A 56,352-nucleotide genomic window follows, 5' to 3' on the forward strand; every position below is an offset into this window, starting at 1 on the left:
TCCATGCCGATCGGCATGAAGAACCGCCCGGACGGCAGCATCGCCACCGCCGTGGACGCGATCCGGGCCGCCGGGGTGCCGCACGTCTTCCCCGGCATCGACGTCTCCGGCACCCCGGCGATCATGCACACCCGGGGCAACGCGGACGGGCACCTCGTGCTGCGTGGCGGGGGCGGCCGGCCGAACTACGACGCGGAGTCGGTGGCCGGGGCGCTGGAACTGCTGCGGGCCGCGGGCCTGCCGGAGCGGGTGGTGGTCGACGCCAGCCACGCCAACAGCGGCAAGGACCACCGCAACCAGCCGCTCGTCGCCGCCGACGTGGCCGCCCAGCTCGCCGCCGGCCAGCGCGGGATCGCCGGCATCATGCTGGAGAGCTTCCTGGTGCCGGGCCGGCAGGACCTGGACCCGACCCGGGAGCTGGCGTACGGCCAGTCGGTCACCGACGCCTGCATCGGCTGGGACGCCACCGCCGAGGTCCTCGACCACCTCGCCCAGGCCGTGCGGGCCCGCCGGGCCACGCTCCCGGCGCCGGCCTGAGCGGGGTTGGGGCGAGTTTGACCGGTTCGGTGCCGGGTAGGTGGTCGGCGTGACCGATGACGCGCCCGTGACCGAGCAGCCCGACACCAGGCCGCTCGACGACCTGCTCGACGACATCTACCACGGCCAGGAGCGGATCACCCAGGCGGACATCTACCGCCGGGCGGTGGCCGCCGAACTCCCCGCGGAGCTGCTCACCCGGATCGCCGCACTCCCCCAGGGCGAGTACGCGGCGGACGAGGCGGCGGATCTGCTGGGCGGCACGGTCGCCTGAGCCCCCGGAAGACCGAGAGGACGCGAGATGACCGATCGCAACCCCGACCACGAGCACCTGGCGGCGCTCGGCCAGCCCCCGGAGGGCGTCGACACGCTGCCGGAGCCGGACTTCGCCAACGAGCACGAGCGCACCGCTGTGGACCGGGACGTCGTCACCGGGGAGGACGAGGACGAGCGGGAGCCGGAGGCGTCGCGCGGCTGGGCCGGCGAGGACCACGGCACCACCCCCACCTGACCGTGGGAGACACGGAAAAGGGGGCCGGCGCGCGCCGGCCCCCTTTCGTGTCCTCGGGTCACGCCTCGTGGCGACCGCCCTCGGCCGCCTGCTGGGCGACCGCGTACCCCATCTGGAGGAAGTCGGAGGCGGCCACCGCGGTCAGCGCGGTGGCGACCAGCCGGGTCAGCCGGGGCGCCAGCACCAGACCGCCGGTGAGCCCGGTGGCCACCCACACCGCCAGGCAGAACGGGCAGCTCACCAGCTCGCCGAGCGCGTGCCGGGTCGGGCTGCCCTCGTCGCGGACCTGCTCCATCACCTCGCCGCTGCCGATCGGGTGGTCGTAGCGGGTGAACGGCGCCCGCAGCGGGCTGGTGATCGCGTCCTTGGACAGCAGCCGGCTGAGCTTGTGCGTGGCGATCGAGAGCAGCACCACGTCCGCGGGCGTGGGCCGCTCGGGCACCGGCCGGCCGGTCGCGCGGACCAGGCCGATGAGCGCGGCTGTGACACCGGCGTACGTGCCCATCGCCTTCAGGTAGCCCTCCAGCGGCCGGTGCTCGTGCGGTGCGTACGCCTGGCGCAGGCGCGCCACCTTCTGCTTCAGGCCACTCCCGGTCAACCCGGCCTCCTCGTGCTCGTCGTGCGGGCCGGGCTCAACCGGCGGTCAGGTTGTCGGCCACCTCGCGGTCGAGGTTGGCCAGGATCTCGTCGGCCAGGTCGTGGTCCGGCCCGGCCAGGTCCAGCCGCACCCGGGCGCCGCCCGCGCCGGCCGGCTCCACGTCGATCTCGGCGGACCAGTCCGCGGCACTCCACCGGGCCCGCATGTCGTCGGCGTCGACGACCTCGACCCGGCATGTGCCGGAGCTGCGCAGCCGCTCGGGCAGCCAGGCCGAGGAACGGTCCGGATCGGTGGCCGTGTTGAACACCACCTCCGGCGGCGCGGACATGCCGCGCTCGGCGTGGCTGGCCATCAGGCGTCCCGCAGCCGGCTCGGGTCGACCTCCCGGCCGGGGTGCCGGGCCAGGTACTCCGTCTCCAGTTCGGCGGTGCGCCGCAGGTGGTTGGCGAGCGCCGAGTCGGTGGCGTGCCGCAGCGTGTCCAGCCGGGTGCGGTGCAGGCTCTGCATCTCCCGGACCAGGTCGTCGTCACCCAGCTCCACCGGGTCCACCCCGAGTTGCTCGCCGTCCGCGTCGACGGTACGGGCGTGGTCGCCGTCCCACTCCGCGACCCGCTGTTCCGGGCTCGCGTCCCGGCGTACCGATTCGGTCATCGTCGCCCCCTCGTCTCGTTCGGGTTGGCACCTGTTCGGATGCCCAGCGGGCGTGTCACCAAACCCCGCCCGGACTACGACGCCGTGTCGGAGACGACCGGCGGCCCCGGTACTCTCGTTGGCATGAATCGGCTCTGGACACCGGCGTGGATCGTCCGCCACGTGGCCATGGTCGTGCTCGTGGCGGGTTGCCTCGGCATGGGTTGGTGGCAGGTCACCCGCGCCGCCGGGGGGAACGCGATCAGCTTCGGTTACGCGATCGAGTGGCCGGTCTTCGCCGGTTTCGTGATCTTCGTCTGGTGGCGTGAGGTCCGCCAGACGCTGCGCGCCGCCGACCCGGCGTCGGCGCCGGCGGAGGACACCGCGCCGTCGGCCGGTCCCGCGCCGTCGGTGACCGCCGGCACCCCGGCGGTACGCCGGCCGGTGCGCGTCGTGCGGGCGCCGTCCGCCCCGGCCGACGGGGCGGACGACGCCGAGCTGGCCGCGTACAACAGCTACCTATCCTGGTTGAACGCCAATCCGGGCGCCCGGCCCGGCGACTATCCCGGCTGAGGCCGGTGCGGAAGGACGGACGACGGTGGGCGGAGCCTTTACCCGGTACCGCGTGATCGCCTGGATCGTGGGCGTGGCGCTCGTGGTGCTGGTCCTGATCGGCATGCCGCTGAAGTACGGCTTCGACAACCCGAGCGTGGTGGCCGTGGTCGGCGTGGCGCACGGCTGGCTGTACATGCTCTATCTGGCGCTCACGTTCGATCTGTCGCGCCGGGCGAACTGGCCGCTGAAGCGGATGCTGCTGGTGATGCTCGCCGGCACCGTGCCGTTCGTCTCGTTCTACGCCGAGCGGCGGGTGAGCCACTGGGTGGCCGCCGAGGCCCGGCCGCGGACGCCGGAGCCGGTCGCGGGCTGACCGCGTCTCACCGGGCCGGCCGCCACGGCTCGGCCGCCGGCGGGTCGGCCCAGCCGCCCAGCCGCGCCGCCTCCCGGGCCCGCCCCAGCGCGCGGGCGACCTGGCCGAACTGCCGCTCGTCGTCGCTGCTGAACAGCAGCACCTCGGTGCCGCGCACCCGTCCCCACAGCTCGTGCGAAGGGGGCCGCACGCGGTCGCCGATCAGCACGAGCAGCAGCGGCACCAGCCCGACGGCGCCGAGCATGAGGTACGCCCCGGCGGTGAGCCGGTGCAGGCCGCCGGTGAAGCCGAGCAGCAGGCCGACCGCGGCGATCATCGCGGCGGACACGGCGACCGCCCGGATCGCGAGCCGGTCGTGCGGCCCGCGGTCGGTCCGGAGCTGGGTGATCTCGGCCACCGGCCAGCTGTTGCGGCCGACGGTGAAACGCTCGGCGGTGACGACGATGCCGGGCCGGGCGTAGAGCAGCCTGGGTGCGGCCGGTCGCGGCGAGCGGGGCGGCTGGGCGGCGGAGCGGTCGGTCTGCACGGCGGCCTCCCGGGAGCAGGGATCCCGTGGTGGGATTTCCCGTCCGGGCTTCATTGTGTTGGCCTCGCGCCACCTGACCTCGGGGTTTCGGCGGTCGCGGGGGTCATCGGCCCGGCCCTGCCCGCCGGAAACAGAGAACGATTTCCGTCTTTGTCATGACTTTGCCTGGCGTTGCCTGGCGACATCCGCCCAGAACGACGAATCGGGCGAGTCGCCTCATCCACCCACCGGTTCCCCCTCATCACTTTCCGCCACTTTGCCAACTTTCGCCCCTGCTTGAACTCCCGACTACTGCGATCACGGGTTAGGTTGTCCAGGTCGGCCCGGTCGACAGCCGTCCACCCGGACGGCCCCGGGCCGGTGTCGCCGGGTCGCGAACGTGCCCGGCGACCGGTGGGAGAGGAGCTTTCCGCTCTTGTCGTCCTTACGGATGCTGCTCCGCTCGCTGGCGGTGGCCGGCCTCTCGGCCGCGTTGCTCGCCCCGGCGCAGGTGGCCCGGGCCGAGCCGACCCCCGCCGAGCTGACGAAGCAGATCGAGAAGTCCTCGACTGAGCTGGAGCGAATCGTCGAGTCCTACAACAAGCTCAACGAGGACATCAAGACCAACAAGGCCACCGCGGCCAAGTTGGAGGCCCGGATCGGGCCGCTGCAGGAACAGGCCGAACGCAGCCGCGCCGACGTGGGCGTGCTGGCCGCGACGGCGTACAAGACCGGCGGCATGCGCACCGCGGCGGCCCTGCTGGACCCGGGCGGCCAGGCCACCCTGCCGGAGCGGCTGGGCACGCTCGACCAGCTCACCCGCCAGCGGCAGCGCACCATCAACAGCTTCACCGCCGACCAGAAGCGGCTGATCGACCAGAAGACCGCGCTGGACGTCACGCTCGCCCGAGAGGCGGCGCAGGCCAAGCAGCTCAAGTCCGCGAAGACGCGGATCGAGGCGGACCTGTCCGACCTCTACGAGATGCGGCGCAAGGCGTACGGGCGGGCCACGGAGGCACCCGGCAACCCCAGCTCGGCGGGCAAGCCGCCGGCCGTCTCCGGCGACGCCGGCACGGCGGTGCGGTACGCCTACGGCGCGGTCGGCAAGCCCTACGGCTACGCCCAGGACGGCCCCGGCAGCTACGACTGCTCCGGCCTGACGCTCGCCGCCTGGCGGGCGGCCGGGAAGTCGCTGCCGCACAGCGCGGCGCAGCAGTGGGGGGCCACCACGCGGATCAGCCGCAGCCAGCTGCAACCGGGTGACCTGGTGTTCTACTCCGGGCTCGGGCACGTGGCGCTCTACGTCGGCAACGGCCAGATCATCGACGCGCCCAGCGCCGGACGCAACGTCAGCAAGCGCGGCATGAACATCATGACGATCGCCGGCTACGGCCGGGTCTGAGCACCGCGAAGACGGCGAACGGCCGGCGTCCCCCTGTCGGACGCCGGCCGTTCGCCGTTCATTGTTACCAGGTCAGGCCGCCTGGAGCCCCTCCGCGCGAGCCAGCTCACGCAGCCGGCCGAGAGCCTGGATCTCCAGCTGGCGGATGCGCTCGCGGGACAGCGAGAACCGCGACGCGACCTCGGTCAGCGAGTGCTCCCGCCCGTCCTCCAGGCCGTACCGCGCCCGCATGATGCCGGCGGAACGGTCGTCGAGGTGGTTGAGCAGGCCCTCGATCCGCTGCCGCTCCAGGCCGGTCAGCACGATCTCCTCGGGCGACGGCGCGTCGCTGTCGGCGACCAGGTCACCGAGGTTGGTGTCACCGTCGTCACCCACCGGGGTGTCCAGCGAGACGGTGTCCTGCGACCAGCGGACCAGCTCGTTGACCCGCTCGACGGTCACGCCGAGCGCGGTCGCGATCTGCTCCGGCTCCGGGTCGCTGCCCAGCTCACGGGTGAGCTGCCGGGCCACGTTGCGCATCCGGTTGACGTCCTCGACCAGGTGCACGGGCAGCCGTACGGTCCGCTCCTGCTGGGCGATCGCCCGGCTGATGGCCTGACGGATCCACCAGGTCGCGTAGGTGGAGAACTTGAAGCCCCGCTCGTAGTCGAACTTCTCGACCGCCCGGACCAGGCCGGTGTTGCCCTCCTGGATCAGGTCCAGCATGGGCATCCCGGAGCGCACGTAGCGCCGGGCGATCGACACGACCAGTCGCAGGTTCGCGCGGATGAACAGGTCCTTCGCGCGCTCACCCTCGGCGACCAGCCGCTCCAGGTCCTCCCGGTCGACGCCGTCGGGGATCCGATCCTCGTCGAGCAGGTGCTCGGCGTAGAGGCCCGCCTCGATCGCCTTGGAGAGGTCGACCTCCCGGGCGGCGTCGAGCAGCGGCGTCCGGGAGATCTCGTGCAGGTAGACGCCGACCAGGTCCCGCTCCTCGGCGACCTCGTCGGTACGCATGCCGATGTTCTTGTCCACGATTGCCACGGTCCCCTCGCTCGCGCCGGTTGCCCGGTTCCTTGCCATCCCCACGTTCATCAGCCCTCCCCGTAACCTCCGCTGTGCCCGTAGGTGCTGACACCTACACAACAGATGTGACGCGTCGGGGATTCCATGTCGTGAGTCGAAACTGTCACGAATGCCTGAGTAGTAGCTGAGAGCCCGGTCCATGTTTCCTGTTACCGGCCCGGTTCGGGCGGCTCGCGGGCGCCGTTTTCGGCGCACACCGGAGCTGCGAAATCGCCGTTCGCCCATGGAATGGCACCATTGCCTGTTCCATGAACACAGCGAGCCGCGTCACCGAGTCGTTGCGATCCTGGTCACTGCGAGATACGCGCCTGCGGACCGGTCGGTTCAGCCGTGCTCAAGGATTACCCTCCGCCTCGTTGAACAATCCGTGCGGGAGGAGTCGTCCCCTCCCTGCACGTGATACGCGTCGCACCCGCCTGGCGGATGCGCCGGGCGGGTGGATCGGCGGTACGGGGCCGGCCCGCGGGCGGGCCGGACGGTCAGGAGGCGAGCAGTTCGAGCGCGCCGCGTACCTGGTGGGCGGAGCGGGCCAGCGCGGCCCGGGCGGCCGGCACCTCGGCGCCGGAGACGAGCGCGACGAGCGCGGTCTTGAGGTCGCCGTCGGCCTCCCGCAGGGCGACCCGGCACACCTCCTCGGCGCAGCCGGTGGCCTCCATGAGAATCGAGATCATGCGGCCGCGCAGTTTGGCGTTGGTCGCCACCATGTCGATCATGAGGTTCGAGTAGACCCGGCCCAGACGCACCATCACGGCCGTGGAGAACGTGTTGAGCACCAGCTTCTGCGCCGTGCCGGCCTTCATCCGGGTCGACCCGGTGACCACCTCCGGCCCGGTGTCCACCCCGATGAAGACGTCCACCGACGCGGCGGCCTCGGCCTCCGGATTCGCGCAGAGCAGCACCGTACCGGCCCCCTGCGCCCGGGACGCGGCGAGCGCCCCGAGGACGTACGGGGTGCGCCCGCTGGCCGCCAGGCCCACCACGAGGTCGCCGTGGCGTACGCACTCGGCGGCGTCGGCGGCGCCACCGCGCTCGTCGTCCTCGGCGTCCTCGACGGCCCGCCACATCGCGTCCGGGCCGCCGGCGAGGTGCGAGCAGAACCAGTGCCGCGGCGAGTTGAACGTCGGCGCCAGTTCGGCCGCGTCCAGCACGCCGAGGCGACCGGAGGTGCCGGCCCCGAAGTAGTGCACCCGGTGCCCGTCGCGCAGCGCGGCCACGGCCAGGTCGACCGTCTCGGCGATCTCGTCCAGCACCGCGGCGACCGCGGCCGGCACCCGCCGGTCCGCCTCGTTGATCACGGTGAGCACGTCCCGGGTGGACATCAGGTCGAGGTCGACGCTGTGCGGGTTGCGCCGCTCGGTCGGCGCGCCGACGCGCACCACCGGTCGCACCGCCGCCACGCCGTCCCGCTCCACCCGACCCGCCGTCATCCCCGCCTCCGCCCGGGGCCGACCCGGTGCGACTGGACCGCCTCGGCGGTGGCCTCCAGGGCCTTCTTCGTCCGGGCCCGGCTGCGGGCGGCCACACCGACGAAGAGGCAGTCGACCACTGTGAGCTGGGCCAGCCGGCTGGCGGTCGCGCCGGAGCGGTATGTCGTCTCCCGGGCGGCAGTGGTGAGCACGTGGTCCGCGACCTCGGTGATCGGCGAGCGCGGGAAGTTGGTCAGCGCCACTGTCGTGGCACCGCGCGCCCGGGCCTGCTCCAGCACCTCGATGACGTCGGACGTGGTGCCGGTGTGCGAGATGCCGACCGCCACGTCGCCGCGGCCCAGCAGGGCGGCGGAGGTGAGCGCGGTGTGCACGTCCGGAAAGTAGAACGCGATGCGGCCGATGCGGTGCAGCTTCTGCTGGAAATCGGAGGCGACGAAGCCGCTGGCGCCCGCGCCGTAGACGTCGATCCGGCCGGCCGCGCCGATCGCCTCGACCACTCGCTCGCAGACCGCCGGGTCGAGCTGCTCGGCGGTCTCCTCCACGGCCCGGGCGTCGTTGAACGCGATCGTGGCGATGATCTGGGCGAGGTCGGCACCCGGCGGGATGTCGCCGCCGACCACCCGCGCGTCCGGCGGCTCGATCCGGCGGGCGGCCTCGGCGGCGAGCCGGATCCGCAGCTGGGGGTAGCCGTCCATGCCGACCGAGCGGCAGAAGCGGATCACTGTCGCCTCGGACGTCTCGGCGGCGGTGGCGAGGTCGGTGATCGTACGCCGGGCCGCGTCCGCCGGATCGGCGACGACCAGCCGGGCCACCCGCTGTTCGGCCGGGGACAGCGAGGGCAGCAGGCCGCTGATGTGGACGATCAGTCCACCGGGCTCGTGACTCGCAGAAATCTTCGAACTCTTCGCCACGGATGAAACTTACTTTCACACGGCGTGAGCGTCAACCATGACACCGCGTATCGGGAAATTTACCGTCTTCCGTGCCCGCCGCCGGGCCAAGGATCCCATTGTCGCAGCCCCGCCGCCTCATCCGCTCCGGTCGAGTCACTCCTGCCGCCCGACGTGCCGGTCCGCCGTCGCGCGGCAGGGCCTGCCTGGTCGGCCTCGACCGGACGGGCCGGACGGCCCACCGGTCCGTCGGCAGGGCGGTTGGCTAGCGTGTGTCCATGACGGAACGCACGGTGCTGGTGACCGGAGGCACGGGTGGGCTCGGCGGCGCGGTCACCGCCGCCTTCCTCGACGCGGGCTGGCGGGTGGTCGTACCCCAGCGGGAGCCCGGGACGGACGACGGCCCGGTCCGGGTCGTGGCCGACCTGCTGACGCCCGAGGGGGCCGCGCGGGCGGTCGAGGCCGCGACCGCCGAACCGGCCGCACCGCTGCGCGCGGTGGTCAACCTCGTCGGCGGGTACGCCGCCGGCGCCCTGGTGCACGAGACCCCGGTCGAGGACTTCGAGCGGATGCTGCGGCTCAACCTGCGCCCGACGTACCTGGTCACCCACGCGGCGCTGCCGCACCTCATGGCGTCCGGCGACGGCGCGGTGGTCTGTGTCTCGGCCCGGGCGGCGGTCACGCCGTTCCCCGGCGCCTCCGGCTACGCCACCGCGAAGGCCGCGGTGCGGGCGTTCGCCGAGACGGTCGCGGTCGAGTACCGGCAGCGCGGCGTGCGGTGCAACACCGTGCTGCCGAGCGTCATCGACACCCCGGCCAACCGCGCCGCCCAGCCCGACGCCGACCACGGGCGCTGGGTGCCGCCGGCCGAGATCGCCGAGGTGATCCGCTTCCTGGCCTCCCCCGAGTCCGCGCCCACCAGCGGCGCGAGCATCCCGGTCTACGGGCGGGCCTGAACCGGCACCGGCCCGTCCCGCCCGGCGCCACCGACCGGGCGGCGCGGGCCGGCCGGAGCCGGGCCGGGACCGGCTGACGGGTCGTCGGGCAGCCACTCGCTCAGGTGCGCCCGGATCCGGCGGGCCACCTCCTCCGGCGGGCCGTTGCCGTCCACCACCACGAAGCTGCCGTACTCCGGCAGGTCCCGGTACGCGGCGGCCGCGGCGGTCAGCCACTCCATGGTCTCGTGGTCGGTGCCGCGCCGCTCGATCCGCCGGTACGCCTCGGCGGGGTCGACGGTGAGCAGGAACGTCACCCGGGGCGCCGGGAAGATCCGGTACCCGGCCCGGGCCAGCCGCTCCCACCGCTGCCCGCCGTGTGCCCGGATGCTGGCGTACTGGCAGGCGGACCACCTGTCCATCACCGCGGTACGCCCGGTCACCAGACAGCTGAGCAGCGCGAGCGCGATGGCCAACCATCGCAGCACCGACTCGACCACGAGCAGGCCGTCGCGCCCGACGAGCCGCTGCGCGTCCGGACGGCCGACCCGCTGGGCGATACGGCCGAGCCAGCGTCGGCCACCGGCGTTGCGGTGGTACGTGGCGGGACGGCCGGCCGCGGTGAGCGCCTGGGCGAGCCGGTGGGCCTGGGTGGTCTTACCTGAGCCGTCGATGCCGATCAGGGCGACGGTGCGCAGTCGGGCCCTGCCCCGCCGCGTCCGCAGTGAGCTGGCCACCCTCCCGAGGTTATCCGACCGATGCTCACACCGGCCCGTATGTCGCTTTCCTGCCCTGGCGGGCCGATCGCGCCGCAACAGGTGTGACCGGAGCGTCCGCCGGGTACGCATCGTGGTCCCACCGCCCAATGACGACGAGGGAGCCGCAGATGGCCGAGCGCGGGGACGAGACCCTGGTGCACACGCTGAAGAAGGTCGCCGCCGTGCTCAAACAGTCCGAGATCCCGTTCGCGCTCGGTGGCAGCTTCGCGGTGTACGCGCACGGCGGTCACTCCAGCGACCACGACGTGGACTTCCTGCTTCGCGAGGTGGACGTCGACCGGGCGCTGGAGGCGCTGGTCGAGGCCGGCTTCACCGCCGAGCGCCCGCCGGAGGACTGGCTGGTCAAGGTCTACGACGAGGACCGGATGGTGGACCTGATCCACCGGCCGGTGGAGACGCCGGTGACCGAGGAGACGTTCGCCGACACGATCGTGCGCCCGGTCGACGCGATCCACATGCCGGTGCTCTCGGCCAGCCAGCTCATGGTGCACAAGCTGCTCAGCTTCTCCCAGCACTACTGCGACTTCGCCCGCGCCCTGCCGCTGGCCCGCTCACTGCGGGAACAGATCGACTGGGAACGGGTACGGAAGGAGACGCAGCACTCGCCGTACGCGGAGGCGTTCCTGGTGCTGCTCGACCGGCTGGACGTGCTGCCCGGCGGCGCGCCTGGCGGAAGGGAGACCCTGTGACCGGACTGTCCGGCGACATTCCCCCCGACGAGTACGTCGAGGCGGAGATCCAGAGCATGCTGGCCGAGGACCCGACCGTGGCCGAGCAGGGCATCACGGTGGTGCGGCGGGAGAACGGGCTGGTGCTCTACGGCGAGGTGGAGAGCCCGCACCGGCGGGAGGAGATCCTGCGGCGGGTGGCCGAGCGCTTCCCGGACACCCACGTGACGAGCGACATCGGGGTGATCCGCACGCAGGCGCCCACCCAGGTCGAGGAGTTGCCGTGAGGGAGGTTCGATGGTGATCCGGATCGCCGCCGTGGGCGACGTGCATCTGGACGAGGACGTGGTGGGCCGGTTCCGCCCCGCGCTGGAGGAGTTGCCCGGCTGCGCCGACGTGCTCCTGCTCGCCGGTGACCTGACCCGGCACGGCACCGAGGCCGAGGCGCGGTGCGTGGCCCGGGAGTTCGGCGACCTCGGCGTACCGGTGATCACCGTGCTCGGCAACCACGACCACCAGTGCGACGAGGTGCCGCAGGTGGTGAAGGTGCTGGAGGACGCCGGGATCACGGTGCTGGAGGGCACCGGCGTCGTGGTGGACACCCCCGGCGGACGGCTCGGGGTCGCAGGCGTGAAGGGGTTCGGCGGCGGGTTCGCCGGGCGGTGCGCCAGCGACTTCGGCGAGCCGGAGATGAAGGCGTTCGTGCGGACCACCAGGGAGAGCGCCGACGCGCTGACCGACGCGCTGCTCTCGCTGGACTGCGACGCGCTCGTCGCGCTCACCCACTACTCCCCCGTACCGGACACGCTCGCCGGCGAGCCGCTGGAGATCTACCCGTTCCTCGGCTGCTACCAGCTCGGTCAGGCGATCGACTCCGCACCTACCGCGCTGGCGCTGCACGGGCACGCCCACCACGGCACCGAGCGCGGCACCACACCGGGCGGGGTCCGGGTCCGCAACGTGGCCCACCCGGTGATCAAACAGGCGTACAGCGTCTTCCACCTGGGCGGTGATCAGCTCGACTGAGCGGGAGGTTTCCGGTATCGGGCGCACGGGTATCCAGCCGACATGGAGCTGATTCTCTGGATTCTCGCAGTCGTACTGGTGGTCGCCGGAATTCTCGCCCTGTTCCGCCGGCAGATCCTCTGGGGCATCGTCCTCATCGTCGTCGGCCTGCTGGTCGGCCCGGGTGGCGTCAGCATCTTCAACACGTAACAGCGGTTCTCGTACCCGCCGGGGTCGCCGGGCCCGGGTGTTCCGTCCTGCCGGACCGGAACGTCCGGGCCGGGTGACTCCGGCTTTTCCGCGTCCGGGTCCGGCGGCGCCCGGGCGTTTGCCGGGCCGGTCGAGCGGAAACATCTCGGCCATGGAGATGCCGCAGAGTGTCACCCGGCGCACCGCCGGAGCCCGCCAGTGGTTGGCGTTGCTCGGCTTCGGCGCCGCCACCTTCGCCGCCGCCGCGATCGGCGGGCTGGGTGTCCAGGGCACCTCCGCCGAGTACCAGGGCCTGGAGCAGCCCGCCTGGGCGCCGCCGTCGTGGCTGTTCGGCCCGGTCTGGACCGTGCTCTACGTGCTCATCGCGATCGCCGGCTGGCTGGTCTGGCGGCGGGTCGGTTTCGGCCCCGCGCTCTGGGCCTGGGTCGTGCAGCTCGTGCTGAACGCGATCTGGACCCCGCTGTTCTTCGGCGCCGGGGCGTACGGGCTGGCGTTCGCCGAGATCGTGCTGATGTGGCTGGCGATCGGGGTGACGGTGGCCCTGTTCCGGCGCGTCTCCCGACCGGCCACGCTGCTGATGCTGCCGTACTGGGCCTGGGTGACGTTCGCGTCCGCGCTGAACTTCGCGGTGTGGCGGCTGAACTCCTGACCGGTACGGGCGCGGGAGCCGCTCGCCCCCGCGCCCGCCCGGTTCAGCAGCGGGGTACGCCCGGGATGTAGCCGTCGTACCCGGTGTAGACGTACGCGTCGGAGATGAACCGGCCGGAGCCGATCCGGTCCCAGATCGAGCTGGTGCCGTAGGTGCCGGTGACGCTGGTGCCGCTGGTCTGGCACTGGATGGTCACCTTCGCCCCGTCGGCCACCGTGCCGACCGAGCTGTAGCCGGTGCCGGGGCCGGAGCGGACCGTCAGCGGGGAGCCGGCCGTGTTGACGGTGCCCTCGCCGGTGTTCGTCCCGCCGCAGCCGTTGTCACTGGTGTAGGTCTTGGTGCCCCAGTAGAGCGCCTGGACGCCGTTGAACTTGATCTTCACAGAGCTGCCGTTGAGACGCTGCTCGTAGTGCAGGTGCGGGCCGGTGGAGCCGCCGGTCGTGCCGACGTACCCGATCACCCGGCCGTAGCCGACGGTCTGCCCGACGGAGACGTTGAAGGCGTTCAGGTGGGCGTAGTAGGTGGTGTGACCGCCGCCGTGGTTGATCCGGACGTACTTGCCGTAGCTGGTGTCGCCGAGGTTGGTCACCACGTCGACAGTGCCGGGTGCGCTGGCGACCACCGGGTCGCCCAGGTCGTCGGTGCGGTTGAAGTCGATCGCGTTGGCCGGGCTGTGGTTGGTCCGGGTCTGACCGGACCAGGACTGGTTGCACGGGAACGGGACCTTGAACGTCGGGGCGGCCATCGCCGGCGCGGCCGGTACGAGGGTCGCCGCCAGGACCGCGGCGCTCGCCCCGAGGGCGAGCCATCGCTTACGCATCCACTGCCTCCAATGTTGAAAGTCTTCAATGTGATGCGGACATCCTGACAGAAAGTTCCGTTCCCGGGAAGATTCGTGGGAGCGCACCCATCACCGGTGGTCAGGGTTTCGGGATTGTTACCGGGCCGTGTCCGGCCAGGGGTGGACCCGGCACGATGCAAGCGCTTACATGTGAGGACGACCATCGGACCGGCGCGGGTTCGATCCCCCCACGCGCCGGCAAGGAAGGAGATCGGCATGGCGTTTGCCAGATCGCGCCAGGCGCTCGCGGTCGCCGGCGTCCTGGGGCTGGCGCTCGGCGTCGCCGCCTGCGGCACCGGCAACGACAAGAAGAGCAGCAACGCGGGCTCGGCCGAGTGCGGCGCATATGAGAAGTACGACGGTCACGACGGCAAGAAGGTGACCATCTACTCCTCGATCCGTGACATCGAGGACGAGCGCCTCCAGCAGTCCTGGAAGGAGTTCGAGGACTGCACCGGCATCGAGATCGACCACGAGGGCTCCGGCGAGTTCGAGGCGCAGCTGCCGGTGCGGGTGGACGGCGGCAACGCCCCCGACCTCGCCTTCATCCCGCAGCCGGGTCTGCTGAAGCGGTTCGTCGACTCGGGCAAGCTCAAGCCGGTCGGCGCCGACACCAAGGCGATGGCCGAGCAGAACTACTCCGCCGACTGGCTGAAGTACAGCACCGTCAACGGCCAGCTCTACGGCGCCCCGCTCGGCTCGAACGTGAAGTCCTTCGTGTGGTACTCGCCGAAGACCTTCAAGGAGAAGGGCTGGACGGTCCCCACCACGTGGGACGACATGATCAAGCTCTCCGACCAGATCGCGGCCAGCGGCACCAAGCCGTGGTGCGCCGGCATCGAGTCCGGTGACGCCACCGGCTGGCCGGCCACCGACTGGATCGAGGACGTGCTGCTGCGTACCGGCGGCCCGGACGTCTACGACAAGTGGACCACCCACGAGATCCCGTTCAACGACCCGCAGGTGGCTGACGCCCTCAACCGGGCCGGCAGCATCCTGAAGAACGAGAAGTACGTCAACGGCGGCTTCGGCGGCGTGAAGAGCATCGCCACCACCTCCTTCCAGGAGGGCGGCACGCCCATCACCGCCGGCAAGTGCGCGCTGCACCGCCAGGCGTCCTTCTACGCCAACCAGTGGCCCGAGGGCACCAAGGTGGCCGAGGACGGCGACGTCTTCGCGTTCTACTTCCCGGCCATCGACCCGTCGAAGGGCAAGCCGGTGCTGGGCGGCGGCGAGTTCGTCGCGGCCTTCGCCGACCGTCCCGAGGTCCAGGCGGTGCAGACCTACCTGGCCTCCGGCGAGTACGCCAACAGCCGCGCCAAGATCGGTGACTGGGTCTCCGCGAACAAGAAGCTGGACCTGAACAACGTCCCGAACCCGGTGGACAAGCTCTCCGTGGGCATCCTCCAGGACGAGAAGACGGTCTTCCGCTTCGACGGTTCGGACCTGATGCCGGCCGCGGTCGGCGCCGGCACCTTCTGGAAGGGCATGGTGGCCTGGATCAACGGCAAGGACACCACCGCCGTCCTGAACGACATCGAGGGCAGCTGGAAGTGATCTAGCAGGTGGCCCGGTCCGCGGACGCGGACCGGGCCACCTCTGCTAGCCGAACCCTTGAGGGAGGGTCGATGGAGTTCGACTTCGCGGCGGAGCAGCCGAAGTTCCTCATGCTCATGTACGGGCTGATCGCCTTCGTCGCGGTGGTGGGCGGGCTGCTCCTGCTTCTCGACGTGGTGCCGTCGTTCTTCGCCCGGCGCCGGGAGGCGCAGCTGGTCGCGGCCTCCGCGAGCGGCGCGCCGCTGCCCCGCCGGCGCAAGCAGCGCGAGGGCACGTTCGCGTTCTTCTTCCTGTTGCCGACGCTGCTGCTGCTCGCCGTCGGGCTGGTGGTCCCCGCCATCCGCACCACGCTGCTCTCCTTCATGGACTCCGGCAGCAACAACTGGGTGGGCCTGGACAACTACCGCTGGATGTTCGCCGAGGACTCGATCGTCCGGGTCCTGATCAACACGCTGATCTGGGTGCTCCTGGTGCCGCTGGTGGCCACCGGGTTCGGCCTGATCTACGCGGTCCTGGTGGACAAGGCCCGGTTCGAGGCCGTGGCCAAGTCCCTGATCTTCCTGCCGATGGCGATCTCGTTCGTCGGCGCCTCCATCATCTGGAAGTTCGTCTACGCCTACCGGGGCGAGGGCGACCAGATCGGCCTGCTCAACCAGATCGTGGTGAGCCTGGGCGGCGAGCCGAAGCAGTGGCTGCTGGACTCGCCGCTGAACACGTTCCTGCTCATCGTGATCATGGTGTGGATCCAGGCCGGTTTCGCGATGGTGGTGCTCTCCGCCGCGATCAAGGCCATCCCGGCCGACATCGTCGAGGCGGCCCGGCTGGACGGCACCACCCCGTGGCAGATGTTCTGGCGGATCACCATGCCGAGCATCCGGCCGGCGCTGATCGTCGTGGTGGTGACGCTGTCCATCGCGACGCTCAAGGTCTTCGACATCGTCCGGACCGCCACGAACGGCAACTACGACACGAACGTGATCGCGACCGAGATGTACAACCAGGCGTTCCGCTACCAGGAGAACGGTCAGGGCTCGGCGCTGGCGGTGTTCCTGTTCGTCCTGGTGATCCCGATCGTGATCTACCAGATCCGCAACCTGCGCAAGCAGCGGGAGGGCTGAGATGACCACCGCCACGCCCACCGTCGGAGTCGGCGCCCAGGCCACCGAGCCGACCACCCGGGGCGCCCGGGTGCGCAAGCGCCTGAACAGCCGTACCGCCACGCTCGTGTCGATCGTGATCGCGGTGCTCTGGACGATCCCGACCTTCGGCCTGTTCATCTCCTCGATCCGGCCGGAGAACGAGATCAAGACCACCGGGTGGTGGACGTTCTTCAGCAACCCGCAGATCACGCTGGAGAACTACCAGGAGGTGCTGTTCAGCCGCGGCTCGTCCGGGCAGCTGGCCAGCTACTTCATCAACTCGCTGGCGATCACCATCCCCTCGGTGCTCTTCCCGCTGGCCTTCGCGTCGCTCGCCGCGTACGCGCTGGCGTGGATGAACTTCAAGGGGCGGGACTGGGTCTACATCGGGATCTTCGCGCTGCAGATCGTGCCGTTGCAGATGGCCCTTGTGCCGCTGCTGCGGTTCTTCTCCACCGGCGTCACCATCGCCGGGGTGCAGATCCTCCCCGCGTGGGACCTGGTCGACGAGCAGAAGTTCGCCCAGGTGTGGTTCGCGCACACCTGCTTCGCGCTTCCGTTCGCCGTGTTCCTGCTGCACAACTTCATCTCGCAGCTCCCCGGCGACCTGATGGAGGCGGCCCGGGTCGACGGGGCCACCCACCCGAAGATCTTCCGCACCATCGTGCTGCCGCTGATCACGCCCGCGCTGGCGGCGTTCGGCATCTTCCAGTTCCTCTGGGTCTGGAACGACCTGCTGGTCGCGCTGATCTTCGCCGGCGGCGGCGACGAGACCGCCCCGATGACAGTCCGGCTCGCGGAGCTGGCCGGCACCCGCGGCAACGAGTGGCAGCGGCTGACGGCCGGCGCGTTCGTGTCGATCGTCGTACCGCTGATCGTGTTCCTGTCCCTCCAGCGCTTCTTCGTGCGAGGTCTGCTCGCCGGCAGCGTCAAGGGTTGATCCGGCGCCCCGCCGCCGGCACGGCCGGCGGCGGGGTCCGGGTCACAGCGGGGAGCTCACGATGACCAGGATTGACGACGTCGCCCGTCTGGCCGGGGTCTCCACGGCCACCGTCTCCCGGGCGCTGCGGGGCCTGCCGACGGTCTCGGCCGCGACCCGCCGCCGGGTGCTCGCCGCCGCCGAGCAGCTCCAGTACGCGGTGTCGCCCAGCGCGAGCCGCCTGGCCGGCGGCCGGACCGGCACCGTGGCGGTGGTGGTGCCCCGGATAACCAGATGGTTCTTCGGCACCGTGGTCGAGGCGGTCGAGGAATTCCTCCAGGACAGCGGCTACGACCTGCTGCTCTACAACCTCGGCGGCCGGGAGCAGACCCGGCAGCGGGTGCTGCGCACGGCGAGCCTGCACAAGCGGGTGGACGCGATCATCCTGGTCGCGACCCCGCTGCGCGCGGCCGACGTGCACGCGCTGACGAAGCTGGACCTGCCGGGCGTGACGATCAGCTCCGGCAGCGAGGTGCCCGGGTGGCCCTGCGTCCGGATCGATGACGTGGCCGCCGCCCGGACCGCCACCCGCCATCTGCTCGACCTCGGCCACACCCGGATCGCGCACATCTCCGGCGACCCGGACGACGAACTGGCCTTCACCACCCACCTGGACCGGCGGCGCGGATACCAGGAGGCGTTGCGGGCCGCCGGGCTGCGGCCCGACCCGAGCCTCGACGTCGAGTCGCGCTTCACCATCGACGGGGGCACCCGGGCCACCACCGAGCTGCTGGCCCGGGGCGAGCCGCCGACGGCCATCTTCGCCGCCTGCGACGAGATGGCGATGGGTGCGATCACCGCGCTGCGCGACGCCGGGCTGCGGGTGCCGGAGGACGTGAGCGTGATGGGCATCGACGACCACGACCTGGCCGGCGTGCTCGGGCTCTCGACGATCGCCCAGCCGGCCGCCGAGCAGGGGCTGCTCGCCGCCCGCATCCTGCTCGACCCGCTCGGCGTACGAGCCGCCGAGCCGTACCCCGGCCTGGTGCCCGCGCCGCGCGGCCCCGACACCGACGGCGGGACACCGCCCCCGGTGATCCTGCCCACTCGCCTGGTGGTGCGCGAATCGACAGCGCCGCCCCGGGCACACTGAAGAACTCGCTCGTCCCGCACCACCCAGACAGGAGTAAGGCGCTGAACACCGACGCGACGCAGCAGGCCCCGGGCACCGGCTGGTGGACCGAGGCGGTCATCTACCAGGTCTACCCGCGCTCGTTCGCCGACTCCGACGGCGACGGGATCGGCGACCTGCCGGGCATCACATCCCGGCTCGACCACCTCGCCGAGCTGGGAGTCGACGCGCTCTGGCTGTCCCCGTTCTACCCGTCCCCGCAGGCCGACGCCGGGTACGACGTGTCCGACTACCGCGACGTCGACCCGCTGTTCGGCACGCTCGCCGACGCCGACAAGCTGATCGCCGAGGCGAAGGCCCGCGGGCTGCGGGTGATCGTCGACCTGGTGCCCAACCACACCTCCTCCGCGCACCGCTGGTTCACCGCGGCAGTCGCCGCCGCGCCGGGCAGCCCGGAACGGCAGCGCTACGTCATCCGCGACGGCAGGGGCCCGGACGGCGCCGAGGCGCCGAACGACTGGGTGAGCGTGTTCGGCGGCCCCGCCTGGACCCGGCTGCCCGACGGGCAGTGGTACCTGCACCTGTTCGACTCCGGCCAGCCCGACCTCAACTGGGACAACCCGGAGGTGCGCGAGGAGTTCCTCGACGTGCTGCGCTTCTGGCTGGACCGGGGCGTGGACGGCTTCCGGGTGGACGTGGCGCACGGCCTGATCAAGCAGGCCGACCTGGCCGACTGGCAGGAGCCGCAGGAGATCCTCTCCGGCAGCGAGGTGGACAAGCCGCGCCCGCCGATGTGGGACCAGGACGGCGTGCACGAGATCTACCGGGAGTGGCGGCGGGTGCTCGACTCGTACCCCGGTGAGCGGATCCTGGTCGCCGAGGCGTGGGTGGAGCCGGCCGAGCGCCTGGCCCGGTACGTGCGCCCGGACGAGATGCACCAGGCCTTCAACTTCGAGTACCTGCTGGCCGCGTGGACCGCGCCGGCCCAGTACGCGGTGATCACCCGCTCGCTGGAGGCCACCGACTCCGTCGGCGCGCCCACCACCTGGGTGCTGTCCAACCACGACGTGGTGCGGCACGCCTCCCGGCTCGGGCTCGGCACCGCCGGCGGCCGGGCCAACGGCGTCGGCGTGGACGACCCGCAGCCGGACGCCGCGCTGGGCCTGCGCCGGGCCCGGGCGGCCAGCCTGCTGATGCTCGCGCTGCCCGGCTCCGCCTACCTCTACCAGGGTGAGGAACTGGGGCTGCCGGAGCACACCACGCTGCCCGACGAGGCCCGCCAGGACCCGACCTGGAAGCGCAGCGGGCACACCGAGCGCGGCCGGGACGGCTGCCGGGTGCCGATCCCGTGGGAGGCCGACGCCCCGTCGTACGGCTTCGGGCCGACCGACGCGAGCTGGCTGCCCCAGCCGCCGGTGTGGGCCGAGTACGCGCTGGACCGGCAGCGCGGCGTGCCCGGCTCGACGTACGAGCTGTACCGGACCGCGCTGCGGCTGCGCCGCGAGCACGCGCTGGCCCGGGGCCCGCTGCGGTTCCTGACCTCCGGCGACGAGGTGCTCACGTTCACCAACGGCGACCTCACCGTGCTGACCAACTTCGGTGCCGACCCGGCGCCGTTGCCGGCCGGCGCGCAGGTGCTGGTGTCGAGCGCGCCGCTGGACACCGCCGCGGTCCCCACGGACGTCACGGTCTGGTTCCGGGTGTAAGGAAGGGCCCCTTCTTAACGCCTCCGGTAGAGCAGGGGCCCCTTCTTAACACGCACCGTTAAGAAGGGGCCCCTCCTTCCTCCAGGCGCTCGGCGCGGGCGTGCAGCAGGTCGTGCACCTGCGCGATGTCCCGCGGCGACGTACGCGCGGCCAGCCAGTACATGATCCCGGTCGGGATGAAGAAGAGCTGGAACGCGGCCAGCCCGACCGCGTAGTTCAGCGGCGGCGGGAAGGCCGCCCGCAGCCCTGCGAACGCCACGCCGACCAGCCCGTTGCCCGCCGCCCGGCCGACGCCGTTGACCAGGTTGCCCAGGCTGTAGACGGTGCCCCGGTGCTCGGGCGGGTTGACGTCGGCGATCAGGGCGAACCAGTTCGGCGAGTTCGCCGACGTCAGCGCCAGCGCCACCACGGCGGTGAGCAGGCTCAGCCCCACCGACGGCTCGGTCAGCACGCTGGACAGCACGGCCGTCACCACCGCGCCGGAACCGGCGCCGTCGGGCACGTCGATGCGGATCGGCACGAAGAACAGGACCAGGTAGAACGGCAGCGCCGCGAGGATGCCGACGGCCGCGACCATGGCCCGGCCGCTGGGCGTACGCCGTTGCAGCGCGTCACCCACCAGACCGCCCACGATGGACAGCACGCCGCCGAGCTGGAACAGGGTGGCGAAGACGCTGCCCACCACCACGGCCGTGGCGGGTGAGTAGCCCTGCGCCTCGGCCCGCTGGCTGAACAGCACCGGCAGCCATACCAGCGAGCCGAACGCGGCCTGGGCGGTCAGCCCCTGCATGATCAGCCAGCGGTTGGTCCGGCGGGCCAGGATCCGGGGCAGGTCGGCACGGCTGATCCGGTAGTCGTACTCGTTCCCGGCGTCGATCGCCCCGGCCAGCTCCGGTTCGCTCTGCCCGCGCCGGATGTCGTAGGTGAACAGGTACGCCATTGTGGCGGCCAGGCCCACGCCGGTCAGCAGCAGGAACGGCCGCCGCCAGTCGGTCGCGCCGAGCACGCCGCCGAGCAGCGTCCCGGCCAGCGTGCCGACGCCCTGGGACAGCCCCCAGAAGCTCATCACCAGGCCCCGGCGGCGCGGTGAGATCAGGTCCGTGACCACCGAGAAGCCGACCGAGCCCACCGCGCCGAGCCCGACCGCGCCGACGAACTGCGCGGCCAGGAACGTCGCGTACCCCCCGGCGAGCGCGCTGCCGGCGGTGCCGGCGGCCCAGAGCAGCGTGCCGACCATGAGCAGCGGCTTGCGGTTGGTGCGATCCCCCACGTACGCCCAGGCCACCGCCGCCACCGCGCTGACCAGGAAGCTGACGGCGGTGACCAGGCCGAGCATCCGCTGGGGTACGTCGAGGGCGGTGGAGATCGGCCCGTACAGCGGAGGCACCAGGCCGATCGCCACGTTGTCCAGCGAGGCGAGCACCACGAAGACCACGACGCTGTAGAACCGGTGTGCCGTGTTCCCGCGCCGGGAGATCCTCGTGCCCTTCATGCAGGGCAGCCAATCAGGTGCGGGCCGGATCCGGGACACCGCCCCCGGCCGGCGCGCGTGTTAAGAAGGGGCCCCTCCTCTACCGCAGGCGTTAAGAAGGGGCCCTTCCTTACCCCCGGGCGTGGGCGTAGCGCTCGCGGATGGCGGGGACCGCCTCGCCGGTGTACTCCTCGGTGTCGCCGATCGACCAGGCGGGCGGGGTGTCGCCGCCGAGCGCCACCCAGGCGGCCTGCCGGGCCGCGCCGTCGGCCACGTACTCGCCCGGCGGCGGCACCACCACCGGGCGGCCGAAGACCTGCGGCGCGATCCGGCGCACCGCCGCGGACCGGGCGCCGCCGCCGACCAGGATGATCCGGTCGGCGCGGGCACCCTGTGCGATGAGCGCGTCCAGGCCGTCGGCCAGCCCGCAGAGCATGCCCTCCACCGCGGCCCGGGCCAGGTGCGCCGGGGTCGAGGTGCGCAGCGTCAGGCCCCTCAGCTCGCCGGTGGCGTGTGGCCGGTCCGGCGTCCGCTCCCCTTCCAGGTACGGCACGAGCACCAGCCCGTCCGCGCCGGGCGGGGCGGACAGGGCCAGCTCGCCGAGCCGGTCGAGGTCGACGCCGAGCAGCGTCGCGGCGGCGTCCAGCACCCGGGCGGCGTTGAGCGTGCACACGAGCGGCAGGAACCGGCCGGTGGCGTCGGCGAACCCGGCCACCGCGCCGGTGGAGTCGGCGGCCGGCGTGTCCGCCACCGCGAAGACGGTGCCGGAGGTGCCGATCGAGACGACCACGTCGCCCGGACCGGCCCCGGCGCCGAGCGCCGCGGCGGCGTTGTCCCCGGTGCCCGGCCCGAGGAGCACCGGGCCTCCGGACGGACCGGCCGCGCCGGACGCCGCGCCGCCGCCGAGCACCGCCGGGTCGAGGTGCCCGGCCACCTCGGCGGGGCCGAGCACGACCGGCACCTTCGGGCGCCGGCCGAAAGCCCGCTCCAGCAGGTCCAGCCGGTACTCGCCGGTACGCGGCGACCAGTAGCCGGTGCCGCTGGCGTCGCCCCGGTCGGTACGCAGCGCGTCCAGCCCGGGCGCGCCTGCGAGCCGCCAGGTGAGCCAGTCGTGCGGCAGGCAGACGGCGGCGACCCGGTCGGCGTTGTCCGGCTCGTGCCGGGCCAGCCAGCGCAGCTTCGTCGCGGTGAAGCTGGCCACCGGCACCGCGCCGGTCGCCTCGGCCCAGAACCGGCGGCCGGTCTCCCCGCCGCCGGCCTCCTCGACCAGTTCCCGGGCCGCGTCGGCGGAGCGGGTGTCGTTCCACAGCAGCGCCGGGCGGACCACCTCACCGGAGGTGTCCAGGCAGACCATGCCGTGCTGCTGGCCGCCGACCGAGACGGCGGCCACGTCGCCCAGGCCACCGGCCTCGGCGACCGCCGCCCGCAGGGCCTCCCACCAGGCGTACGGGTCGACCTCGGTGCCGGGCGGGTGCGGCGCGCGGCCCTGCCGGACCAGCGCGCCGGTCTCCGCGTCCCGGACGACCACCTTGCAGGACTGGGTCGACGAGTCGACCCCCGCGACGAGCGGCATGGCGGGCCGCCTCAGCGCGCGCCGAGCACGTGCTCGACGGCGAGCTGGTTGAGCCGGACGAAGCCGAAGCCCTTCGCCCCGGCGGCCTCCGGGTCGAACTCCTCGAACGCGGTCCGGTCGGCCAGCAGCTCGCGGTAGCCCTCACCGGGGTTGAGCGTCGGGGTGGCCAGCTCGGCCACCCGGGCGGCGGCGAGCGCCTCGACCACCTCCGGGTCGGCGCGGAACGCCGCGGCCCGCTCCTTGAGCAGCAGGTACGTCCGCATGTTCGCCTCGGCGGAGGCCCACACGCCGGTCATGTCCTCGGTGCGGGACGGCTTGTAGTCGAAGTGGCGCGGGCCGTCGTAGGCCGGGCCGCCGTTCGGGCCGCCGTGCTCCAGCAGGTCGACCAGGGCGAACGCGTTGAGCAGGTCGCCGTGGCCGAAGACCAGGTCCTGGTCGTACTTGATGCCGCGCTGGCCGTTGAGGTCGATGTGGAACAGCTTGCCCTGCCAGAGCGCCTGGGCGATGCCGTGGGCGAAGTTCAGCCCGGCCATCTGCTCGTGCCCGACCTCCGGGTTGAGCCCGACCATCTCCGGGCGGGCCAGCGTGGAGATGAAGCCGAGCGCGTGGCCGACCGTGGGCAGCAGGATGTCGCCGCGCGGCTCGTTCGGCTTGGGCTCCAGGGCGAAGCGCAGGTCGTAGCCGTTGTCGACGACGTACTCGCAGAGCAGGTCGACGGCTTCGCGGTAGCGGTCCAGCGCGGCCTGGACGTCCTTCGCCACGTCGTACTCGGCGCCCTCCCGGCCGCCCCACATGACGAACGTCTTCGCGCCCATCTCGGCGGCCAGGTCGATGTTGCGCAGCACCTTGCGCAGCGCGTACCGGCGCACGTCGCGGTCGTTGCTGGTGAAGCCGCCGTCCTTGAACACCGGGTGGTTGAACAGGTTGGTGGTGACCATCGGCACGACCAGGCCGGTCTCGTCGAGGGCCTTGCGGAAGCGGCTCAGCCGGGCATCGCGGGTGGCGGCGTCCGCGCCGAACGGGACCAGGTCGTCGTCGTGGAAGGTGATGCCGTACGCGCCCAGCTCGGCGAGCCGGTGCACCGCCTCGACGGCGTCCAGCTCCGGTCGGGTGGCGTCACCGAACGGGTCACGGGCCGGCCAGCCCACCGTCCAGAGACCGAAGGAGAACTTGTCCGCGGGGGTGGGGCGGGGTGCCATGGCAGACCTCCAGGTGGTGGTGTCGTCCGCGATTTGTTCAGCGGTTGAATTAAATGGCGGCGATGTGGCAGTGTCAAGAGGTGACAAGCGCCAGCACCGCCGGGGCGGTCCGGCAGGGCAGCCTGCGCGAGTTGAACCTCGCAGTGGTGCTGCGGCGGATCGCCGCCGCCGACCGGCCGCCCTCGCGCGCCGGGATCGCCGCCGACACCGGCCTGACCCGGGCCACCGTCTCCGCCGTCGTGGACGACCTGATCGCCGGCCGGCTGGTCGCCGAGGCGGAGCCGGAGCCGCGTACCGGTGCGGGCCGTCCCGCCCGGGGCCTGGTGCTCGCCTCCGACGGCCCGGCCGGGCTCGGCCTGGAGGTGAACGTCGACTACCTGGCGGCCTGCGTCGTCGACCTGACCGGCACGGTCCGGCACCACCTGGTCCGCCGCGCCGACCTGCGCCCGGTCTCCCCCGCCGACGCGCTCGCCCGGCTCGCCGCGCTCGCCGCCGAGGCACGCGCTGCCGCCGTACGCGACGGGCTGACACTGGCCGGCGCGGCGCTCGCCGTGCCGGGCCTGGTGGGCGACGGCGGCCTGGTCCGGCTCGCGCCGAACCTGGGCTGGCGTGACGTGGACGTGCCGGCGCTGCTGGCCGGGCACCCGCTGGCCGAGCCGGTCGACGGGGTGCCGCCGCTGGTGGTCGACAACGAGGCGAACCTGGCCGCGCTCGGCGAGCTGTACGCCGGCCCGCCCGGCCCGCGCAGCTTCCTGCACGTCACCGGCGAGATCGGCATCGGCGCCGGGATCGTGCTCGACGGCGCGCTCTACCGGGGCGCGCGCGGCTGGAGCGGAGAGATCGGTCACTTCCCGGTGCAGCCGCAGGGGCGGCCGTGCCGCTGCGGCGGCCAGGGCTGCCTGGAGCGGTACGCGGGCCAGGAGGCGATCCTGGCCGCCGCCGGGCTGCCCGGCGCGGAACTGCCGGCTGATACCGCCGCCACCCGGCTCGCCGACCTGGCCGAGGCCGGTGACCCGGCCACGCTGACCGCCCTGACCGACGCCGGCACCGCCCTCGGGGTGGCGGTGGCGGGCGTGGTGAACCTGCTGGATCTGGACACGGTGGTGCTCGGGGGCGGATACGCCCGGCTCGCGCCCTGGCTGCGGCCGACTGTGGAGGCGGAGGTCTCCCGCCGGGTGCTCACCGCCGGGTGGGCGCCGGTCACTGTGCGGCCGGCCGTGCTCGGCGCGCAGTCCGCGGCGGTCGGCGGCGCCGGGTCGGTGGTCCGCCGGATCGTCGACCGGCCGGTGGGCTGGCTGGCCCGGACCACCTGAGCCGGGATGATCCTCGACGGGCATTCCGTGCCTGCGCTCGGTACGCTTGCCGCCGGGCAACAAGTCCGCCGAGCGAGGGGTGCACCGACAGCATGCGCAGGGGTCGACCGACCGAAGCGCCCGGCCACCGGAGGTGACCGCCGCGCGCCGGGGCGGTGTCGCGGGGCCGGTCAGCGGCGGTGGACACGCCTCGCGGAAACGGCCCCGGCGGGTTGCCGAGGCCGCGCTACCGGCTGACGACCGTCTGGCCCGGGAGCTGCTGGACGGGCTCGCCGAGGCCGTCGTGACGGTCGACCACGCAGGCGTGGTGACGCTCGTCAACGCGATGGCCGCCGACCTGCTCCCCGAGGTGGCGCCCGGCGTCGACCTGGCCGCGTGCCGGGTACCGGCGCTGGCCGACGCGGCCGCCGCCGGATCGGACGCGTTCGAGACCGAACACCACGGCCGGCGGCTGCGCGGCCTGCGGCGTCCCCTTGCCGACGACCGCAGCGCCTGGTACGTCCGGGACGTCACCGAGGAACACGCGCGCACCGACGCGCTGCTGGCCGAACGGTCGCGCACCGCGTTCCTCGCCGAGGCGGGCAGCCGGCTCGGGCTGTCCCTGCACCGCGAGCAGACGCTGCGTACCGCCGTGACGCTGCCGGTGCCCTACCTGGCCGACGCGGCAGTCGTGGTGCACCGCCCGCCTCCGCCCGCCGAGGACCAGCCGCACTGGATCCGGTACGCCACCGGCGATCCCGGCCCGGTCACCGGCCTGGCCGGCTGGCACACGGTGGAGTCCGTCCCCGGCCTGGTCGAAGCGCTCGAAGGCGACCTCACCGAACCGAGTCCCTGGCTGGACGCCGAGCTGGCCGACCTGGCCGAGGTGCTGCCCGCCGGGTTCGGCCGCCCGGGCACCGTGTTGATCAGCCCGATGCCCAGCGCGGGCGGCCCGGCCGGCGCGCTGGTGCTGGCCCGCCGCCGGGAGCGGCCCGGTTTCGACAAGCGGGAGATCGGCCTGGCCCGGGAGTTCGCCGGCCGGGCCGGCGCCGCGCTGGCCGCAGCCGAGCTGTACGGCGAGCAGGCGCACCTGGCCCGGGTGCTCCAGAACAGCCTGCTCCCGCCGGCGCTGCCCCGCCTGCCCGGGATGACGCTCGCCGGCGGTTACCGCGCCGCCGGGGACAGCCTGCGCATCGGCGGCGACTTCTACGACCTGTTCCCCACCGGCGACGGCGGCCTGTTCGCGCTCGGCGACGTCTGCGGCAAGGGCGTCGGTGCGGCCGTGCTGACCGGCCGGGTCCGCCAGTCACTGCAGACCCTGCGCCTGGTCGAGCAGCGTCCCCGGGAACTGCTGGAGCTGCTCAACCGGGCGCTGCTGGACGCTCCCGACGCGGCCCGCCGGGCCCAGTTCACCACGCTCCTGCTCGGCGCGCTGCGCCGTGAGCCGGACGGCGGGCTGCTGATCCGGATGGCGGGTGGCGGGCACCCCGCTCCGCTCGTCGTCCGTGCCGGCGGCGGCGTCGAGACGATCCGGGTGGGCGGCATGCCGGTGGGCGCGCTCACCGACGCCCGGTTCGCCGACGCCGAGGTCCGGCTGGCCCCGGGTGACCTGCTGCTGGCGTACACCGACGGGGTGACCGAGGCCCGGGGCGGCCCGACCGAGCCGGCCATGTTCGGCGACGCCCGGTTGCGTCAGGCGCTCGCCACCGGCACCGGGCTTCCGCCCGCCGCGCTCGTGGACCGGGTGCTCCAGCTCGTCGACGAGTGGCTGGACGGGCAACCCCACGACGACATCGCCATGCTCGCCGTGGCGGCCGGGTGACACCACCGCCGCCTGACCGCCCCACCCCCGCGGCCGGGCGCCGGATCGGGCCGGAGACGCTCGCCGCGTACCTCGACCACCTGGACGCCGCCGACCGGTCCGGCGCTGTGGCGCTGGCGCGCGGCCTGCTGGCGGACGGCTTCTCGGTCGCGGACGTCCTGGTCGACCTGGTCGCGGTGGCGCAGCGGGAGGTCGGCCGGCGCTGGCTCACCGGCTCGTGGAGCGTCGCCCAGGAGCACGCCGCCACTCACGTCAGCGAGCAGGTGGTGGACGCGCTGGGCGCGACGGTCGGCCCACCGCGACGCGGGCACGTGGTGATGGCCTGCGTGGAGGGCGAGTGGCACGCGCTGGCCGCCCGCATCGTCACCGAGGTGGTCCGGGCGGCCGGCTGGCGGGTGACGTTCCTCGGCGCCAGCGTGCCGGCCCGGCATCTGGTCTCCTACCTGCACCAGACCGGCCCGGACGCGGTGCTGCTGAGCTGCGTGCAGCCGAACCGGCTGGTCCGGGCGGCGCGGATGGTGGAGGCCAGCCGCGCGGCCGGTGTGCCGGTGCTCGCCGGTGGTCCCGGCTTCGGCCCGGACGGCCGGTGGGCCACCGCTATCGGCGCGGCGGGCTGGGGCGCCAGCGCCCGGGACGCGGTGGCGCTGCTGGAACGGCCGTTGTCGGCCGCGCACACCGGGTCGCCGCCGCCCCCGCCCGACGACGCGTACGTGGCGGTACTGCACCGGCGGCGTGAGCTGGTCGGGCTCGCGCTCGCCGCGGTGGACCCGCCGCAGGAGAGCGCCGAGGAGGTCGCCGCCGGCATCGCGCACCTGGTGGACGCGCTGATCGCGGCCGTGCGGGTGGACGACGACCGGCTGCTGCGCGACTTCGTCGGGTGGCAGGAGGAGGCGCTGACCTCCCGGGGCGGCCGGGCGCTGCTGGACGAGGTGCTCGGCACGCTGGAACGGGCGCTCACCGAGCATCCCCGGGTGGTGGCCCGGCTGCGGGCCGCCCGCGAAGCCGCGCCGGACGGCCGTTCAGGCTGAGTCAGGCGGTACGGGCCACCGGCGGCTCACCGGACGGCCTGGCGGGGTCGCCGATCCGTTCCCCGGACGGTTGCAGCATCGGCCAGCCCTCCGCCACCGGGGCCTCGCCTCGCCGGCCCACCTCGTCGAACTCGCGCATGCCGCGTACCAGCGCGGCCCGGCCCTCCGGGCTCATCCCGGCCAGGATCCGCTCCAGCCGGTGCCGCCGGTCGGCACGCAGCTCGGCGAGGAGCCGGAGGGCGGCGGGCGTGAGGTGCAGCGAGATCTCCCGCCGGTCGTAGCGGCCCGGCTCGCGTTCCAGCATCCCGGCCGCGACGAGCCGGTCGCACAGCCGGCTGGCGGAGGAGAGCAACATGTCGGTGAGGGTGGCGAGCCGGCGGAGGTTGATGCCGTCATACTGCTCGACGACCATGATCGCGCGTAGCTGGGCACTCGACAGCCGGCTGGTGGTGCGCTCCCGGGCCGCCTCCCAGACGGCGAGCAAGGTGCCTGCCGCCTCGTCCAGTGCGGCGGACATACTCGTTTCAGGTTCCCGGGGACTGCGCTCTTCGGTCATGGTGGCCCGAGACTACTCCCCGGATCTGCCCGGCGACCTGTGCAAAGGAGCAAAGATGAGCGGAGCGGAGGGCCGCGCGCGCCAGGTCCTGACCGAGGCGCCGACGGATCTCATCGTGGACCGGCTCGCCGCCGAGCTGGCGCGCACGTACGGCGTCGCCCGCACCGAGCTGTACCAGGTCGACTACCGGCTCGCCGAGCTGCTGCCGCTGGATGACGGCCCGTCGGTCACCGGCCCCGGCCACCCGGCCTGGCGCGCCTTCGATCACCAGGAGCCGGTGATCGCCGACGGCGTCGGCTGGTTCCCGGTGGGCATGCGCGGCGAACGCCGGGGCGTGCTGAAGGTCTCGCCGGTACCCGCCGACCCGCACGCCCGCCGGGAGCTGGACACCATCGCCACTGTGCTCGGGCACGAGCTGAGCGCGGTCACGGCGACCACCGACATCTACCGCACCGCCCGGCGCAGCCGGCGGCTCACGCTGGCCGCCGAGATGCAGTGGGAGCTGCTGCCCGGGCGCAGCCGGATCCGGCCGTCGTTCAGCCTGGCCGGACAGTTGGAGCCGGCGTACGCGGTGCGCGGGGACAGCTTCGACTGGTCCGACGACGGTCACCGGCTCTGGCTGGCGGTGCTGAACGGCTACGGCGAGGGGGTTGCGGCGGCGCTGCTCGCCTCGCTGGCCACGTACGCGCTGCGCAACGCGCGCCGGGCCGGGCTCGACCTGGCCGACCAGGCGGCGCTGGCCGACCAGGCGATCTACGCCCAGCACCGGGGCGAACAGCACGTCTCCGTGCTCCTGATCGAGCTGGATCTGGCCACCGGCGAGATGACTGTGGTCGACGCCGGTTCGCCGCGGCTGCTGCGGCTGCGGGCCGGTGAGGTGACCGAGCAGGAGCTGGACAAGCAGTTCCCGCTCGGCATGTTCGAGGGCACCGACTACCGCCCGCAGCGGTTCCGGCTGGAGCGCGAGGACCGGCTCTTCGTGGTCAGCGACGGCGTGATCGACGCCACCACCGAGCAGGTGCGCTACGGCGAGGTGGCGCTGGACCGGTTCCTGCGCCGGACCGGCCCGATGGAGCCGCTGGACGCGGTCCGGTCGCTGATCGGCGACCTGCGGGCCTTCGTCGCCGGTGACCTGGTGGACGACGCGGTGGTGGTCTGCCTGGACTGGCTCGGGCCGCAGCCCTGACCCGCCCCCCTCAGTACGCGCCGCGGCTGTTGAGCACCGCGCCGAACGTCTTCCAGAGGATGGTCAGGTCCGCGGCCAGCGACCAGTTCTCCACGTAGTAGAGGTCCAGCCGGATGCCGTCCTCCCAGCTCAGGTCCGACCGGCCGCTGACCTGCCAGAGGCCGGTCATGCCGGGCTTGACCAGCAGCCGGCGTGCCACGTCGCCGTCGTAGCGGGCAACCTCGGACGGCAGCGGCGGGCGCGGACCGACCAGGCTCATCTGGCCGAGCAGCACGTTGGCGAGCTGGGGCAGCTCGTCCAGCGACCACTTGCGCAGCAGCCGGCCGACCCGGGTGACGCGCGGGTCGTCGCGCATCTTGAACATCAGGCCGTCGGTCTCGTTGCGCGCGGCCAGCTCGGCGAGCAGGGCGTCGGCGTTGACCACCATGGTGCGGAACTTGAAGACGCCGAACTCCTCGCCGCCCTGGCCGACCCGGGTCTGCCGGAACAGCACCGGGCCACGGCTGTCGATCTTGATGGCCAGCGCGATCACGATCAGCAGCGGCGCCAGCACGAGCAGAGCGATCAGCGAGAGGGACCGGTCGACGAAGCCCTTGACCAGCTTGCGGGCGCCGCGGAACTCGGGCGCCTCGACGTGGATCAGCGGCAGGCCGGCGACCGGACGGGTGTGGATGCGAGGGCCGGCCACGTCGGTGAGCGCCGGCGCCACCACCAGGTCGACGCCGGTGCCCTCCAGCTGCCAGCCGAGGCGGCGCAACCGGGTCGCGGTCAGCTCGCCGGAGGCGGTGACCGCCACCGTGTCGGCACCGATCGCGGTGGCGGCCTCCGGGATGCCCCGGAAGCTGCCGACCACCGGCACATCGCCCAGCCGCTGCGGCACCGGGGCGAGCAGCGCGTCCGGGATGCACGCGCCGACCACCTGGTAGCCGGCGTACGGCTCCCGGCGCAGCGTGTGCACCAACTCCAGCACGTGCGCGGTGTCGCCCACCACGAGCACCTTGCGGGACCAGCCGGCGCCCCGGTCGCGGGCCCGGTGCAGCCGCTTGCGGGCCGCGAACCGCGCCACCTCCAGGCCGATCGTGCCGACCGCGAAGGAGATGGCCAGGAAACCCCGGGAGACGCCGACGTCGGCGATGTACCCGGCGATGGCGATGCCGCCGGCGAGTCGCATGCTGGCCGCGCTGACCCGGCGGTACTCGTCGGCGCCGTAGCCGAGCACCTGGTCGTCGTAGCAGCGCATCGCCTTGAGCGAGACGAGCCAGACCAGCAGGAGCGCCGGGGCGACCACCACGTACGGGATCTCGGACCCGGTCGGTTCCTCGTCGCCGAACCGGGCCAGGTAACCGACCAGGATGGCCACGGCGAGCACGGCGGTGTCCAGCACCACCAGGACCCGGATGTAGGCCCGCTCCGCGGCTCGTGTCGTCTTGCCGGGGCGTTCACCACCGGGTCGCGACGACGTGGCAGGGGTCAACAGCGTCGCCGAGGTCACCGGCCCTCCCCACTTCGCTCAGGACCGCCCCGTCGCCGCCCGGCTCCGGTGTGGAGCCCGCGGTCGAGGCACCCGGTCATCATGCCTGGACAATTATGGTTACCGATTGATTCGGACGCATTACCGTCAGTTCTCATCCCGTGTCTTGACCCGGGAAGCCTTCCGCCGTACCGGATTTCCGGTACGGCGGAAGACTAACGCTGAGCTTCAGGTCAGCGGGGGGCGGGCGGCCGCAGCGCGATCGCCCGGAGGAAGATCTCGCCGATCTTGCTGGGGTCGGTGGTGACGAAGGCGCCACCGCCGGTGACCTTGGTGATCGACTCCAGCTCGGCCCGGTTCACCTCGGTGCCGATGCCGATGATGATGACCTGGACCGGCTGCTCGTCGTCCTTCAGCTTGTTCAGCTGGTCCAGCAGCGCCTTCTGCGAGATGCCGTCGTCGTCCTCGTTCTTGCCGTCGGTGAACAGCACGATCGAGTTGACCTTGCCCGGCTCCCAGTCCTGCTGCACCTTCTTGTACGCCGCGAGCATGGTGTCGTACAGGCCGGTGTTGCCGCTGGAGGGCTTGATCGAGGCCAGGCCGCGCTGGAGCGAGCCCCGGTTGCTGGACAGAGGCTTTATTCCGACCAGCTCGCTCCAGTCCTGCGAGCCCTGGAGGTTGGTGGAGAACGTCCAGAGGCCGATCGACCAGGAGTCGTCGAACAGCCCGAGGCCCTGGCTCGCGGCGGCGACTGTGACCTGCTCCCGGCTCGCGCCGTTGGCGGTCGCGACCGGCTTCTTCATCGAGCCGGACACGTCGATGACGCAGAGCATCCGGCCCGACTGGGTGGCCACCGACCAGGTCGTGGTCGCGGTCGAGATGGCACCCGGGTCGAGGTCGGCCGCGCCGCCCTGGCCCGACGGCGGCACCTGGCTCGCGCCGCCGTTGGCCGGGCTCGGTGCGCCGGTCGGCGCCTGGAAACCCCGGCCCCAGTTGCCGTCCGGCGCGCGCAGCGCCTGCGAGGCGAGCCGGTCCTTGAAGCCCGGCGTACGCAGGACCTCGAAGAGGACCCGGGCGGCGGACGCCTTGGTCGGCTCGATGCCGGGCAGCACCGCGAACGGGTAGTCCAGCGGGATCGGCGCCGGCTCCAGGTAGAGCGCGGCGAGCCGGATCGGCGGCTTGGTGCTGTTGTAGGCGATCACGTCCTCCTCGGACAGCGCCGCCGCCCCCAGCCCGTTGGCGATCGCCGTCGGGTCGGACGAGCGCGGGAACCGCGCGAGGAGGTCCTGCCGCAGCGAGGAACGGTTGGTCGCCAGCGCCCGCAGTGCGCCGACCATCGCCTCCTGCGCCTTCGGCGAGCCGGACTCGCCGGTGGAGCTGGCCGCGGCGGTCAGCGACAGCAGGCCGGACAGGCCGGCCGCGTCCTGGGTCGGCTCGACGATCCCGGCCCGCAGCGGCTTGCTGGCGGTGACCTGGGTCAGCAGGTCGGACCAGCGGAGCTTCTTGTCCGGCCACCCTATGCGCGAGGCCACCGGCTCGGGCAGCGCCACCACGACCGGGCTACGGGCGATCGAGGCGCCGTTGGTCGGCGCGAACGCGCTGGCCCCGCCGCTCTTGAGCCGGACCAGCCAGGTCGACGAGTCCGGCACCCAGACGTCGGGGGTGACAGCGGTGCCGCTGGCCTGCCCGACGCCGGCGAGCGTGGCGCCGTGCTTGCTCGCCACCGCGGCGGCCACCTCGACCGACTCGGACGAGGAGACGTTCACCGCGATGCAGGTCCCGCCCACCGCCGCACCGTCGGCGACCCACTGGTCGGCGGCGGCGCGCACCGCGGGGGCGATCTCCGGGGCGGTCGCCACCGACAGCTCGATCCGGCCCGAACAGTTCGGGCCGGCCAGCTGCTGGTAGCCGAACCAGGAGCCGGCTACGACGGCGACCAGGGCGGCCGCCACGGCGGCGGCACCTGCTCCGCGGAGGTGAGAACGCATGCGATGGCGGCCAGACACGGTGACCATCTTGCGTACCTCGTGGGGTTACCACCACAACCGTTCGGACGAAAGTTACGCAGCAGAAACAGTTGATCAGCTAACTCATACGCTAAGTTACTGGTCAGTCATTTATGGTGATGTCAATCCACTTCGGACCGCCAATTGGTAACCGTCCGGTCACGGTAGGACGCACGTCGGGCTCGCCACCGGCACCGGCTCCCCCACCGGCTCGGGCACCCCGCCGTCCGGATCGACCCGGAAGATCCTGATCATGTCGGCCCGCTCGTCGGCCACGTACAGGTGCTCACCGGCGAACGCGAAGTGCCGCGGCCACTCACCGCCGGTGTCGACCTCGGCCACCAGCTCCGGCGCGGCGCCGTCCAGCGCGAAGACAGCGATCGTGCCCACGCCGCGGTTGCCCACGTAGAGGAAACGCCCGCCCGGCCCGACGGCCACCTCGGAGGGCTGGACGTGGCCGGTCCGGCCGCTGGCGTCGACACGCGTCGACTGACGCGGCCCGTCCGGCGTCAGCTCGTACGCGGTGACAGTGGCGTCCAGCTCACCGACGAGCCAGCAGCGCCGCCCGTCCGGGTGCCGGGCGAGGTGCCGGGGACCGGTCCCGGGCGCCGTCCGCAGCCGGGGCTCCCGCTCGGCCAGCCGGCCGGTGGACGCTTCGACGTCGTACCGGTAGACGGAGTCGGTGCCCAGGTCGACCGCGAGCAGCCCACCCCCGGCCGGGTCGGGCGAGACCATGTGGCAGTGCGCGTGCTCCTGCCGCTGCGGGTCGGCGCCGTGCCCGGAGTGCCGGACCAGGTCGGTGCGCTCCCCCGGCACGCCGTCGGCGTCCAGGCCGAACACCGCCACGCTGCCGCCGCCGTAGTTCGCCACGAACAGGTGCCGCCCGTCCGGGGCGACCGCCAGGTGGCACGGCTCCGCGCCACCTGTCTCGCGGACGCCCAGCGGCGTGAGATCGCCGTCCGGGGCGAGCCGGAACGCGCTCACCAGCCCGTCGGGCAGCTCGTTGCACCCGTACAGCACCGGCAGCGCCGGATGCCGCACCAGGAACGACGGCGACGGGGCGACCGCCACGACGCCCAGCGGGGTCAGTTCCCCGGTCGCCCGGTCCCGCCGGGCCGCCACGACGCCCTCGGCCCGCCCACCCGTCTCCGCCGTGTAGCCGCCGATGTGGACGATCTCGTCCTGCCCGGTCACCGCTCCCACCTCTCGTCGGTCCTGCCTGCGATCCAACCAGAGGCTTCCCGGTGGCGCGCCCGGTCAGTCCCGCCGGGCCCGACGGATCGGGCGCGGGGTGCTCAGCCCACCGGCACCGGCTCGCCGCGCTGCCGCGCCACGTGCTCGACCAGCGAGATCAGCACCAGCTTGCCGGACTGCCGCTCCCGCGCGTCGCAGAGCACGAGCGGGACGTCCGGATCCAGGTCCAGGGCGTCGCGGACCGCCTCCAGGCCGAACCGGCGGGAGCCCTCGAAGCAGTTGACGCCCACCACGAACGGGATGCCCCGCTGCTCGAAGTAGTCGATCGAGGGGAAGCAGTCGGCCAGCCGCCGGGTGTCGGCGAGCACCACCGCGCCGAGCGCGCCGAACGCCAGCTCGTCCCAGAGGAACCAGAACCGGTCCTGGCCCGGGGTGCCGAACAGGTAGACCTGGAGGTCGTCGTTGATGGTGATCCGGCCGAAGTCCATCGCCACCGTCGTCGTCGACTTCTGCTCGACCCCGGAGACGTCGTCGGTGCCGAGCCCGGCCCCGGTCAGGACCTCCTCGGTCTGCAACGGCCGGACCTCACTCAACGCGCTGACCAGCGTCGTCTTTCCGGCGCCGAAGCCACCGGCGATGAGGATCTTCAGAGCCAGCGGCACCCGGGGCGCCCCCGGCTCCCGGTCATAACGCACGGAGTCCACTGACCACCGCCTTGAGGATGTTGTCGTCGGGCAGGTACGCGGTGGCCGGTGGCCGGTGCACCGCGACGAGCTCATGGGCGAGAAGGTCGCCGAGCAGCACCCGGACCACGCCCACGGCGAGGTCCAGGTCGGCGGCGAGGTCGGCCACGGCCTTCGGCCGCCGGGCCAGCTCGATCAGGCGGCGGTGCTCCGGCTGGAGCCCGGGCGTGCCGGCCGGGTCCGCGCCGGGGGCGGCGAGCACGAACGCCAGCAGGTCGAAGCCGTCGACGGGTGGGCGTACCCGGCCGCCGGTGAGCGTGTACGGGCGCACCACCGGGCCGGCGTCGGCGTCCAGCCACTCGTGCTGCGGCCCCGGCGACTCAGCGCGCATCGGTCCGCTCCCCCGCCACCCGGCTCGGCGCGGCCAGGTTCTCCCCGACCCGGATGACGAGCATCGCCATCTCGTACGCCACCAGGCCGATGTCGGCGTCGGCGTCGCTGGCCACCGCCAGGCAGGCGCCCTGCCCGGCGGCGGTCACGAACAGGTAGGCCGACTCCATCTCCACCACCGTCTGGCGGACCGCGCCGCCGCCCAGGTGCCGGGTGGCGCCCTTGGCCAGCCCGGAGAAGCCGGACGCCAGCGCGCAGAGGTGTTCCGCGTCGGTCCGGTCCTGGTCGGTGGAGGCGCCGAGCAGGAGCCCGTCCGCCGAGAGCACCACCGCCTGGCGGGCGGCGGGAACACGCTCCACCAGGTCGTCGAGCAGCCAGTCGAGATCGGCGTTCTGCCGCGTCGTGTGCACCACTAGGCGTCCCTCTCAGTCGCGGTTCGTTGGTCCGGCGCCGGCGGGGCGGGCTCCACGGCCGGCCCCGCGGTGGTGGACGGCGTACCGGTGTCGCGCGGTTCGGTGGCGGGGGTGGCCGGGCCGGTTCCGGCGGCGCGGGAGCCGTCCCGGCGTCCGCGCGCGGTGCCGGCCTGCAACGCGGACATGGCCCGGCGGGCCTCCTCCGGGGTGCGGTGGGCCGGGGTGTCGGCGACCGCCGCGCGGGGTCGCGCGGTCGCGCCGCGGCGCCGGATCCGGCGAGGCAGGCCGTCGCCGTCGGCGGGTGGCTCCACGGTCGAGGCGCGGGCCGACTGCAACGGGACGACTGTGTTCTCCGACCGGTCCCGGCCCGGCCGGGCCGGCCGCCCCGGCCGGGGCACAGTGGTCAGGCGGGTCACCTTGGCCAGGCGCCGCCGTTCCGGCCCGGCGGAGGCGTCCGCGCCCACCGGCGGCTCGTCGGTGATCAGTTCCGACGGTACGAACACCGCGGCGACGATCCCGGCCGGGCGGGACGGCCGCAGCTCCACCCGTACGCCGTGCCGGGCGGCCAGGCGCGCCACCACGAACAGTCCCAGCCGGGCGCTGCCGGCCGGGTCGAACTCCGGCGGCTCGGCCAGCTTGCGGTTGGCCTCGGCCAGGGCCGGCGCGGACATGCCCAGCCCCCGGTCGGTGATCTCGATGGTGTAGCCGCCCGGGACGCTCCGGCCGGTGACGTCCACCCGCGTGCCGGGCGGGGAGAACGCGGTCGCGTTCTCGATCAGCTCGGCGAGCAGGTGGATCACGTCGCCGACGGCCCGGCCCAGCACTCCGGCGGATGCCACCTCGCCCACGTCGACCCGGTCGTACGCCTCGACCTCGGAGATCGCGCCGCGCATCACGTCGACAGCGGCGACCGGGCGCCGCCAGCCGCGTCCGGGCGCGGCACCGGCGAGGATGACCAGATCCTCGGCGTGCCGCCGCAGCCGCGTCGCCAGGTGGTCGACCTGGAACAGTCCGGCCAGCTCGTCCGGGTCCTCGGTACGCCGTTCCAGCCGGTCCAGCAGCGCCAGCTGCCGGTGCACCAGCCCCTGGCTGCGGCGGGCGAGGTTGAGGATCACCTCGTTGAAGCCCCGGCGCAGCGTCACCTCGTCCACGGCGGCGCGGACAGCGGTCCGGCGCACCTCGTTGAAGGCGCGCGCCACCTGGCCGATCTCGTCGCCGCCGTGGTCCAGCTCGGGCGCCTCCCGGGCCACGTCGACCTCCTCGCCCCGGCGCAGCCGCGCGACCACGTCGGGCAGCCGGCGTTCGGCCACCTCGGTCGCGGCGGCGCGTACGCCGGTCAGCCGCTGCGCCAGCGACCGGCCGACCCGCAGCGCCACCAGCACGCACACCACGATCGCGATCAGGCCCAGCACACCGGCGGCGGCGAGCTGCGCGAGGATCCGGGTGGCCATCGGCACCGACCGCTCGGCCAGGGCGTCCGCGCCGCGCAGCTCGAAGTCGCGCAGGCTCTGCCAGACCTCGGCGTGACCGGTGTCCCACGCCCGCATGTCGAACCGGGCGGGCAGCGCGGACGAGCGGATCAGGCTGTCCTGGAGCGCGCGCAGCTTGAGGAACCCGGCGCCCTCGGTCATCCGCTGGTACGCGGTCCGCTCCCCCGGCGGCAGGTCGGCGACCGCGATCTCAGCCAGGAAACGCTGGTTCTCGACTGTGCGTACCAGTTGCTCGTGCTCGCCCTCGGCGTACCGGCCCGCGGTGACGGCGCCGGCCAGCAGCGCGTCGGCCTGGCCGAGCAGCTCCCGGGAGCGACCCAGCGCGGTGAGCGCCGTCGCCTCCCGGTTGAGCTGCGCGTCGGGCAGCGCGGCCATCGCGCCGAACGCCTGGAACGCCGAGCCGATCATGCCGCTGTAGAGCCCGACGGCGCCGGCCCGGTCGACCTTCCGGTCGTCGATGAAGGCGCGCCCGGCGGGCAGCGCGTCGAGCGCCGAGACCAGTTGGTCGAGCCGGTTGTCGAGCTGGGCGTCGGCGACGTCGCGCAGGTCCCCGCCGTCGACCTTGCGGCGCAGCTCGACGATCGCGTCGTCGGTGCGTACCCGCTGCTCGGTCAGCTCGGGGAGGGCGCGGTCACCGGCGAGCTGGACCACCGACAGCCGCCGCTCCCGTTGCAGCTCGGCCACCACGGCCTCGCCGGGACGACCCAGGTCGTAGAGGAGGGTACGCGCGGAGAGCAGGTCGAGCGCAGGCCCGAAGGTGAGCGTGGTGGCGAAGATCCACAACGCCAGCAGCCCGGTCACCGGGCCGATGACCAGCGCGGTCAGCTTGGCGCGGATCGGCCAGTCACGGGTGTTCAATCAGACCTCGCCCGGGAAGGTGTCGCTCGGTGGCGCCGGCAGCGGCCGTCACGTTCGCCGGCCACGACGCCGGGCCCCGGCCCGGACGCCTTGGGCAGGATACGTAATCCGGGGCGGATGCACTACCGGCCGTCTCGGCTCTCGCTACGGTCCGAGACGGGCAGGAGGGCCTCAGTCGGACATCGGCCCGGCACCGGACGGCGGTCGCGACATCGCGCCTTTTCCCGGCCGGGGCGGAAAGTACGGCACAACGGGATTGGCGATCACCCGCGCGAGGGAATACCAGCGTGCGAAGGAGGAGCCATGTCGTCCACCCAGGTAGTCGTCATAGTCATCGTCGTCGCCGTCATCGCCGCGCTCGTCGCGGTCGCCGTGGTCGCCAGCCGCCGCCGGGCGCTGCGCGAGCGCTTCGGCCCCGAGTACGACCGGGTCGTCGCCGAGCAGGACAGCCGCAGCGCCGCCGAGCGTGAGCTGCGGGAACGCGAGCGCCGGCACGCCGAGCTGGAGCTGACCCCGCTGAGCCCGGAGTCCCGGGCCCGCTACGCCGCCGCCTGGGAGGAACTCCAGGTGCGCTTCGTCGACTCCCCCGCGGAGACCGTCGGCGAGGCCGACGAGCTGGTGAGCCGCCTGATCGCCGAGCGCGGATACCCCACCGGGGACTTCTCGGACCAGATCGCCCACCTCTCCGTCGAGCACGCCCGCACCCTCACCCACTACCGCGACGCCCACGAGATCCGGCAGCGCAACGAGCGCGGTGAGGCCGGCACCGAGGACCTCCGGCAGGCGCTCGTGCACTACCGAGCTCTCTTCGCCGACCTGCTCGGCGAGGAGCCGGTGCCCACGTCCACGCAGCAGCCGGAGCAGCGCCACCCCGACCACGACCACGACGTCCCGAGCCGCTGAGGAGGCCGCCGCCATGCGCCAGGAGGAACAGCAGGTCACGCAGGACCACCCCGAGGCCGTCCGGTCCGCACCGGTGCCGGTGCCGCAGCCGGGTGAGCACACCGACGCCGGCCGGCGCGACGCCGACCGGGCCGACGTACCCGAGGACGCACTGGACGACCGGGGCACCTTCGACGACCCGGCGGTCGCCGACGAGCGGCGCGACGCCGAGGTCGACGAGACCCGCGCCTACGACGCCGGGGAGCTGCGCGACGCGGCCGACCGGACCGACGACGACGGGCGGGCCCCGTACCACGAGCCGGCGCCGCTGCCGACGGCGTTCGGGGCGGCCACGGTGGGCGACGCGGTCGCCGCCTCGGCCCTGGCGGGCGGTCGCCCGCAGGACGAGCGCGACGCGCGCGACGAGGACACCGCGGCGCCGGGCGACGGCGCGCCGGGACGTACCGACCCGCTGGACGACGAGCGGGCCGACCCGACGGCCGGGGACCGCCTGCACGACCGCGACCGCTGGGACGCCGAGCACACCGACGGCGACGGCCGGGACGACCGAACCGGCGACGACGTGGCCCGGGACGACCGCGTGGTCGACGGCGTCCGCCGGGACGACGCGGTCGCCGACGGCGCGGTCGGGTACGGCAGCGCCGAGCCCGGCCTGGTCGACCCGGACGCCGAGGCCGTCCCCGCGGCCGACGGCGCCGACCGGCGGCACGACCGGGTGGACACCGACACCGCCACCGCTGCGGCGGGCGCGGCAGCCGCCGGCGCGGCCGGCACGGCGCTGTCCGGCGCGGAGCGGCCCACGCCCGGCGCGGTACCCGCCGACGCGGCGACGCTGTTCGCGCCGGAGGCCGCGCAGGGTTTCCGGGACCGCTGGCGCGACGTGCAGCTTCGCTTCGTGGACGACCCGCGCGCCGCGGTCGGCGAGGCGGAGTCGCTGGTCGAGGAGGCGATCGAGGCGCTCTCCACCGCCCTGCGGGAGCAGCGCACCCGGCTCGGCGCCTGGCAGGAGTCCGGCTCCACCGACACCGAGCAGCTCCGGGTGGCCGTACGCGGCTACCGCGACTTCCTGGACCGCGTGCTGGGCCGCTGAGGAACCGCCACGAAGCCCCGGCCGGTGACCGGCCGGGGCTTCCGCGTACCCGGACCGAACAGCAGGTATGAAACCTCGCAATCCGGGTAGGTGCGGGCAGCGGTGCACACGAGGGGAGCACGGGCATGGGCGGCGGCGGCCTGCGGTTGAACATGAACGCCCTGGACTATCTGATCCTGGCGCTCTACTTCGTCACGGTGCTCGGCGTCGGTTTCGCCGCCCGGCGCGCGATCCGTACCAGCGTGGACTTCTTCCTCTCCGGCCGCTCGCTCCCCGCCTGGGTCACCGGCCTGGCGTTCGTCTCGGCCAACCTGGGCGCGCTGGAGATCATCGGCATGGCCGCCAACGGCGCCCAGTACGGCATCATGACGGTGCACTACTACTGGATCGGCGCCGTGCCGGCGATGGTCTTCCTCGGCATCGTGATGATGCCGTTCTACTACGGCTCCAAGGTCCGCAGCGTCCCCGAGTACCTGCGGCTGCGCTTCAACCGCCCCACCCACCTGCTCAACGCGATCAGCTTCGCTGTCGCGCAGGTGCTCATCGCGGGCGTGAACCTCTACGCGCTGGCCCTGATCATGCAGGCGCTGCTGGGCTGGCCGCTCTGGTTCGCGATCATCGTCGGTGCGGTGATCGTGCTGGCGTACATCACCGTCGGCGGGCTCTCCGGCGCGATCTACAACGAGGTGCTCCAGTTCTTCGTGATCATCGCCGGTCTGGTGCCGATCACGGTGATCGGGCTGGTCAAGGTCGGCGGCGTCAGCGGCCTGATGGACGCGGTCCGCGACTCCAGACTCGGCGAGGCCGGACTGCACGCCTGGGAGGGCACCGGCAGCACCGGCAACCCGCTCGGCGCGCACTGGCTGGGCATCGTGTTCGGCCTGGGCTTCGTGCTCTCCTTCGGCTACTGGACCACCAACTTCGCCGAGGTGCAGCGCGCCCTGTCCGCACGGAACATGAGCGCCGCCCGGCGTACGCCGATCATCGCCGCGTACCCGAAGCTGCTCATCCCGGCGGTCACCGTGATCCCCGGCCTGATCGCCCTGGTCACCGTGAAAGGGCTGGGCGCCGACGAGGGCGACCTGGTCTACAACAACGCGATCCCGCTGCTCATGCGCGACCTGCTGCCCAACGGCGTCCTCGGTATCGCGGTCACCGGCCTGGTGGCCTCGTTCATGGCCGGCATGGCGGCGAACGTCAGCGGGTTCAACACCGTCTTCACGTACGACATCTGGCAGGCGTACTTCCGGCGGGACCTGCCGGACGAGCACTACGTGAAGGTGGGCCGGATCGCCACCGTCGGCGCCGTGGTCATCGGCATCGGCACCGCGTTCATCGCGGCCGGGTTCAGCAACATCATGAACTACATCCAGGCGCTGTTCTCGGTCTTCAACGCGCCGCTGTTCGGCACGTTCATCATCGGCATGTTCTGGCGGCGGATGACGCCGCTGGCCGGGTTCTGGTCGCTGCTGTCCGGCACTGTCGTCGCCACCGCCACGTACCTGCTCTACAAGGGCGGCGTGATCAGCTTCAACTCCGACCTGGAGGAGAGCTTCTGGGGCGCGGGCCTGGCCTTCGCCACGGTCGCTGTGGTGGCCGCGATCGTCACGCCGCTGACCCGGCCGAAGACCGACGACCAGCTGACCGGGCTGGTGTACGGCCTCAGCGACACCACGCTCGCCGACGACTCGCTGGCCGGCGACACCGCCTGGTACCGCTCCCCGGTGCTGCTCGGCGTCGTCGCCGTGATCCTCGCCGCCCTGTTCTACATCCCGGTCTTCTGAAGGAGGGGACGCACGCCATGGCAGACAACGCGGACCGCCACTACCAGGGCGGCGAGGCGCACGACCCGCTGGTCGACGAGACCGAGGACGCCCGGGAGGAACGCTCCGCCGCGGCCCGGCTGTTCGACATCCGCCGGGTCATCGGCGGCCTGTTCGTGGTGTACGGGCTGATCGTCGGCCTGATGGGGCTGTTCGACACGTCCGCCGAGATCGACAAGGCGCAGGGCGTCCGGATCAACCTGTGGGCCGGCGCGGCGATGCTGGTGTTCGGCCTGCTGATGCTGCTGTGGCAGCGGCTGCGCCCGACCGAGACGCCGGAGCCGCACCGCGACGAGTCCTGACCCCTCCGCCCGCATGGCGCGGCCCGCACCGGGTAGGCCACGGGGATCACGCGAAGGGACAGGAGGGCAGCAGCATGACCGATCGTGACCGCGGTGGCGAGCGGCCGCTGGAGGAGACCCCCGAGGTGGCCGCGGCGGTGGACGACGACAGCACGGTGCCCCAGTTGCGCAACGACGGCACCGACCCGGACAACCCGACCTTCACCGAGCCCGACGGCGCGGTGCCGGACACCGGGTCGCCGAACCTCATCGGTGACCCGTACGCGGCCGGGACCGGCGCGACCGGCACCGGTACCGGCGCCGCCCCGGACGACATCCGCACCGGCGCCGAGCAGCCCTGGGATCCGGAGGACCTGGTGCAGGCCCGGGGTCAGGACGTGACGCCGGAGAACCTGGAGCGGGCCCGCCGCGACCTGGCCGAGCTGGGCCGGGCGGCGATCGAGCGCACCGTTCCCTGACACCGGAACGGCCGAGGGCCCCTGGCCGACGTGGGCGTCGACCAGGGGCCCGGGGAACCCGTGCGGCGGTGCCTCACTCCCGCCGCCGCGGGTGGCCCTCACCGCGGCTCAGGAGAGCGGCGGGTACGCGTTCTGCATGAGCTGCTGGAACTGGGCCGGGAACCACGCGCCGGAGATCGGCGCGTCCGGCAGGGCGCCGGACATGCTGTTGCCGTTGCGGGCGTTACCGGTGTAGGTCGGGTCGCACATCCGGTCGAAGCCCTTGCCCTCGTTGTTCGGGATCTCCTTGCTGGAGCCGTCCGACTCACCCGGGGGCTTCACCCAGACGTAGGCGTCGATCCCGGTCTCCGGGTTGGCCCGCGGCCGCTCGCCGAGACCCGCGCCGGCCTGGTTGCACCAGTTGCCGGCGTGAATGCGCCGGTCGACCCGGCCGCCGTCGACGTAGGCGTCCACGCTGGTCATGGGGCCCGGGCCGGTGGGCCGGGCGGAGCCGCCCCAACCGTTACGGGAGGTGTCGATCAGCATGCCGATGTTGCTGTCGAAGCCGACCGAGACCAGCTTCTGCCGGAACGCCTGGGCGAACGACAGCTCGTCGACGTACTGGTTCCAGTCGATCCACTTGGACTGCCGGACCGTCTGGCCGTTCACCGAGTCGGTGACCTTGACGTACGGCTCCTTCAGGGCGGAGTAGTTCGCCGTGTTGACGATGAAGCCCTGCACGTTGGCGACGGTGCTGCCGGACGCGACGGCGGCGGCCTTGAGCTGGTCGGCGACCGGGCCGAAGTTGCTGTCCCAGCCGATCCAGCCGTGGTGGGCGGCGTCGATGTAGTTGTAGACGTTGCCGATCGCGCCCAGCTTCGCCAGGGCGTAGCCGACACCGTTCACGTACGCGCCGTTGGCCTTCACCGTGTCGCACATGACCGTGCCGCCCGGGTTGCCCGAGGTGTTGGTCACCAGGTTGGGCAGCGAGTCGATCTCGATGATGTTGACGATGCGCAGGTTCCGGTACTTCGAGTCACCCTGGATCGCGGCGATCGGGTCGATGTACTCGGCCTTGTAGCGGGGCAGCTCGTCCGGGCCCAGCTCGCCGTTGGAGGCCAGCGCTGCGCAGTCCCGGCCGGGCAGGTTGTAGATGACGAACTGGATGTAGCCGGCGCCCTGGGCGAGCGCGGCGTCCAGGTGGTCACGGACGCCCATCGCGCCGTTGGAGCTGCTGTCCGGCGTGCCGTTGATGGCGGCGATCCGGTCGATCCAGACCGCGGTCGGGTTGTTCGACACCCGGCTGCCGCCGGACACCGATTCGGCCTTGGCCTTCCACTCGGGGTTCACGTACCCCTTCACACCGACGTACGGGTTGTCGACCCGCTGCCCGGGCGGCGGGGTGCTCGTCGGCGGCGTCGAGGTCGGCGGGGTCGACGTCGGCGGCGTGCTCGTGGGCGGCGTGCTGGTCGGCGGCGTGCTCGTCGGCGGCGTGCTGGTGGACGGCGTGCCGCCGTTGCACACAGTGCCGTTGAGCGTGAACTGGGTCGGCTTCGGGTTGCTGCCGCTCCAGGAGCCGTTGAAGCCGATGGTGGTGCTGGCGCCGCTGGCGAGCGACCCGTTGTACGACTCGTTCTGCGCGGTGACGTTCTGGCCGCTCTGGGACCACCTCGCGGACCAGCCGTTCACCACCCGCTGCGAGCTGTTCGGGAAGGTGAAGCCGAGGTTCCACGAGCTGAGCGCGTCACCGATGTTCTTGATGGTCACGGTGCCGGTGAATCCACCGGGCCAGTCGCTGGTCGTGTACGTCACGCTGCACTGGGTGGCGGCCTGCGCCGCGGTGACCGGGAGGGTCACCAGTCCACCGGCTACCAGGACGCCGGCGCCGGTGAGCGCGAGCGTCCGGTTCCGGCCGGACAGCCTTCTCCACAGATTCATGCCACTGATCTCCTTGGGCGAGACCGGATCCGCGTACGGCCCGGCGCAAATGGCGGCGGCAGTCGTCCTGCGGGAACGACCGTGCGCGCCACGGGTTTCTTCGGGGGACGCCCGACCCGGACGGGCGTTGTGGGGGTGGTGGTGCCGACCGGTCCGCAGGACCGGCCGATGGAGCCGGACGTCGGCCGGTGGTGCCGGCTGCCCTCGACGTCTGAGCTCGCGGTGTGGCTCCCCGAACCGCGTGCAGCGATTCTCGCATGGGAGCGCTTCCATGGCAATGGCTCGATACGCCTGCCGCCCACCCTACCGGCGCCCGGCGCCACCACACCCCCACTCCCCGCCGCCCACCGGCGCCCTTCAGCTCGGGTGGAACGTCATGGGTGTCAAAACGACCCGGAGACACCCATGACGTTCCACTCGGTACGCGGACCGCGCGGAGGGGCGCCGACAGCACGAGTGGGACCGGCGTCGCGGGACCGCCGTGGAGAGCCTGATCGGCGCTACCGGTCGGGCAGCACGCGCCGGGGCCACATCACCGGCAAATCCCTAAAAGCGAATCTTTCCCCGGATAAGTCGCGAAAAGGTCTAACGTCAGCCTTAGCTCGACTGACGTCGGGCTCAGGACGAACAGGGATGGAGACGCTGGTCATGGCTAAGAAGATGCTCGGGAAGGTGGTCGCGGGCGCCGCCCTCGGCGGAGCCGGCCTTCTCGCGTTCACCCCGGGAATGGCCTACGCGGGCGGGCACGACGAGGGCAAGGTCATCGCCAAGCCCCACGTGGTGAAGGCGGGGGACACCGTCGAGCTGCTCGCGATCTGCTCCGAGCCGCAGAAGCACGCCACCGTCTGGTCGAAGGTGACCGGCAAGGTCGACCTGCACCCGGCCCGCGACGGCGAGCACGGCGACTGGGCCGACCGCGGCGGCGACTGGGGCGGCGACCAGGACTGGGGCTGGGACGACAAGGGCCCGGACGGCAAGGACGACCACGGCAAGGACGACCACGGCAAGGACGAGCACGGCAAGGGCCCGGACGGCCGCGGCGAGCCGGGCGGGGAGGGGCACGGCCCGGACGGCAACGGCCCCGGCGGCAGCGGTCCGGGTGGGAACGGCCCCGGTGGCAACGGCCCGGGTGGCGACGGGCCGGGCGGGAACGGGCCGGGTGGCGACGGCATGCCGCAGCCTCCGGCGAACCAGCCCCAGCCGCCCGCCGGCCAGCCGGAAGGGCAGCCGCAGCCGGGTGGCGCGGGCGCCGGCGCGGCCGTCGACCCGGGCGACTGGCAGGGGCACGACGAGTACGGCCAGGACGCCGAGCCGGGCTGGGAGAAGGAGAAGGCGGGCGCGCCGGACTGGACCAAGGACGAGCACGGCCCCGACGGCAAGGACCGGTACGGCAAGGACGCCAAGGACGAGCACGGCAAGGACGACCGTGGCGGCCGGCCGGACGACAAGGGCAAGGACGGCAAGGACGAGCACGGCTCCTGGCAGGACGGCAAGGACGACTGGCAGGGCGGCAAGGACGACTGGCAGGGCGGCAAGGACGACTGGCAGGCGAGCGGAGGCGCCTGGCAGGAGGACAAGGGCGACTACGGCAAGGACGCCGAGCGCGACTACGGCAAGGACGAGTGGGAGCACGGGAAGGACTTCGTCTACTACGGCGAGGCCACCGTGTCGCACGACGCCCGGCCGGGCCGGTACGAGCTGCGGGGCACCTGCGGTGAGGGCGAGCTGGTGGTCCTGCCGCGCGGTGGGGTCGACGGCGGCGACGGTGGCATGACGACCACCGGCGTGGACCGCAACCTCGCCACCGGTGGCGCGGGCATGATCGGCGCCGCGGCGCTGGGCGGCCTGGTGCTGCTGCGTCGGCGGCGGGCCGGTGGCCTGGTCTGACCGGACGACGACCCGGGCCGGCGGCCGTCACGGAAGTCCGTGGCGTGCCGCCGGCGCGGCCGTCGTCGTCCTGCTCGCCATGGCCGGGGCCGGTCTGATCGGCGCGTCCGTACGGACCGCCCCGACACCGTCCCCACCGCAGCCGATCTCGCAGGCGGCTCCCGTCACCACCGACCCGCTGAGCGATCCCCCCGGCGCCTACGCCGACCCGGACGCCGAGGGCCAACCCGCACCGGGCACCACCGGCCAGTCCACACCGGGCGGCACCGGCCAGCCGGCAGCGGACGCCGCCGGGGGCGGCCCGGCGACGCCGGGCCCACTGACCGGCGCACCCGGCGCCACCCCGGGCGCCGCAGCCGTCCCGGGCACCCCGGACACGACGGGCGCCGCCCCGGCTCCACTTCCCCGGTCGGCGCCGGTCACCATCTCGATCCCCCGCATCGGGGTGCAGGCGCCGATCATGTCGCTCGGCACGAACCCGGACGGCACGGTCCAGGTGCCCCCGCTGGACCAGGCCATGAACGCCGGCTGGTACTCCCCCGGCGCCAGCCCGGGCGAGGCCGGCAACGCGGTGATCGTCGGTCACGTCGACTCCGCCCAGCTCGGCCCGGCGGTGTTCTTCAACCTCGGCGCGCTGGTGGCGGGCGACACGATAGTGGTCGCCCGGCAGGACGGCTCGTCCGCCACGTTCACCGTGCGGGAGGTCGCGTCGTACCCGAAGACCGCCTTTCCCGCCGCGCAGGTCTACGGTCCGTCGGACGTCCCGGCCCTGCGCGTGGTGACCTGCGGCGGGGTGTTCGACAAGACGGCCGGGAGCTACCTGAACAACATCGTCGTCTACGCCCCGATGACCAGCTGAGGGCGGGAACGGCAGTGGCCCGGTGGTCGGGGAACCGACCACCGGGCCACTCGTGCGTCAGCGGTCAGGCCGCCGCCGAGGTCCGGACCAGGGTACGGATCTGGCGCAGCAGCACCGACAGCGCGGACAGGTCGGCGCGGGACTCGTCGAACTCCCCCATCGCCCGGTGCGCCCGGTGGATCGAGGTGGCGTTCGCCTGCTCCCACTCCTGCACCCGCTCCACCGGCGGCACGTCCTCCGGCGTGGACCCGAGCACCTCGGCGGTGAGCGCGGCCAGCGCGGCGTACAGGTCGTAGCGCAGCGCCATCCGGGCCAGCGTCTGCCACCGGTCCTCGCGGGGCAGCAGGGAGATCTTCGACAGCAACGCGTCGACCCGGAACCGGTCGGAGAGCACGAAGTAGACCGAGGCCACCTCGCTCACGTCCCGCCCGGTGCCCTGCGCCGTCTCCACGATGTCCAGCAGGCCGAAGCTGTACATCAGGCGGGTCGCCTGCTCGGCCAGGTCACGCGGCAGCCCGCGCTCGACCAGCGACTCGATGTGCGCCGCGATGGCCTCCCGCTCGGTGCCCCAGAACCGGTTCTCCAGGTCCGGCAGGAGCCGGGCCACACCGTCGCGCAGCCGGGCGATCTCCGCCGGCACGTCGATCGGCGAGCGCCGGTTGGTGACCAGCCAGCGCACCGCGCGGTCGAGCAGCCGCCGGGTGTCCAGGTAGACGGCCGTCTGCAACTCGGGCGAGACCTTGTTGTCCAGCGCCTCGACCGCGTCCCACAGGTCGCGCAGGCCGAACACCTCGCGGACCACCACGTACGCCCGGAGCACGTCCGCAGCCGACGCCGCCGTCTCCTCGACCACCCGGAAGACGAACGAGATGCCGCCCCGGTTGATCGCCTCGTTGACGAGGACGGTGGTGACGATGTCCCGGCGCAGCCGGTGCCGGCCCATCCGCTCGGCGAAGCGCTGCCGCAGCGGCGTCGGGAAGTAGTTGACCAGGACGTCGGTCGTCCACTCCTCGTCCGCCAGGCCCTCGCCGACGATCTCGCGCTCCAGCACGATCTTGACGTACGCGAGCAGCACCGCGAACTCCGGCGCGGTCAGGCCGCTCTCGGTGCGGACCGCCAGTTCCTCGTCCGACGGCAACGCCTCCAGCGACCGGTTCAGCGCGCCGGACCGCTCCAGCTCGTTGATCATCCGCCGGTGCACCGGGAGCAGCGAGGCGGCCTGGGCCTGGGCGTTGTTGAGCGCCCGCGCCTGGTCGTAGTTGTCCCGCAGCACCAGCTCGGCGACCTCGTCGGTCATCTGGGCCAGCAGCTCGTCGCGCTCCGGCCGGTCCAGCTCGCCGTCGGCCACGGCCGTGTTGAGCAGGATCTTGATGTTGACCTCGTGGTCGGAGCAGTCCACACCGGCCGCGTTGTCGATGAAGTCGGTGTAGATGCGGCCGCCGGTCGAGGCGTACTCGATCCGGCCCTGCTGGGTGAAGCCCAGGTTGCCGCCCTCGCCGACCACCCGGCAGCGCAGGCTCTTGCCGTCCACCCGGATGGCGTCGTTGGACTTGTCCCCCACCTCGGCGTTGGTCTGGCTGGACGCCTTGACGTAGGTGCCGATGCCGCCGTTCCAGAACAGGTCGACCGGCGCGGTGAGGATCGCCTTCATCAGCTCCTGCGGGCTGATCTGCGTGACGTCCTCGTCGAGGCCGAGCACCGCGCGGACCTGCGGCGAAACCGGCACCGACTTCGCCGTACGCGGGTAGACGCCGCCGCCTTCGGAGATCAGCTCGCGGTCGTAGTCCTCCCACGACGAGCGCGGCATGTCGAACAGCCGCTTGCGCTCCTCCCACGACCGGGCCGAGTCCGGGTCCGGGTCGAGGAAGATGTGCCTGTGGTCGAACGCGGCCACCAGCCGGATGTGCCGCGACAGCAGCATCCCGTTGCCGAACACGTCACCGGACATGTCGCCGACGCCGACCACAGTGAAGTCCTGCGTCTGGGTGTCGTGCCCCAGCTCCCGGAAGTGCCGCTTGACCGACTCCCAGGCGCCCCGGGCGGTGATGCCCATCTTCTTGTGGTCGTAGCCGGCCGAGCCGCCGGAGGCGAACGCGTCGCCCAGCCAGAAGCTGTGCGCCTCGGAGATCTCGTTGGCGATGTCGGAGAACGTCGCCGTGCCCTTGTCGGCGGCCACCACCAGGTACGGGTCGTCGCCGTCGTGCCGGACCACGTCCTCGGGCGGCACGATCTCGCCGCTGACGATGTTGTCCGTGACGTCGAGCAGCGCGGAGATGAACTCCTTGTAGCAGATCACCGCCTCGTCCCGGTCACCCGGCTTCTGCTTGAGCACGAAGCCGCCCTTGGCGCCGACCGGCACGATCACGGCGTTCTTCACCATCTGCGCCTTGACCAGGCCGAGCACCTCGGTCCGGAAGTCCTCACGCCGGTCGGACCAGCGCAGGCCGCCTCGGGCCACCGGCCCGTAGCGCAGGTGCACGCCCTCGAACCGGGGCGAGTAGACGAAGATCTCGAACTTGGGCCGCGGCGCCGGCAGGTCCGGGATGGCCTGCGGGTCCAGCTTGAACGCCACGTACGCCTTGGGCCGCCCGCCCACCGGCTTCTGGTAGAAGCTGGTACGCAGCGTGGCCTGGATCAACGTCAGGTACGACCGCAGGATGCGGTCCTGGTCGAGGCTGGCCACCTCGTCCAGCGCCTCGCCGATCGCGTCGACCAGTTCGCCGCTGCGCTGCCGCCGCTCGTCGAGCGTGATGGCGCCCGGGGCGAACCGGGTCTCGAACAGCTTCACCAGCAGTTCCGCGATCTGCGGGTACGCGATGAACGTCTGCTCCATGTACTCCTGGGAGAACACGGTGCCGGCCTGCCGCAGGTACTTCGCGTACGCGCGCAGCACGACGACCTGCCGCCAGGTGAGCCCGGCCCGGAGCACCAGCTCGTTGAAGCCGTCCACCTCGGCCTCGCCCCGCCAGGCGGCGGCGAAGGCGTTCTCCACGTGCGGACGCACCTCGGCCAGGTCCTGGTGCCGCTCGGGCAGCTCCAGACCGAAGTCGTAGAGCCAGATCCGGCCGTCGACGCGCTCCACCTCGTACGGGTGCTCGTCGACCACCTTCACGCCGAGCGAGTGCAGCACCGGCAGCACGGCGGAGAGCATCATCGGCTCGCCGTACCGGTAGACCTTGAACCGCACGTCCATCGCCTCGTCGGCGTCGGCGGCGCGGGCCGCGTACGGACGCGGCGGCGCCTGCTTGCGGAACAGGTGCATCTCCAGCTGGCCGGGCTCCTCCAGCAGCTCCAGCTTCGCCAGGTCCTTCATCGCCTCGTACGGCGTGTGCCCGTCCTTGTAGCCCTCCGGGAACGCGTCGGCGTACCGGGCGAACAGGTGCTTGGCCTGCTCGTCGCCGAGCTTGCGTTCCAGCACCAGCCGGTAGTCGTCGTCCCAGAGGCGGGTCGCGTCGGCCAGCTCCTCGGCGAGCAGGTCGGCGTCGATGTCGCCGGGCGGGTTGTTCGGGTCGGTACGCACGATGAAGTGCACCCGGGCCAGCATCGACTCGGTCACCCGCGTGGTGTAGTCGACGCCGACGCCGTTCAGCTCACGCAGCAGGATGTCCTGCATGCGCAGCCGGTTCTGCGTGGTGAACCGGTCCCGCGGCAGGTAGATCAGGCAGGAGATGAACCGCCCGTACGCGTCGCGGCGCAGGAACACCCGCAGCTGCCGGCGACCCGCCATCCGCAGCACGCCGATCACCGCGTGGTAGAGGTCGTCGGTCTTGATCTGGAACAGCTCGTCGCGCGGGTAGGTCTCCAGGATCTGCAACAGGTCCTTGCCGGAGTGGCTGCGCAGGCTCAGGCCCGAGCGGTCGAGCACCTCGGCGACCTTGCGCCGGACCACGGGCAACTCCTGCACGCTGGTCCGGTACGCGGCGGTGGAGAACAGGCCCAGGAAGCGCCGCTCCCCGACCACCTCACCGGCCTCGTTGAAGATCTTGAAGCCGATGTAGTCGAGGTACGCCGAGCGGTGCACAGTGGCACGCGAGTTGGCCTTGGTGATGATGAGCAGGCGCTTCTCCAGCACCTTCTCGTGCGCCTCGGGCGTCATCGAGTTCAGCGACCGGGCCTCCGGCGAGTCGGAGCGCAGGATGCCCAGCCCGGTGCCGAGCACCGCCTCCAGGGCCTGCCCGCCGCGCGCGCCGTCGGTGTCGACCAGCCGGTACTCCCGGTAGCCGAGGAACGTGAAGTGGTCGTGCGCCAGCCAGCGCAGCAGCTCCACCGAGTCGGTGATGTCCTTCTCCGGCACCGGCGGGCGGTTGTCCGACGTCCGGGCGGCGGCCAGCTCGTCGGCGAGCGCGAGGGCCCGCTGTCGCATCTTCGGCCAGTCCTCGACCGCCTCGCGCACGTCGGTGAGCACCCGCTGCAACTCGCGCCGCAACGTCTCCCGCTCGGCCGGGTCGCGGACCGGGTCGATCTCGATCCGCATCCAGCTCTCGACCAGGTCACCGGCGATCGCGTCGTCCGGCTCCACGTCCGCCGACACCTCGGTGAGCCGGCCCAGCGGCTCGCGCCGCACCACGACCAGCGGGTGCACGAGCAGGTGCACGTCCAGGTGGCGGGAGTTCAGCAGGGCGGTCACCGAGTCGACCAGGAACGGCATGTCGTCGGTGACGATCTCCACGACCGTGTGGTGCTGCTCGGCGTCCGGCTCGTGGATGCGGAGCTTCAGCTCGCCCGGCACCCGCTGCTGGGCCAGGTCCCGGTGGGCCCGGGCCGCCTCCAGCATCTCCTCGGCGGTGAAGCCGATCAGCTCCTCGTCCGGCGCGAACCGCCAGAAGCGGTCCACGAGTGTGGCCGCGTCGTGGTCGTCGCCTGCCAGCGCGACCGCCTGGGCGACCAGCCGCTCCGCGTTGGGAACGGGCTCGTCCAGCTCGGCGTCCTCCGACTCGTCGGCCAGTGCCTGCGCAGGCAGGCCCAGGTCGTAGAGGGTGTCGATGCTGGAACCGGTCATCCCGGTCACTCCTGTGTCGAGACGGCTGAAACCGTCTCCGTCGGTCGCCGAATCGAAGCTGTCGTCGTCCCGGCCGGTGTCAGCCTGCCGGAGGTCGGGTCCCGGTTTGATCGCCGGACGCCGGTCCATCGGTGCCACTCCCCTCGACCCACCGCGTTGTGGGTCACTCTGCCGCCCAGCCTAGGCCCTACCGCGCGGTACCTCCCGCGGCGGACCACTGGCCGGACGTCCGGATCGGGACTCTGTCCTTTCACCCGTTGCGGGTCCGTGGTCGGCCGCTCGCGGAGTACCCCGACTGGCGATGTTCATCACACTGCCACACGCCGCTTCTGGCGCTGCCGGAGGCCGTGGCGGGGCGGTGGGGAACGCCGGGCCGTACTAGCGTGCAGGGCAGTTGAGCACCGGAGGGACTGCTTCATGCCCGTGTCGTACCCCGTCCGCCCCCGCCGTCACACCCGTCACCGCGCCCTCGCGGCGCTGACCGCCGTCCTGGTCACGGCCGGCGCGCTGACCGGATGCTCCGGGGACGACGGCCCGGAGACAGCCGTCGAGGCGTTCCTCGGCGGCTGGCGCTCCGGTGACCTCCAGGCGGTCGGCTTCGTCGAGCCGACCGGCGGGCGGCTGCCCGCCGGTGAGGTGACCAAGCAGATCCAGGCACTCGCCGGCGCGCTCGCGGCCGACCCGCCGGAGCTGGCCCGCACTGGCGACATCACCACCAAGGGCGACGTCGCCACCGCCCGGGTCAAGGTGAGCTGGGCGCTGCCCGGCGGCGGCACCTGGGCCTACGAGAATCCGGTACGCCTCAAGCGCGGCGGCGACGACCGGTGGCAGGTGATCTGGGAGCCGTCGGTGGTGCACGAGAAGCTGGAGAGCGGTGACAAGATCGCGCTGCGGCGGGAGCCGGCGCAGCGCGCCGGTGTGCTGGACGCGGCCGGTCAGCCGATCGTCGCGCCACGCCCGGTGGTCCGGGTGCAGCTCGTTCCCGGCGAGGTCGACGACGTCCCCGGCATGGTCCGGAAGCTGGACGCCGCGTTCAAGGCGATCCGGCCCGCGCTCACCCCGCCGGTCGACCTGGGCGACCTGCCGAAGCGGCTCAAGGAGGCCAAGCCGGACGGCCTGGTCGAGGTGGTGACGTTGCGCGACGAGGCGTACCGGCAGATCAAGCCGCGCATCTACGACCTGCCCGGCACCCGGTTCGTCTCGGAGCAGCTCATGCTGGCGCCGACCCGCGAGTTCGCCCGGGCGCTGCTCGGCTCGGTCGACCAGGCCACCGCCGACGACCTCCAGGCCCACCCCGACCGGTACGCGCGCGGCGACCTGGTCGGCCACGGCGGTCTCCAGGGCCGGTACGACGAGCGGCTGCGCGGCGTCCCCGGCGTCACCGTGATCACCCAGCGGACCACCCCGGACGGCAAGGTGGAGCCGACCGGCACGGAGCTGTTCCGCGCCGACCCGAAGCCCGGTCAGCCGGTGAAGACGACAATCGACGCGGCCACCCAGAACGCCGCCGACGCCGCGTTGCGCGGGCAGACCCGCCGCTCCGCCCTGGTCGCCGTGCGGATCAGCGACGGCGCGGTGCTGGCCGCCGCGAACGGCCCGGGTGCGGCGGGCGACAACCTCGCCTTCACCGCCCAGGTGCCGCCCGGCTCGACGTTCAAGATGGTCAGCGCGCTCGGCCTGCTCGACCGGGGCGCGGTGACGCCGCAGACGACAGTGGACTGCCCGAAGACGTCGACAGTCGAGGGCCGGGTCTTCAAGAACTCGGACAACTTCGAGCTGGGCCCGGTGCCGTTCGCCACCGACTTCGCCAAGTCGTGCAACACCGCGTTCACCGCGCTGGCGCCGAAGCTCGGCCCGGACGGGCTGGCCCAGGCCGGCCGTACGCTCGGCCTGGAGGCCGCGTGGGATCTGGGCACCGACGCGTTCACCGGCAAGATCTCCGCCAACGGCTCGGCCACCGAGCAGGCCGCCGCCGCGATCGGCCAGGGCACCACGCTGGTGAGCCCGCTGGCCATGGCGAGCGCCACGGCGGCGGTGGCCCGGGGCAGGTTCGAGCAGCCCAAGCTGCTGCTCGACCCGGCGCCGGCCAAGCCCGCACCGGCCGGCGAGGCGCTCAAGCCGGAGTCGGTGACGGCGCTGAAGTCGATGATGCGCGGGGTGGTGACAGCGGGCAGCGGCAGCGCGCTGGCGGACGTGCCGGGCGAGCCGGTGCACGGCAAGACCGGCACCGCGGAGTACGACAACAACCCGGCGCACACGCACGCCTGGTTCGTCGGCTGGCAGGGCGACGTGGCCTTCGCCGTCTTCGTCGAGCAGGGCGGGGCGGGCTCGAAGGTGGCGGCGCCGATCGCCGAGAAGTTCCTGCGCGGCCTGGCCGCGAGCTGAGGCGTACCGGTCAGGCGATGTCGATGCCGGAGCGGGCCGGGTCCGGCTCGTCTCCGGCGGGGGCGCGGCGCAGCAGGCCGGGCCCCAGCGGGTCGTCGCCGAGGTCGTCGCCGACGGTCGGGTCGGGGCCGATCGGCTCCACCGCGACCGCCGGCGCCGGTACGGCCGCCGGGGCGGGCAGCGGCTCGGGCTCCGGCCGGCTGTCGGCGGCGCGGGGCGCCGGTGCGACAGGCCCGGCCGGCAGCAACCGGGGCGGCACGGCGCCCGGCGCGACCACAGGGGCGAGCCCGGCCACCACTGTGTTCACGATCTCGGCCGCGTACGCCCCGTCCGGGTCGTAGTCGGGGTCGAAGACTGTCAGCTCGACGCCGAGGCAGTGCGGGGTGTCGACCAGCCCGGCGAGCAGGATCTCCAGCTCGGCGAAGGCGATGCCGCCCGGGTCGGGCGCGTCCACGGCGGGCATCACCGCCGGGTCGAGCACGTCCACGTCGATGTGCACCCAGTAGCCGGCGCAGTCGACGAGCTGCTCGTGCGCCCACTGGGCGGTACGGGCGGCACCCTCGGCGCGCAGCGCCGGCACCGGCCGGGTGGTGATGCCGGCGGCCTGGAGGTCGAGCCGGTACTCGTCCTGCGCGCGGATGCCGAGCACCACCACGTCGATGTCCCGGAAGTACGGCCTGCGGCCCTCGATCGCGGCCAGGTCGGGCTGTCCCCGGCCGGTGACCAGGGCGAGATCCTCCCCGGCTGCGGCGCCGACGTAGGAGGCGTTGCCGGGGTGCCGGAAGTCGGAGTGGCCGTCGACGAAGACCAGCCCGATCCGCCCGCCGACCGCCTCGCCGAGGCGGTGCATGGCCAGCGCCGAGCCGAGCAGCACCGAGCAGTCGCCGCCGAGCACCAGCGGGAACTCGCCCCGGTCGATGATCGCGCCGATCCGGTCGGCGAGCGCCACCGAGTACGCGGAGATCTCCGGCGCGTGGCAGACGCCGTCGCCGGGCCGCCAGTCGCCCGGGTCGTACCGCGGCGGGGTGAGGCAGCCGGCGTCGCGGGCCCGCAGCCGCGCGAGC

General features: G+C 72.9%; 51 protein-coding genes and 1 pseudogene (2 of these 52 only partly in view). 29 read left to right on the forward strand and 23 right to left on the reverse strand.

The window, feature by feature from the left end:
- The 3 genes in view from FB455_RS08570 to FB455_RS08580 are tightly spaced (at most 40 nt apart) and all read left to right on the forward strand, a layout consistent with a single transcriptional unit that may run on beyond the window.
- Positions 1–537: the final stretch of a 3-deoxy-7-phosphoheptulonate synthase gene (locus FB455_RS08570; protein ID WP_030271308.1), read on the forward strand. 561 nt of this gene lie to the left of the window's left edge; the window shows 537 of its 1,098 coding nt (coding positions 562–1,098); its start codon lies off the left edge, out of view; its stop codon occupies positions 535–537.
- Positions 538–577: 40 nt separating this feature from the next.
- Entirely contained in the window at positions 578–811 is a 234-nt protein-coding gene (locus FB455_RS08575) for a hypothetical protein (RefSeq protein ID WP_018786980.1), read from the forward strand.
- Between the two features lie 27 nt (positions 812–838).
- A complete protein-coding gene (locus tag FB455_RS08580; RefSeq protein WP_013288144.1) occupies positions 839–1,048 on the forward strand; it encodes a hypothetical protein in 210 nt (69 codons plus the stop codon).
- A 58-nt stretch (positions 1,049–1,106) separates the two neighbouring features.
- Here FB455_RS08580 and FB455_RS08585 read toward each other — a convergent pair whose 3' ends face one another.
- From FB455_RS08585 to FB455_RS08595, 3 genes are read right to left on the reverse strand one after another with little or no spacing between them, the layout of a single operon-like run.
- On the reverse strand, positions 1,107–1,646 hold the full coding sequence (locus tag FB455_RS08585; protein WP_145752824.1) for a DUF1360 domain-containing protein: 540 nt from the start codon (positions 1,644–1,646) through the stop codon (positions 1,107–1,109).
- A 34-nt stretch (positions 1,647–1,680) separates the two neighbouring features.
- The gene (locus tag FB455_RS08590; RefSeq protein WP_013288146.1) at positions 1,681–1,998 is read right to left on the reverse strand and encodes a hypothetical protein; all 318 of its coding nucleotides are present in this window, start codon (positions 1,996–1,998) and stop codon (positions 1,681–1,683) included.
- Positions 1,998–2,297, reverse strand: coding sequence for a DUF6158 family protein (locus tag FB455_RS08595; protein ID WP_013288147.1), 300 nt, complete (start codon positions 2,295–2,297; stop codon positions 1,998–2,000). The genes FB455_RS08590 and FB455_RS08595 overlap by 1 nt, the downstream gene beginning before the upstream one ends.
- A 123-nt stretch (positions 2,298–2,420) precedes the next feature.
- Between FB455_RS08595 and FB455_RS08600 the strand changes: the two genes are divergently transcribed.
- Entirely contained in the window at positions 2,421–2,849 is a 429-nt protein-coding gene (locus FB455_RS08600; RefSeq protein ID WP_041799106.1) for a hypothetical protein, read from the forward strand.
- Between the two features lie 25 nt (positions 2,850–2,874).
- A complete protein-coding gene (locus FB455_RS08605; RefSeq protein WP_013288149.1) occupies positions 2,875–3,204 on the forward strand; it encodes a DUF3817 domain-containing protein in 330 nt (109 codons plus the stop codon).
- Between the two features lie 7 nt (positions 3,205–3,211).
- Here FB455_RS08605 and FB455_RS08610 read toward each other — a convergent pair whose 3' ends face one another.
- Positions 3,212–3,730, reverse strand: a complete 519-nt coding sequence (locus FB455_RS08610; protein ID WP_013288150.1) for a DUF6232 family protein — start codon at positions 3,728–3,730, stop codon at positions 3,212–3,214.
- Between the two features lie 415 nt (positions 3,731–4,145).
- On the opposite strand from FB455_RS08610, the gene FB455_RS08615 reads away from it, so the two are divergent.
- Complete coding sequence (locus FB455_RS08615) at positions 4,146–5,111, forward strand: C40 family peptidase (RefSeq protein WP_013288151.1); 966 nt, start codon at positions 4,146–4,148, stop codon at positions 5,109–5,111.
- Between the two features lie 72 nt (positions 5,112–5,183).
- On the opposite strand, the gene FB455_RS08620 is transcribed toward FB455_RS08615, so the two are convergent.
- From FB455_RS08620 to FB455_RS08630, 3 genes are all read right to left on the reverse strand, one after another.
- On the reverse strand, positions 5,184–6,173 hold the full coding sequence (locus FB455_RS08620) for a sigma-70 family RNA polymerase sigma factor (protein WP_041784543.1): 990 nt from the start codon (positions 6,171–6,173) through the stop codon (positions 5,184–5,186).
- A gap of 482 nt (positions 6,174–6,655) precedes the next feature.
- A complete protein-coding gene (gene murQ, locus FB455_RS08625) occupies positions 6,656–7,603 on the reverse strand; it encodes an N-acetylmuramic acid 6-phosphate etherase (protein WP_013288153.1) in 948 nt (315 codons plus the stop codon).
- Positions 7,600–8,514, reverse strand: a complete 915-nt coding sequence (locus tag FB455_RS08630; RefSeq protein WP_013288154.1) for a MurR/RpiR family transcriptional regulator — start codon at positions 8,512–8,514, stop codon at positions 7,600–7,602. Before FB455_RS08630 ends, murQ begins: the two co-directional genes overlap by 4 nt.
- A 257-nt stretch (positions 8,515–8,771) precedes the next feature.
- Between FB455_RS08630 and FB455_RS08635 the strand changes: the two genes are divergently transcribed.
- Positions 8,772–9,449, forward strand: a complete 678-nt coding sequence (locus FB455_RS08635; protein ID WP_013288155.1) for an SDR family NAD(P)-dependent oxidoreductase — start codon at positions 8,772–8,774, stop codon at positions 9,447–9,449.
- Here the strand turns inward: FB455_RS08635 and FB455_RS08640 are convergent.
- The gene (locus FB455_RS08640; protein WP_145752826.1) at positions 9,434–10,165 is read right to left on the reverse strand and encodes a dTMP kinase; all 732 of its coding nucleotides are present in this window, start codon (positions 10,163–10,165) and stop codon (positions 9,434–9,436) included. The genes FB455_RS08635 and FB455_RS08640 overlap by 16 nt on opposite strands.
- 149 nt (positions 10,166–10,314) lie before the next feature.
- Here FB455_RS08640 and FB455_RS08645 point away from each other — a divergent pair, with 149 nt between their 5' ends.
- The 5 genes and pseudogenes from FB455_RS08645 (at position 10,315) to FB455_RS08660 (ending at position 12,739) form a co-directional block, all read left to right on the forward strand.
- Positions 10,315–10,896 carry a nucleotidyltransferase gene (locus FB455_RS08645; RefSeq protein WP_013288157.1) on the forward strand — a complete coding sequence of 194 codons (582 nt, stop codon included), beginning with the start codon at positions 10,315–10,317 and terminating at the stop codon, positions 10,894–10,896.
- Between the two features lie 56 nt (positions 10,897–10,952).
- The gene (locus FB455_RS08650; protein ID WP_225319459.1) at positions 10,953–11,162 is read left to right on the forward strand and encodes a hypothetical protein; all 210 of its coding nucleotides are present in this window, start codon (positions 10,953–10,955) and stop codon (positions 11,160–11,162) included.
- A 10-nt stretch (positions 11,163–11,172) separates the two neighbouring features.
- Positions 11,173–11,953 (forward strand): annotated as a pseudogene (locus tag FB455_RS08655) (metallophosphoesterase family protein).
- On the forward strand, positions 11,944–12,090 hold the full coding sequence (locus FB455_RS34225) for a GPGG-motif small membrane protein (RefSeq protein WP_013288160.1): 147 nt from the start codon (positions 11,944–11,946) through the stop codon (positions 12,088–12,090). The pseudogene FB455_RS08655 and the gene FB455_RS34225 overlap by 10 nt, the downstream one beginning before the upstream one ends.
- Before the next feature lie 151 nt (positions 12,091–12,241).
- Positions 12,242–12,739 (forward strand): TspO/MBR family protein, encoded by a 498-nt coding sequence (locus FB455_RS08660; protein ID WP_013288161.1) that lies wholly within the window; start codon positions 12,242–12,244, stop codon positions 12,737–12,739.
- A gap of 43 nt (positions 12,740–12,782) precedes the next feature.
- On the opposite strand, the gene FB455_RS08665 is transcribed toward FB455_RS08660, so the two are convergent.
- The gene (locus FB455_RS08665; RefSeq protein WP_013288162.1) at positions 12,783–13,559 is read right to left on the reverse strand and encodes a M23 family metallopeptidase; all 777 of its coding nucleotides are present in this window, start codon (positions 13,557–13,559) and stop codon (positions 12,783–12,785) included.
- A gap of 237 nt (positions 13,560–13,796) precedes the next feature.
- Between FB455_RS08665 and FB455_RS08670 the strand changes: the two genes are divergently transcribed.
- From FB455_RS08670 to FB455_RS08690, 5 genes are all read left to right on the forward strand, one after another.
- A complete protein-coding gene (locus FB455_RS08670) occupies positions 13,797–15,137 on the forward strand; it encodes an ABC transporter substrate-binding protein (protein ID WP_013288163.1) in 1,341 nt (446 codons plus the stop codon).
- 71 nt (positions 15,138–15,208) lie between these two features.
- Positions 15,209–16,255, forward strand: coding sequence for a carbohydrate ABC transporter permease (locus tag FB455_RS08675; RefSeq protein WP_013288164.1), 1,047 nt, complete (start codon positions 15,209–15,211; stop codon positions 16,253–16,255).
- A 1-nt stretch (position 16,256) separates the two neighbouring features.
- On the forward strand, positions 16,257–17,216 hold the full coding sequence (locus FB455_RS08680) for a carbohydrate ABC transporter permease (RefSeq protein ID WP_030271330.1): 960 nt from the start codon (positions 16,257–16,259) through the stop codon (positions 17,214–17,216).
- 61 nt (positions 17,217–17,277) lie between these two features.
- Entirely contained in the window at positions 17,278–18,348 is a 1,071-nt protein-coding gene (locus FB455_RS08685; protein WP_145752828.1) for a LacI family DNA-binding transcriptional regulator, read from the forward strand.
- A 41-nt stretch (positions 18,349–18,389) separates the two neighbouring features.
- Positions 18,390–20,033: a glycoside hydrolase family 13 protein gene (locus FB455_RS08690; RefSeq protein WP_013288167.1), complete on the forward strand. Its 1,644-nt coding sequence runs from the start codon at positions 18,390–18,392 to the stop codon at positions 20,031–20,033.
- Between the two features lie 58 nt (positions 20,034–20,091).
- On the opposite strand, the gene FB455_RS08695 is transcribed toward FB455_RS08690, so the two are convergent.
- From FB455_RS08695 to xylA, 3 genes are all read right to left on the reverse strand, one after another.
- A complete protein-coding gene (locus FB455_RS08695; RefSeq protein WP_145752831.1) occupies positions 20,092–21,525 on the reverse strand; it encodes an MFS transporter in 1,434 nt (477 codons plus the stop codon).
- A gap of 109 nt (positions 21,526–21,634) precedes the next feature.
- The gene (gene xylB, locus FB455_RS08700) at positions 21,635–23,077 is read right to left on the reverse strand and encodes a xylulokinase (RefSeq protein WP_145752833.1); all 1,443 of its coding nucleotides are present in this window, start codon (positions 23,075–23,077) and stop codon (positions 21,635–21,637) included.
- Between the two features lie 11 nt (positions 23,078–23,088).
- Positions 23,089–24,276 carry a xylose isomerase gene (xylA, locus tag FB455_RS08705; RefSeq protein ID WP_013288170.1) on the reverse strand — a complete coding sequence of 396 codons (1,188 nt, stop codon included), beginning with the start codon at positions 24,274–24,276 and terminating at the stop codon, positions 23,089–23,091.
- 53 nt (positions 24,277–24,329) lie between these two features.
- On the opposite strand from xylA, the gene FB455_RS08710 reads away from it, so the two are divergent.
- The 3 genes from FB455_RS08710 to FB455_RS08720 all read left to right on the forward strand — a co-directional run bounded on the left by FB455_RS08710 (position 24,330) and on the right by FB455_RS08720 (position 28,418).
- Positions 24,330–25,589, forward strand: coding sequence for an ROK family protein (locus FB455_RS08710; RefSeq protein WP_013288171.1), 1,260 nt, complete (start codon positions 24,330–24,332; stop codon positions 25,587–25,589).
- Positions 25,590–25,722: 133 nt separating this feature from the next.
- Positions 25,723–27,390 carry a PP2C family protein-serine/threonine phosphatase gene (locus FB455_RS08715; protein ID WP_486481513.1) on the forward strand — a complete coding sequence of 556 codons (1,668 nt, stop codon included), beginning with the start codon at positions 25,723–25,725 and terminating at the stop codon, positions 27,388–27,390.
- Positions 27,387–28,418, forward strand: a complete 1,032-nt coding sequence (locus FB455_RS08720; RefSeq protein WP_013475410.1) for a cobalamin B12-binding domain-containing protein — start codon at positions 27,387–27,389, stop codon at positions 28,416–28,418. The genes FB455_RS08715 and FB455_RS08720 overlap by 4 nt, the downstream gene beginning before the upstream one ends.
- A 1-nt stretch (position 28,419) precedes the next feature.
- Here the strand turns inward: FB455_RS08720 and FB455_RS08725 are convergent, their stop codons facing one another.
- Positions 28,420–28,935, reverse strand: coding sequence for a MarR family winged helix-turn-helix transcriptional regulator (locus FB455_RS08725; RefSeq protein ID WP_013288174.1), 516 nt, complete (start codon positions 28,933–28,935; stop codon positions 28,420–28,422).
- A 94-nt stretch (positions 28,936–29,029) separates the two neighbouring features.
- Here FB455_RS08725 and FB455_RS08730 point away from each other — a divergent pair, with 94 nt between their 5' ends.
- Positions 29,030–30,160, forward strand: coding sequence for a PP2C family protein-serine/threonine phosphatase (locus tag FB455_RS08730; protein WP_013475409.1), 1,131 nt, complete (start codon positions 29,030–29,032; stop codon positions 30,158–30,160).
- A 10-nt stretch (positions 30,161–30,170) separates the two neighbouring features.
- On the opposite strand, the gene FB455_RS08735 is transcribed toward FB455_RS08730, so the two are convergent.
- From FB455_RS08735 to FB455_RS08765, 7 genes are all read right to left on the reverse strand, one after another.
- Positions 30,171–31,652, reverse strand: a complete 1,482-nt coding sequence (locus tag FB455_RS08735; RefSeq protein ID WP_013288176.1) for a sugar transferase — start codon at positions 31,650–31,652, stop codon at positions 30,171–30,173.
- 212 nt (positions 31,653–31,864) lie between these two features.
- On the reverse strand, positions 31,865–33,619 hold the full coding sequence (locus tag FB455_RS08740) for a substrate-binding domain-containing protein (protein ID WP_049794844.1): 1,755 nt from the start codon (positions 33,617–33,619) through the stop codon (positions 31,865–31,867).
- A 177-nt stretch (positions 33,620–33,796) separates the two neighbouring features.
- Positions 33,797–34,831, reverse strand: a complete 1,035-nt coding sequence (locus FB455_RS08745; protein WP_186461518.1) for a lactonase family protein — start codon at positions 34,829–34,831, stop codon at positions 33,797–33,799.
- 101 nt (positions 34,832–34,932) lie between these two features.
- Entirely contained in the window at positions 34,933–35,535 is a 603-nt protein-coding gene (locus tag FB455_RS08750; protein WP_047890560.1) for a GTP-binding protein, read from the reverse strand.
- The gene (locus FB455_RS08755) at positions 35,516–35,905 is read right to left on the reverse strand and encodes a DUF742 domain-containing protein (RefSeq protein ID WP_120573470.1); all 390 of its coding nucleotides are present in this window, start codon (positions 35,903–35,905) and stop codon (positions 35,516–35,518) included. Before FB455_RS08755 ends, FB455_RS08750 begins: the two co-directional genes overlap by 20 nt.
- A complete protein-coding gene (locus FB455_RS08760; RefSeq protein WP_013288181.1) occupies positions 35,895–36,317 on the reverse strand; it encodes a roadblock/LC7 domain-containing protein in 423 nt (140 codons plus the stop codon). Before FB455_RS08760 ends, FB455_RS08755 begins: the two co-directional genes overlap by 11 nt.
- Positions 36,317–38,665, reverse strand: coding sequence for a nitrate- and nitrite sensing domain-containing protein (locus tag FB455_RS08765; protein WP_145752838.1), 2,349 nt, complete (start codon positions 38,663–38,665; stop codon positions 36,317–36,319). The genes FB455_RS08760 and FB455_RS08765 overlap by 1 nt, the downstream gene beginning before the upstream one ends.
- A gap of 303 nt (positions 38,666–38,968) precedes the next feature.
- Here FB455_RS08765 and FB455_RS08770 point away from each other — a divergent pair, with 303 nt between their 5' ends.
- The 5 genes from FB455_RS08770 to FB455_RS08790 all read left to right on the forward strand — a co-directional run bounded on the left by FB455_RS08770 (position 38,969) and on the right by FB455_RS08790 (position 43,241).
- The gene (locus FB455_RS08770) at positions 38,969–39,568 is read left to right on the forward strand and encodes a hypothetical protein (protein ID WP_013288183.1); all 600 of its coding nucleotides are present in this window, start codon (positions 38,969–38,971) and stop codon (positions 39,566–39,568) included.
- Between the two features lie 13 nt (positions 39,569–39,581).
- On the forward strand, positions 39,582–40,658 hold the full coding sequence (locus tag FB455_RS08775; RefSeq protein WP_145752841.1) for a hypothetical protein: 1,077 nt from the start codon (positions 39,582–39,584) through the stop codon (positions 40,656–40,658).
- Between the two features lie 125 nt (positions 40,659–40,783).
- Positions 40,784–42,442 carry a sodium:solute symporter family protein gene (locus FB455_RS08780; RefSeq protein ID WP_013288185.1) on the forward strand — a complete coding sequence of 553 codons (1,659 nt, stop codon included), beginning with the start codon at positions 40,784–40,786 and terminating at the stop codon, positions 42,440–42,442.
- Positions 42,443–42,459: 17 nt separating this feature from the next.
- Positions 42,460–42,783, forward strand: a complete 324-nt coding sequence (locus FB455_RS08785; protein ID WP_013288186.1) for a hypothetical protein — start codon at positions 42,460–42,462, stop codon at positions 42,781–42,783.
- A 74-nt stretch (positions 42,784–42,857) separates the two neighbouring features.
- Positions 42,858–43,241 carry a hypothetical protein gene (locus FB455_RS08790; protein WP_013288187.1) on the forward strand — a complete coding sequence of 128 codons (384 nt, stop codon included), beginning with the start codon at positions 42,858–42,860 and terminating at the stop codon, positions 43,239–43,241.
- Between the two features lie 108 nt (positions 43,242–43,349).
- On the opposite strand, the gene FB455_RS08795 is transcribed toward FB455_RS08790, so the two are convergent.
- Positions 43,350–45,158 (reverse strand): glycoside hydrolase family 6 protein, encoded by a 1,809-nt coding sequence (locus FB455_RS08795; RefSeq protein ID WP_013288188.1) that lies wholly within the window; start codon positions 45,156–45,158, stop codon positions 43,350–43,352.
- A gap of 648 nt (positions 45,159–45,806) precedes the next feature.
- Between FB455_RS08795 and FB455_RS08800 the strand changes: the two genes are divergently transcribed.
- Positions 45,807–47,045 carry a hypothetical protein gene (locus FB455_RS08800; protein WP_486481514.1) on the forward strand — a complete coding sequence of 413 codons (1,239 nt, stop codon included), beginning with the start codon at positions 45,807–45,809 and terminating at the stop codon, positions 47,043–47,045.
- 79 nt (positions 47,046–47,124) lie between these two features.
- Positions 47,125–47,904, forward strand: coding sequence for a class F sortase (locus FB455_RS08805; protein WP_145753062.1), 780 nt, complete (start codon positions 47,125–47,127; stop codon positions 47,902–47,904).
- 64 nt (positions 47,905–47,968) lie between these two features.
- Here FB455_RS08805 and FB455_RS08810 read toward each other — a convergent pair whose 3' ends face one another.
- Complete coding sequence (locus tag FB455_RS08810; protein WP_145752845.1) at positions 47,969–53,032, reverse strand: NAD-glutamate dehydrogenase; 5,064 nt, start codon at positions 53,030–53,032, stop codon at positions 47,969–47,971.
- Positions 53,033–53,320: 288 nt separating this feature from the next.
- Here FB455_RS08810 and FB455_RS08815 point away from each other — a divergent pair, with 288 nt between their 5' ends.
- Positions 53,321–55,288, forward strand: a complete 1,968-nt coding sequence (locus tag FB455_RS08815) for a penicillin-binding transpeptidase domain-containing protein (RefSeq protein WP_145752847.1) — start codon at positions 53,321–53,323, stop codon at positions 55,286–55,288.
- Between the two features lie 10 nt (positions 55,289–55,298).
- Here FB455_RS08815 and FB455_RS08820 read toward each other — a convergent pair whose 3' ends face one another.
- A protein-coding gene (locus FB455_RS08820) for an arginase family protein (RefSeq protein ID WP_013288193.1) crosses the window boundary here: on the reverse strand, positions 55,299–56,352 show its 3' portion. 116 nt of this gene lie beyond the right edge of the window; the window shows 1,054 of its 1,170 coding nt (coding positions 117–1,170); its start codon lies off the right edge, out of view; the stop codon is at positions 55,299–55,301.

The sequence above is a fragment of the Micromonospora sp. CNZ296 genome, from assembly GCF_007827635.1.

What these genes read in the sequence shown, in the direction of transcription:
- FB455_RS08660 (WP_013288161.1), top strand. Translation starts at nt 12,242, where the DNA reads ATGGAGATGCCGCAGAGTGTCACCCGGCGCACCGCCGGAGCCCGCCAG.
- FB455_RS08755 (WP_120573470.1), bottom strand. Translation starts at nt 35,905, where the DNA reads ATGCGCGCTGAGTCGCCGGGGCCGCAGCACGAGTGGCTGGACGCCGAC.
- FB455_RS08790 (WP_013288187.1), top strand. Translation starts at nt 42,858, where the DNA reads ATGACCGATCGTGACCGCGGTGGCGAGCGGCCGCTGGAGGAGACCCCC.
- FB455_RS08600 (WP_041799106.1), top strand. Translation starts at nt 2,421, where the DNA reads ATGAATCGGCTCTGGACACCGGCGTGGATCGTCCGCCACGTGGCCATG.
- FB455_RS08710 (WP_013288171.1), top strand. Translation starts at nt 24,330, where the DNA reads ATGGCGGCGATGTGGCAGTGTCAAGAGGTGACAAGCGCCAGCACCGCC.
- murQ (WP_013288153.1), bottom strand. Translation starts at nt 7,603, where the DNA reads ATGACGGCGGGTCGGGTGGAGCGGGACGGCGTGGCGGCGGTGCGACCG.
- FB455_RS08675 (WP_013288164.1), top strand. Translation starts at nt 15,209, where the DNA reads ATGGAGTTCGACTTCGCGGCGGAGCAGCCGAAGTTCCTCATGCTCATG.
- FB455_RS08815 (WP_145752847.1), top strand. Translation starts at nt 53,321, where the DNA reads ATGCCCGTGTCGTACCCCGTCCGCCCCCGCCGTCACACCCGTCACCGC.
- FB455_RS08810 (WP_145752845.1), bottom strand. Translation starts at nt 53,032, where the DNA reads ATGGACCGGCGTCCGGCGATCAAACCGGGACCCGACCTCCGGCAGGCT.
- FB455_RS08620 (WP_041784543.1), bottom strand. Translation starts at nt 6,173, where the DNA reads ATGGCAAGGAACCGGGCAACCGGCGCGAGCGAGGGGACCGTGGCAATC.
- FB455_RS34225 (WP_013288160.1), top strand. Translation starts at nt 11,944, where the DNA reads ATGGAGCTGATTCTCTGGATTCTCGCAGTCGTACTGGTGGTCGCCGGA.
- FB455_RS08595 (WP_013288147.1), bottom strand. Translation starts at nt 2,297, where the DNA reads ATGACCGAATCGGTACGCCGGGACGCGAGCCCGGAACAGCGGGTCGCG.
- FB455_RS08590 (WP_013288146.1), bottom strand. Translation starts at nt 1,998, where the DNA reads ATGGCCAGCCACGCCGAGCGCGGCATGTCCGCGCCGCCGGAGGTGGTG.
- FB455_RS08685 (WP_145752828.1), top strand. Translation starts at nt 17,278, where the DNA reads ATGACCAGGATTGACGACGTCGCCCGTCTGGCCGGGGTCTCCACGGCC.
- xylA (WP_013288170.1), bottom strand. Translation starts at nt 24,276, where the DNA reads ATGGCACCCCGCCCCACCCCCGCGGACAAGTTCTCCTTCGGTCTCTGG.
- FB455_RS08645 (WP_013288157.1), top strand. Translation starts at nt 10,315, where the DNA reads ATGGCCGAGCGCGGGGACGAGACCCTGGTGCACACGCTGAAGAAGGTC.
- FB455_RS08805 (WP_145753062.1), top strand. Translation starts at nt 47,125, where the DNA reads ATGGCCGGGGCCGGTCTGATCGGCGCGTCCGTACGGACCGCCCCGACA.
- FB455_RS08580 (WP_013288144.1), top strand. Translation starts at nt 839, where the DNA reads ATGACCGATCGCAACCCCGACCACGAGCACCTGGCGGCGCTCGGCCAG.
- FB455_RS08800 (WP_486481514.1), top strand. Translation starts at nt 45,807, where the DNA reads ATGGCTAAGAAGATGCTCGGGAAGGTGGTCGCGGGCGCCGCCCTCGGC.
- FB455_RS08785 (WP_013288186.1), top strand. Translation starts at nt 42,460, where the DNA reads ATGGCAGACAACGCGGACCGCCACTACCAGGGCGGCGAGGCGCACGAC.
- FB455_RS08775 (WP_145752841.1), top strand. Translation starts at nt 39,582, where the DNA reads ATGCGCCAGGAGGAACAGCAGGTCACGCAGGACCACCCCGAGGCCGTC.
- FB455_RS08680 (WP_030271330.1), top strand. Translation starts at nt 16,257, where the DNA reads ATGACCACCGCCACGCCCACCGTCGGAGTCGGCGCCCAGGCCACCGAG.
- FB455_RS08795 (WP_013288188.1), bottom strand. Translation starts at nt 45,158, where the DNA reads ATGAATCTGTGGAGAAGGCTGTCCGGCCGGAACCGGACGCTCGCGCTC.
- FB455_RS08670 (WP_013288163.1), top strand. Translation starts at nt 13,797, where the DNA reads ATGGCGTTTGCCAGATCGCGCCAGGCGCTCGCGGTCGCCGGCGTCCTG.
- FB455_RS08770 (WP_013288183.1), top strand. Translation starts at nt 38,969, where the DNA reads ATGTCGTCCACCCAGGTAGTCGTCATAGTCATCGTCGTCGCCGTCATC.
- FB455_RS08780 (WP_013288185.1), top strand. Translation starts at nt 40,784, where the DNA reads ATGGGCGGCGGCGGCCTGCGGTTGAACATGAACGCCCTGGACTATCTG.
- FB455_RS08725 (WP_013288174.1), bottom strand. Translation starts at nt 28,935, where the DNA reads ATGTCCGCCGCACTGGACGAGGCGGCAGGCACCTTGCTCGCCGTCTGG.
- FB455_RS08650 (WP_225319459.1), top strand. Translation starts at nt 10,953, where the DNA reads ATGCTGGCCGAGGACCCGACCGTGGCCGAGCAGGGCATCACGGTGGTG.
- FB455_RS08730 (WP_013475409.1), top strand. Translation starts at nt 29,030, where the DNA reads ATGAGCGGAGCGGAGGGCCGCGCGCGCCAGGTCCTGACCGAGGCGCCG.
- FB455_RS08740 (WP_049794844.1), bottom strand. Translation starts at nt 33,619, where the DNA reads ATGCGTTCTCACCTCCGCGGAGCAGGTGCCGCCGCCGTGGCGGCCGCC.
- FB455_RS08635 (WP_013288155.1), top strand. Translation starts at nt 8,772, where the DNA reads ATGACGGAACGCACGGTGCTGGTGACCGGAGGCACGGGTGGGCTCGGC.
- FB455_RS08695 (WP_145752831.1), bottom strand. Translation starts at nt 21,525, where the DNA reads ATGAAGGGCACGAGGATCTCCCGGCGCGGGAACACGGCACACCGGTTC.
- xylB (WP_145752833.1), bottom strand. Translation starts at nt 23,077, where the DNA reads ATGCCGCTCGTCGCGGGGGTCGACTCGTCGACCCAGTCCTGCAAGGTG.
- FB455_RS08665 (WP_013288162.1), bottom strand. Translation starts at nt 13,559, where the DNA reads ATGCGTAAGCGATGGCTCGCCCTCGGGGCGAGCGCCGCGGTCCTGGCG.